At 67.3% G+C, this 57,178-nt stretch carries 49 protein-coding genes, 1 tRNA gene and 1 riboswitch (2 of these 51 only partly in view); of the genes, 34 read left to right on the top strand and 16 right to left on the bottom strand.

The features are described from left to right. The 4 genes from CAURIS_RS10265 to CAURIS_RS10250 form a co-directional block, all read left to right on the top strand. A protein-coding gene (locus tag CAURIS_RS10265) for a glycoside hydrolase family 3 N-terminal domain-containing protein (RefSeq protein WP_290341965.1) crosses the window boundary here: on the top strand, positions 1 to 137 show its 3' end. It extends 1,054 nt beyond the left edge of the window; only the last 137 of its 1,191 coding nucleotides appear in the window; the start codon falls outside the window, past its left edge; its stop codon occupies positions 135 to 137. A 117-nt stretch (positions 138 to 254) separates the two neighbouring features. Beyond that, complete coding sequence (locus tag CAURIS_RS10260; protein WP_435384048.1) at positions 255 to 1,880, top strand: VanW family protein; 1,626 nt, start codon at positions 255 to 257, stop codon at positions 1,878 to 1,880. A 123-nt stretch (positions 1,881 to 2,003) separates the two neighbouring features. Further along, positions 2,004 to 3,356 carry a YjiH family protein gene (locus CAURIS_RS10255; RefSeq protein ID WP_435384005.1) on the top strand — a complete coding sequence of 451 codons (1,353 nt, stop codon included), beginning with the start codon at positions 2,004 to 2,006 and terminating at the stop codon, positions 3,354 to 3,356. Positions 3,357 to 3,503: 147 nt separating this feature from the next. After that, positions 3,504 to 3,624, top strand: a riboswitch (SAM riboswitch). Positions 3,625 to 3,640: 16 nt separating this feature from the next. Beyond that, a complete protein-coding gene (locus CAURIS_RS10250; RefSeq protein WP_290341964.1) occupies positions 3,641 to 4,189 on the top strand; it encodes a hypothetical protein in 549 nt (182 codons plus the stop codon). Here CAURIS_RS10250 and CAURIS_RS10245 read toward each other — a convergent pair. Both CAURIS_RS10245 and CAURIS_RS10240 read right to left on the bottom strand, forming a co-directional pair. Continuing rightward, positions 4,186 to 4,602 (bottom strand): CPBP family intramembrane glutamic endopeptidase, encoded by a 417-nt coding sequence (locus CAURIS_RS10245; RefSeq protein ID WP_290341963.1) that lies wholly within the window; start codon positions 4,600 to 4,602, stop codon positions 4,186 to 4,188. The genes CAURIS_RS10250 and CAURIS_RS10245 overlap by 4 nt on opposite strands. Positions 4,603 to 4,810: 208 nt before the next feature. Further along, a tRNA-Gly gene (locus CAURIS_RS10240) sits at positions 4,811 to 4,884 on the bottom strand. A 65-nt stretch (positions 4,885 to 4,949) separates the two neighbouring features. On the opposite strand from CAURIS_RS10240, the gene dcd reads away from it, so the two are divergent. Both dcd and CAURIS_RS10230 read left to right on the top strand, forming a co-directional pair. Next, complete coding sequence (gene dcd, locus CAURIS_RS10235; RefSeq protein WP_290341962.1) at positions 4,950 to 5,513, top strand: dCTP deaminase; 564 nt, start codon at positions 4,950 to 4,952, stop codon at positions 5,511 to 5,513. A gap of 50 nt (positions 5,514 to 5,563) precedes the next feature. Next, positions 5,564 to 6,874 (top strand): UDP-glucose dehydrogenase family protein, encoded by a 1,311-nt coding sequence (locus CAURIS_RS10230; protein WP_290343383.1) that lies wholly within the window; start codon positions 5,564 to 5,566, stop codon positions 6,872 to 6,874. Positions 6,875 to 6,955: 81 nt separating this feature from the next. On the opposite strand, the gene CAURIS_RS10225 is transcribed toward CAURIS_RS10230, so the two are convergent. The 3 genes from CAURIS_RS10225 to CAURIS_RS10215 all read right to left on the bottom strand — a co-directional run bounded on the left by CAURIS_RS10225 (position 6,956) and on the right by CAURIS_RS10215 (position 9,968). After that, positions 6,956 to 7,855 (bottom strand): type IV toxin-antitoxin system AbiEi family antitoxin, encoded by a 900-nt coding sequence (locus CAURIS_RS10225; protein ID WP_290341961.1) that lies wholly within the window; start codon positions 7,853 to 7,855, stop codon positions 6,956 to 6,958. A gap of 148 nt (positions 7,856 to 8,003) precedes the next feature. Beyond that, entirely contained in the window at positions 8,004 to 9,305 is a 1,302-nt protein-coding gene (locus CAURIS_RS10220) for a pyridoxal phosphate-dependent aminotransferase (protein WP_290341960.1), read from the bottom strand. Positions 9,306 to 9,353: 48 nt separating this feature from the next. After that, complete coding sequence (locus CAURIS_RS10215) at positions 9,354 to 9,968, bottom strand: DUF1707 SHOCT-like domain-containing protein (RefSeq protein WP_290341958.1); 615 nt, start codon at positions 9,966 to 9,968, stop codon at positions 9,354 to 9,356. 339 nt (positions 9,969 to 10,307) lie between these two features. Here CAURIS_RS10215 and CAURIS_RS10210 point away from each other — a divergent pair, with 339 nt between their 5' ends. Further along, complete coding sequence (locus CAURIS_RS10210) at positions 10,308 to 12,662, top strand: Rib/alpha-like domain-containing protein (RefSeq protein ID WP_290341957.1); 2,355 nt, start codon at positions 10,308 to 10,310, stop codon at positions 12,660 to 12,662. 403 nt (positions 12,663 to 13,065) lie between these two features. Here the strand turns inward: CAURIS_RS10210 and CAURIS_RS10205 are convergent, their stop codons facing one another. The 4 genes from CAURIS_RS10205 to CAURIS_RS10190 form a co-directional block, all read right to left on the bottom strand. Then, a complete protein-coding gene (locus tag CAURIS_RS10205) occupies positions 13,066 to 14,781 on the bottom strand; it encodes a Rib/alpha-like domain-containing protein (RefSeq protein WP_290341955.1) in 1,716 nt (571 codons plus the stop codon). Between the two features lie 197 nt (positions 14,782 to 14,978). Further along, on the bottom strand, positions 14,979 to 16,910 hold the full coding sequence (locus CAURIS_RS10200; RefSeq protein WP_290343381.1) for an ABC transporter ATP-binding protein: 1,932 nt from the start codon (positions 16,908 to 16,910) through the stop codon (positions 14,979 to 14,981). 8 nt (positions 16,911 to 16,918) lie between these two features. Continuing rightward, a complete protein-coding gene (locus tag CAURIS_RS10195; protein ID WP_290341953.1) occupies positions 16,919 to 18,634 on the bottom strand; it encodes an ABC transporter ATP-binding protein in 1,716 nt (571 codons plus the stop codon). A gap of 1,025 nt (positions 18,635 to 19,659) precedes the next feature. Continuing rightward, the gene (locus CAURIS_RS10190; protein WP_290341952.1) at positions 19,660 to 21,009 is read right to left on the bottom strand and encodes an FAD-dependent oxidoreductase; all 1,350 of its coding nucleotides are present in this window, start codon (positions 21,007 to 21,009) and stop codon (positions 19,660 to 19,662) included. A gap of 295 nt (positions 21,010 to 21,304) precedes the next feature. Here CAURIS_RS10190 and CAURIS_RS10185 point away from each other — a divergent pair, with 295 nt between their 5' ends. From CAURIS_RS10185 to CAURIS_RS10150, 8 genes are read left to right on the top strand one after another with little or no spacing between them, the layout of a single operon-like run. Continuing rightward, positions 21,305 to 22,975 (top strand): nitrite/sulfite reductase, encoded by a 1,671-nt coding sequence (locus CAURIS_RS10185; RefSeq protein WP_290341951.1) that lies wholly within the window; start codon positions 21,305 to 21,307, stop codon positions 22,973 to 22,975. Then, a complete protein-coding gene (locus CAURIS_RS10180) occupies positions 22,972 to 23,268 on the top strand; it encodes a hypothetical protein (RefSeq protein ID WP_290341950.1) in 297 nt (98 codons plus the stop codon). The genes CAURIS_RS10185 and CAURIS_RS10180 overlap by 4 nt, the downstream gene beginning before the upstream one ends. Then, entirely contained in the window at positions 23,255 to 24,037 is a 783-nt protein-coding gene (locus CAURIS_RS10175) for a phosphoadenylyl-sulfate reductase (protein WP_290341949.1), read from the top strand. The genes CAURIS_RS10180 and CAURIS_RS10175 overlap by 14 nt, the downstream gene beginning before the upstream one ends. 32 nt (positions 24,038 to 24,069) lie before the next feature. Further along, positions 24,070 to 24,984 carry a sulfate adenylyltransferase subunit CysD gene (gene cysD / locus CAURIS_RS10170; RefSeq protein ID WP_290341947.1) on the top strand — a complete coding sequence of 305 codons (915 nt, stop codon included), beginning with the start codon at positions 24,070 to 24,072 and terminating at the stop codon, positions 24,982 to 24,984. Next, a complete protein-coding gene (locus tag CAURIS_RS10165; protein WP_290341946.1) occupies positions 24,984 to 26,252 on the top strand; it encodes a sulfate adenylyltransferase subunit 1 in 1,269 nt (422 codons plus the stop codon). The genes cysD and CAURIS_RS10165 overlap by 1 nt, the downstream gene beginning before the upstream one ends. A gap of 10 nt (positions 26,253 to 26,262) precedes the next feature. Then, complete coding sequence (locus tag CAURIS_RS10160) at positions 26,263 to 26,970, top strand: sirohydrochlorin chelatase (RefSeq protein ID WP_290341945.1); 708 nt, start codon at positions 26,263 to 26,265, stop codon at positions 26,968 to 26,970. A gap of 3 nt (positions 26,971 to 26,973) precedes the next feature. Then, entirely contained in the window at positions 26,974 to 27,924 is a 951-nt protein-coding gene (locus tag CAURIS_RS10155) for a sulfite exporter TauE/SafE family protein (protein ID WP_290341943.1), read from the top strand. Between the two features lie 2 nt (positions 27,925 to 27,926). After that, positions 27,927 to 28,511, top strand: a complete 585-nt coding sequence (locus CAURIS_RS10150) for a nucleosidase (protein WP_290341941.1) — start codon at positions 27,927 to 27,929, stop codon at positions 28,509 to 28,511. Here the strand turns inward: CAURIS_RS10150 and CAURIS_RS10145 are convergent. Beyond that, positions 28,477 to 29,001 (bottom strand): type 1 glutamine amidotransferase domain-containing protein, encoded by a 525-nt coding sequence (locus tag CAURIS_RS10145; protein ID WP_290341939.1) that lies wholly within the window; start codon positions 28,999 to 29,001, stop codon positions 28,477 to 28,479. The two genes, CAURIS_RS10150 and CAURIS_RS10145, sit on opposite strands and share 35 nt — an antisense overlap. Positions 29,002 to 29,044: 43 nt before the next feature. Further along, on the bottom strand, positions 29,045 to 30,430 hold the full coding sequence (locus CAURIS_RS10140; protein ID WP_290343380.1) for an AI-2E family transporter: 1,386 nt from the start codon (positions 30,428 to 30,430) through the stop codon (positions 29,045 to 29,047). Between the two features lie 262 nt (positions 30,431 to 30,692). Here CAURIS_RS10140 and exaC point away from each other — a divergent pair, with 262 nt between their 5' ends. The 6 genes from exaC to CAURIS_RS10110 all read left to right on the top strand — a co-directional run bounded on the left by exaC (position 30,693) and on the right by CAURIS_RS10110 (position 37,582). Further along, entirely contained in the window at positions 30,693 to 32,213 is a 1,521-nt protein-coding gene (gene exaC, locus CAURIS_RS10135; RefSeq protein ID WP_290341938.1) for an acetaldehyde dehydrogenase ExaC, read from the top strand. Positions 32,214 to 32,315: 102 nt separating this feature from the next. After that, entirely contained in the window at positions 32,316 to 33,101 is a 786-nt protein-coding gene (locus CAURIS_RS10130) for a hypothetical protein (protein WP_290341937.1), read from the top strand. Between the two features lie 242 nt (positions 33,102 to 33,343). After that, positions 33,344 to 35,185 carry a molecular chaperone DnaK gene (dnaK, locus tag CAURIS_RS10125; protein WP_290341936.1) on the top strand — a complete coding sequence of 614 codons (1,842 nt, stop codon included), beginning with the start codon at positions 33,344 to 33,346 and terminating at the stop codon, positions 35,183 to 35,185. Between the two features lie 12 nt (positions 35,186 to 35,197). Continuing rightward, positions 35,198 to 35,854 (top strand): nucleotide exchange factor GrpE, encoded by a 657-nt coding sequence (gene grpE / locus CAURIS_RS10120; protein ID WP_290341934.1) that lies wholly within the window; start codon positions 35,198 to 35,200, stop codon positions 35,852 to 35,854. A 131-nt stretch (positions 35,855 to 35,985) separates the two neighbouring features. Next, positions 35,986 to 37,173 (top strand): molecular chaperone DnaJ, encoded by a 1,188-nt coding sequence (dnaJ, locus tag CAURIS_RS10115; RefSeq protein ID WP_290341932.1) that lies wholly within the window; start codon positions 35,986 to 35,988, stop codon positions 37,171 to 37,173. A 10-nt stretch (positions 37,174 to 37,183) separates the two neighbouring features. Then, the gene (locus CAURIS_RS10110) at positions 37,184 to 37,582 is read left to right on the top strand and encodes a heat shock protein transcriptional repressor HspR (protein ID WP_290341931.1); all 399 of its coding nucleotides are present in this window, start codon (positions 37,184 to 37,186) and stop codon (positions 37,580 to 37,582) included. Here CAURIS_RS10110 and CAURIS_RS10105 read toward each other — a convergent pair. After that, complete coding sequence (locus CAURIS_RS10105; RefSeq protein ID WP_290341930.1) at positions 37,579 to 38,586, bottom strand: LacI family DNA-binding transcriptional regulator; 1,008 nt, start codon at positions 38,584 to 38,586, stop codon at positions 37,579 to 37,581. The two genes, CAURIS_RS10110 and CAURIS_RS10105, sit on opposite strands and share 4 nt — an antisense overlap. 205 nt (positions 38,587 to 38,791) lie before the next feature. On the opposite strand from CAURIS_RS10105, the gene CAURIS_RS10100 reads away from it, so the two are divergent. Next, the gene (locus CAURIS_RS10100) at positions 38,792 to 39,676 is read left to right on the top strand and encodes an alpha/beta hydrolase fold domain-containing protein (RefSeq protein WP_290341929.1); all 885 of its coding nucleotides are present in this window, start codon (positions 38,792 to 38,794) and stop codon (positions 39,674 to 39,676) included. Between the two features lie 118 nt (positions 39,677 to 39,794). Beyond that, positions 39,795 to 41,108: an extracellular solute-binding protein gene (locus tag CAURIS_RS10095; RefSeq protein WP_290341928.1), complete on the top strand. Its 1,314-nt coding sequence runs from the start codon at positions 39,795 to 39,797 to the stop codon at positions 41,106 to 41,108. Here CAURIS_RS10095 and CAURIS_RS10090 read toward each other — a convergent pair. The 3 genes from CAURIS_RS10090 to CAURIS_RS10080 are packed head-to-tail and all read right to left on the bottom strand — an operon-like array spanning position 41,105 to position 44,340. Next, positions 41,105 to 42,880 (bottom strand): pyruvate dehydrogenase, encoded by a 1,776-nt coding sequence (locus CAURIS_RS10090; protein ID WP_290341927.1) that lies wholly within the window; start codon positions 42,878 to 42,880, stop codon positions 41,105 to 41,107. The two genes, CAURIS_RS10095 and CAURIS_RS10090, sit on opposite strands and share 4 nt — an antisense overlap. Positions 42,881 to 42,919: 39 nt before the next feature. Beyond that, positions 42,920 to 44,086: an alpha/beta hydrolase gene (locus tag CAURIS_RS10085; RefSeq protein ID WP_290341925.1), complete on the bottom strand. Its 1,167-nt coding sequence runs from the start codon at positions 44,084 to 44,086 to the stop codon at positions 42,920 to 42,922. Then, the gene (locus CAURIS_RS10080) at positions 44,083 to 44,340 is read right to left on the bottom strand and encodes a hypothetical protein (protein WP_290341924.1); all 258 of its coding nucleotides are present in this window, start codon (positions 44,338 to 44,340) and stop codon (positions 44,083 to 44,085) included. The genes CAURIS_RS10085 and CAURIS_RS10080 overlap by 4 nt, the downstream gene beginning before the upstream one ends. A 100-nt stretch (positions 44,341 to 44,440) precedes the next feature. Here CAURIS_RS10080 and CAURIS_RS10075 point away from each other — a divergent pair, with 100 nt between their 5' ends. After that, positions 44,441 to 45,232 (top strand): carbon-nitrogen hydrolase family protein, encoded by a 792-nt coding sequence (locus tag CAURIS_RS10075; protein ID WP_290341923.1) that lies wholly within the window; start codon positions 44,441 to 44,443, stop codon positions 45,230 to 45,232. 4 nt (positions 45,233 to 45,236) lie between these two features. Here CAURIS_RS10075 and CAURIS_RS10070 read toward each other — a convergent pair whose 3' ends face one another. Then, positions 45,237 to 46,253 (bottom strand): hypothetical protein, encoded by a 1,017-nt coding sequence (locus CAURIS_RS10070; RefSeq protein ID WP_290341922.1) that lies wholly within the window; start codon positions 46,251 to 46,253, stop codon positions 45,237 to 45,239. Between the two features lie 119 nt (positions 46,254 to 46,372). Between CAURIS_RS10070 and CAURIS_RS10065 the strand changes: the two genes are divergently transcribed. The 10 genes from CAURIS_RS10065 to fbaA all read left to right on the top strand — a co-directional run. Further along, positions 46,373 to 47,761 carry a sodium/glutamate symporter gene (locus CAURIS_RS10065; RefSeq protein WP_290341921.1) on the top strand — a complete coding sequence of 463 codons (1,389 nt, stop codon included), beginning with the start codon at positions 46,373 to 46,375 and terminating at the stop codon, positions 47,759 to 47,761. 321 nt (positions 47,762 to 48,082) lie between these two features. Then, positions 48,083 to 50,632 carry an ATP-dependent chaperone ClpB gene (gene clpB / locus CAURIS_RS10060; RefSeq protein WP_290341920.1) on the top strand — a complete coding sequence of 850 codons (2,550 nt, stop codon included), beginning with the start codon at positions 48,083 to 48,085 and terminating at the stop codon, positions 50,630 to 50,632. A 151-nt stretch (positions 50,633 to 50,783) separates the two neighbouring features. Beyond that, positions 50,784 to 51,815, top strand: coding sequence for an alcohol dehydrogenase AdhP (gene adhP, locus CAURIS_RS10055; protein WP_290341919.1), 1,032 nt, complete (start codon positions 50,784 to 50,786; stop codon positions 51,813 to 51,815). Positions 51,816 to 51,898: 83 nt separating this feature from the next. Continuing rightward, positions 51,899 to 52,312, top strand: coding sequence for a DUF4265 domain-containing protein (locus CAURIS_RS10050; protein WP_290341918.1), 414 nt, complete (start codon positions 51,899 to 51,901; stop codon positions 52,310 to 52,312). A 28-nt stretch (positions 52,313 to 52,340) separates the two neighbouring features. Next, positions 52,341 to 53,183, top strand: coding sequence for a sulfurtransferase (locus tag CAURIS_RS10045; RefSeq protein ID WP_290341917.1), 843 nt, complete (start codon positions 52,341 to 52,343; stop codon positions 53,181 to 53,183). 30 nt (positions 53,184 to 53,213) lie between these two features. Further along, on the top strand, positions 53,214 to 54,185 hold the full coding sequence (locus CAURIS_RS10040; RefSeq protein ID WP_290341916.1) for a TtfA family protein: 972 nt from the start codon (positions 53,214 to 53,216) through the stop codon (positions 54,183 to 54,185). A 40-nt stretch (positions 54,186 to 54,225) separates the two neighbouring features. Then, positions 54,226 to 54,774: an orotate phosphoribosyltransferase gene (gene pyrE, locus CAURIS_RS10035; RefSeq protein WP_290341915.1), complete on the top strand. Its 549-nt coding sequence runs from the start codon at positions 54,226 to 54,228 to the stop codon at positions 54,772 to 54,774. Continuing rightward, a complete protein-coding gene (locus tag CAURIS_RS10030; RefSeq protein WP_290341914.1) occupies positions 54,755 to 55,417 on the top strand; it encodes a TrmH family RNA methyltransferase in 663 nt (220 codons plus the stop codon). Before pyrE ends, CAURIS_RS10030 begins: the two co-directional genes overlap by 20 nt. A 61-nt stretch (positions 55,418 to 55,478) precedes the next feature. Further along, positions 55,479 to 56,684 carry a glycoside hydrolase family 76 protein gene (locus CAURIS_RS10025; protein ID WP_290343379.1) on the top strand — a complete coding sequence of 402 codons (1,206 nt, stop codon included), beginning with the start codon at positions 55,479 to 55,481 and terminating at the stop codon, positions 56,682 to 56,684. A gap of 149 nt (positions 56,685 to 56,833) precedes the next feature. Beyond that, positions 56,834 to 57,178: the start of a class II fructose-bisphosphate aldolase gene (gene fbaA / locus CAURIS_RS10020; protein ID WP_290341913.1), read on the top strand. The gene runs 690 nt beyond the window's last position; 345 of the gene's 1,035 nt are visible here — the first part of the coding sequence; it begins with the start codon at positions 56,834 to 56,836; the stop codon falls past the right edge of the window.

Here is a 57,178-nt window from a genome sequence, read left to right as displayed (position 1 = left end):
TGTGGTCCTCCGGGGCGGATGTGGCGGGCATCATCGACGGAGTAACGGCCGCCGCGGCGAGCGGGCAGATCCCGCCCGAGCGCATCGAGGAGGCGGCGACGCGCTGCCAGCAGCAGCTCATCGACGCCGGCCTGTAAGAGGACGCCGGATATGCCCTGTGGGGGTACTCCACTACCCTAAGGGGGGTGAGTAGCGTAAACGTATCTTCGGGTCAGGGGTCAGGCGGCGGCCGCGCGGGCAGGGTCGCCCTGGGTGTGGTCGTTGGCGTCTTCGCGGTACTGCTCGCCGTGTACCTGGCAGACCTCGCGATGAACCGCGGCACGCTGCCCCGCGGGACCACCGTGGGCGGCGTGGCCATCGGGGGGCTGACCCAGGACGAGGCGGTGGCCAAGCTGGAGGCGGAGCTCGGCTCGACCGCGCAGGAGCCCGTCACGGTCCGCGCGGCGGAGCAGACCGCCGAAGTAGTCCCCGCCGCGGCGGGCCTGGGGATTGACTGGCGCGCCACCGTGGAGGCGGCGGGCGAGGAGCCCGCTAACCCCTTTGCCAGGCTGGCCAACCTGTTTCGCACCAACGAGATCGACGTGGTTCCCACCGTCGACGACGCCAAGCTGAGCCCCGAGCTCGACCGCCTGCGCGGCGAGCTGCACACCGAGCCGGTCGACGGAGCGATCGCCATCGAGGGCGGCGAGGCGCACGTGTCCGAGCCGGAGCCGGGCCAGGAGGTCCCGCGCGAGGAGCTGAAGGAGCGCTTGAGCACCGGCTGGCTCGACCCGGCGGGCGTCGATGTCGAGCCGGAGGTGCTGCAACCTGCGATCAACGAGGACGTGATCGCCGCCGCCATGGACGGGCCTGTGGAGGAGGCACTCTCCGGCCCGCTGACGCTGCGCGGGCGTGACGACGTGGACGCTGTGATCGCCACGGAGCAGATCGGCGAGGTGGTGCAGTTCCGCAACGTCGAGGGGCGCATCGAGCCCGAGGTCAACCGGGAGCGCGCCGCCGAGATTTTTGGCGAACAGCTCGCTCCGACCGTGACCGAGATGAAGAACGCCCGCGTGCTCCCCGGCGGCGGCGTCGAGCCGAGCCAGGACGGTGTCGGTATCGACTGGGAGGACACGCTCGAAGGCTTCGAGGACAGGCTCCTCGGCCCGGCCGAGCGCACGTGGGACGCGGAGTACAAGGAGGTGGCGGCCGAGTTCACCACCGAGGAGGCGGAGAACGCTACCTTCGACGAGGTCGCCGGCAGCTTCACCACCGGCGGGTTCAACGCCTCGTCCGGCACGAACATCCGCCTGGTGGCGGACACGGTCAACGGGGCGATTGTCAACCCCGGCGAGACCTTCTCCCTCAACGGCTACACGGGCCCGCGCGGCACGGCGCAGGGTTACGTCGAGTCGGGCATCATCCTTGACGGGCGCGCGGACACGGCCGTCGGCGGCGGCATCTCGCAGTTTGCCACGACGCTGTTCAACGCGGCCTACTTCGCCGGGATGACGGACGTGGCGAGCACCCCGCACTCCTATTACATCTCTCGCTACCCGGCGGGCCGCGAGGCCACGGTGTACGAGGGTGCGATCGACCTGCAGTTCCGCAACGATTCGCCGTACCCGGTAAAGATCGCGGCGAGCGTCGGCGGCAACGAGCTGACGGTGAGCCTGATGGGTGTGAAGACGTACAACGTCGAGTCCATCAACGGCGGCCGCTGGGCGTACACGCAGCCGCAGCCGCAGACAGTCACAGGCCCGGGCTGCGCGCCATCGGGCGGGGCCCCAGGCTTCACGACGTCCGACACGCGCGTCGTCTCCGACCTCGCGGGCAACGAGATTTCGCGCGAGACCACCACGACGGTCTACGACCCGCAGCCGATCATCAACTGCGCCTAGCTAGTCACGCCACTGGTCTCGTATACCAGACACACGGTGTGTTTTGCCTCATGTGCCGCTGGAAAGTGTTGGCTAAGTTACATCCCAACCCCATCCAGCGACCACGTGAGGGAGGTATCCGCCGTGACCACCATCGACTCCGTCGTGGCCTCGTCCAATAGCGACGACAGCCCGGCCGCCCGCCCGCGCCCGAAGGGCGTGTGGCGCATGTTCGTGTACAGCGCCATCGGCGCCTTCGTGTTCTTCTTCCCGGTGACCTACAAGGAAAAGCAGTCGATCCCCCTGGATCACATGGTCACCTTCATCCGCGACAACCTCGGCGCCGTCGTGCCCTGGCTCATCCTGGCCCTGGCAGGCTACGGCGTCTGGCGCACCGCGGCCGGCCGGACGTGGCGGGAGGGCCCGCTGAAGGCCACCTTCGCCGTCCTCAACGTCTTCGGGCTCGTCGTGGCGCTTCTCACCGTGCTCAACGCCCTGCCGTGGGTGCTGGGCGAAGAGGACCTCGTGCCCTTCCTCTGGGAGAAGATCGCGGTGCCCGTCGGCCTCATCGTGCCCATCGGTGGCGCGTTCCTCGCCTTCCTCATCGGCTTCGGCCTCCTCGAGTTCGTGGGCGTGCTCATGCAGCCTGTCATGCGCCCGCTGTGGCGCACCCCGGGGCGCTCCGCGATCGACGCGGTGGCCTCCTTCGTCGGCTCCTACTCGCTGGGCATCCTCGTCACCGACCGCGTTTACCAGCAGGGCGGTTACACCGCGCGCGAGGCATCCATCATCGCCACCGGCTTTTCGACGGTATCCGCGGCGTTCATGGTCATCGTCGCTAAGCAGCTCGACCTCATGGAGCACTGGGGAACCTACTTCTGGGTGACCCTGGTGGTCACGTTCGTGGTGACGGCGATTACCGTGCACCTGCCGCCGCTGCGCGCCATCCCGGACGAGTACTACCCGGGAGCGACCCCGGACCCGGAGAAGCCGGTGACCGGCAACCGCCTCAAAGCCGCCTGGAACGCCGCGCTGGAGGTCCTCGAGCGCGTGCCCTCCCTGCCCGCCTTGGTGTGGCAGAACCTCCGCGACGGGGTGCGCCTCGCCGCGGCGATCGTGCCCTCGATCCTGTCGGTCGGCCTGATCGGCCTGCTGCTCGCCCGCTTCACCCCAGTCTTCGAGTGGCTCGGTGTCCTGTTCTACCCCTTCGCCTGGCTTGTGCAGCTGCCGGAGCCGCTGCTGGCCGGCAAGGCGGCAGCCATGGGTATCGCGGAGATGTTCCTCCCCGCCACGGCCGTCGCGGGGGCGGATTCCATGGTGCTCAAGTTCGTCATCGGTGTTGTCGCGGTCTCCGCAATCATCTTCTTCTCCGCGATGGTGCCCTGCATCATGGCCACGAAGATCCCGGTGAAGATCTGGCACCTGGTGGTCATCTGGTTCGAGCGCGTCGCGCTGACCATCCTCATCGCGACCCCGATCGCGCACCTGCTGTTCTAGCCGCGCGCCCGAATCGCCGCGCCCCGCTATGGCAGGCGCGGCTTTTTCGTTTCTGACCGCGTGTTTCCGGCGGTGTCCCGCACCTTGCGGGCCTGTCCTCGCCCGGGCGTTGACATAGACCAAGCTGTCTAGTATTCTCGGCTGCACGATCCAGAAGACCGACGATCCCATGCCTCCCGGCACGTCGGCTGGCAACCGCGCACATCGCGCACGGTGCCCCCGGGAGAAGATCGGCCGACGCTGCGACCGCGCGCCGGAAGAGCGATTCACTCAGGAGAAAATTCATGTCCCTCGACATGTCCTCATTCCTGCCCGCCGGGCTTCCCGACGACTGGACCCCCGCCACCTTCGGCAACCTCGACGCGGCCACGGTCACCTTCACCACGGATTCGGCCGCCGAGGTGCGGGAGTTCGATTCCGCCCTTGCCGCGATGTTCTTCGTCCGCGAGATCGTCGGCGGCTTCGACTACTCGCCCACGCGCAACGCCGTGCGCACGCAGCGTGGCGACGTCATCCTCCTGCCCGTCGTGACCACCCCGCGCGCCAGGGTTCCCGCGTCCGAGTGCACCCTGACCGCCGCCGGCCACTGCCCGCACTGGGGCCCGATGCTGAAGGCGGGCAACGGCCCCGCCGAGGACTGGGTGCCCGTGAGCTTCGCGCGCGCCGAGGGCGCGCTCGCCGAGTTGGTCTCGCCCACCGGCATCATCGCGGTGTACTTCCACGACGCCGCCGCGCTGGAGGGGGTAACACACTACAACCCGAGGTGGAAGGTCGTCCGGGGTGAGGTCAGCGCCTGGGTGTCCGGCACCCCGATCACGCCCTGCACCGCTTAGAGCGCGGCCAGCGCAATCGTTGTAACCAGCGTGTTGTCCACCGCGTGGAGGATGAACGTTGCCCACAAGCTGGAAAACCACAGCCGGGCTAGCACCAGTGAGGTGGCGAAAAAGATGATGTAGGCCATCACTGACAGGGAGCCGTGCATCGCGGTGAACACCACTGTGACAATCACCGCCGCCGCCCACATCCGCATGAGGGTGGCCAGCCAGTCCAGCATGACCCGGAGGAAGAGGATCTCCTCGAAAAACGGCGCGAGAAGCGCGGCACCTGCAAAGATGACCACGCCCGCCACCGGGCCCAGGCGGAAACCCTCGTCGATGGCCGCGCTCTCCGGCTCGGCGCCGACCAGCGGGCCGAGCAACGACGCGCCCAGCGCCGCCAGCAGAATCGACAGAGGGGCCCACCACATGAGGTGCCAAAAGGGCGGGTGGGCGTCGTGAAGCCGAGCTCGCGCAGGCCCCAGCCGCAGCGCCGCGCGAAACCGGCCCAGAGCACGGCGGCGGCGAGGAGGAACAGCGCCAGCGCCCACAGCGCGTGGCGGGGCGAGTACTCATGTGTCGCAGCCTAACAAGCGGCCTTTGCCGAACGTAGAAAACCCCCGCTGAGCTGCGGGGGGGTGGAGCCGGCGACGAGAATCGAACTCGCACTCTCAGCTTGGGAAGCTGATGTTCTACCACTAAACTACGCCGACAATGCAGGCAATGTTAGCACCCGGCCGCGCGCAGACGAAAACGGCCTCCGGCTACACTGAGCGACGTGCTTCTTTCAGACCGTGACATCCGCGGCGCCCTCGCCGCAGGGCGCCTGGGCATCGAACCCTACGACGCGCAGCTGGTGCAGCCGTCGTCCGTGGACGTGCGCATGGACCGGTTCTTCCGGGTGTTCAACAACTCGAAGTACACCCACATCGACCCGAAGCGTGAGATGGAAGACCTGACCACGCTGGTCGAGGTGCCGGAGGGGGAGGCGTTCGTCCTCCACCCGGGTGAGTTCGTGCTCGGCTCCACGCTGGAGAAGTTCACGCTGCCCAACGACCTGGCCGGGCGCCTCGAGGGCAAGAGTTCGCTGGGCAGGCTTGGCCTGTTGACGCACTCCACCGCGGGGTTCATCGACCCCGGCTTTTCGGGCTACATCACCCTCGAGCTGTCTAACGTGGCCAACCTGCCGATCACCCTCTGGCCCGGCATGAAGGTGGGCCAGCTCGCTCTGTTCCGCATGACGTCCGCGGCGGAGGTGCCCTACGGCAGCGGCTCGCTGGGCTCGAAGTACCAGGGACAGCGGGGCCCGACGCCCTCGAAGGCGTACCTCAACTTCCGCTGATCCTCCCCCGGCGAAGTGCCCGCCCGCGTGCGATGATGGGTCGCATGCGTATGACGGTTATCGGCACCGGGTACCTCGGTGCGACCCACGCCGCCTGCATGGCCGAGCTCGGCCACGAGGTGCTGGGCGTGGACGTGGATGAAAGCAAGATTTCGCGGTTGAAAGCCGGCGAGGTTCCGTTCTATGAGCCGGGCCTGCCGGAGGTGCTGGAGCGCAATATCGCGGCCGGCCGCCTGGATTTCACCACCGACTACCGGCGCGCCGCCGAGTTCGCCACCGTGCACTTCGTCGGCGTGGGTACGCCGCAGCAGCGCGGCTCGTACGCGGCGGATACGCGCTACGTCGAGGCCGTCATCGACGACCTCGTCCCGCTGCTGGAGGGCGACCACCTCATCTTGGGCAAGTCGACGGTGCCGGTGGGTACGGCGGCTGCGCTGCAGGAGCGCGCGGACGGCCTGGTGCGGCCGGGCGCGAGCGTGGAGGTCGCGTGGAACCCGGAGTTTCTGCGCGAGGGCTACGCCGTCAAGGACACCATCGAGCCCGACCGGATTGTCGTGGGCACCCGCGCCGGCAGCTCCCGCGCGGAGGAGGTGGCCCGCGAGATTTACGCGGTGCCCCTGGGTAAAGAAACCCCCTTCATCGTCACGGACCTGCAGACCGCCGAGCTGGTCAAGGTGGCGGCGAACGCGTTTTTGGCCACGAAGATCTCGTTTATCAACGCGGTCAGCGAGGTCTGCGAGATCGTCGGCGCGGACGTGACCCAGTTGGCCGACGCCATCGGCCACGACGAGCGCATCGGGCGCAAGTTCCTCGGCGCGGGCCTGGGCTTCGGCGGCGGCTGCCTGCCCAAGGACATCCGCGCCTTCATGGCGCGCGCCGGCGAGGTGGGCGCCGACCAGGCGCTGACGTTCCTGCGCGAGGTCGACGCCATCAACATGCGCCGCCGCGAGCGCGTGGTGGACATCGCGCGCGAGGAGCTCGGTTCGCTGATCGGCCGGCGCGTCACAGTGCTGGGGGCGGCGTTCAAGCCGAACTCGGACGACGTGCGCGATTCGCCTGCGCTGGCGGTGGCCGGCCAGCTCTCGCTCGCCGGGGCCGCCGTGCGCGTCTACGACCCGCAAGCCATGGATAACGCCCGCCGCGTCTTCCCCACGCTCGATTACGCGGCATCGCTTGACGACGCCCTGTCCGGCGCCGAGCTCGTCATCCTCGCCACGGAGTGGCAGGAGTTCCGCCGGATGGACCCCGTGGCGGTGGGGGGAGACGTCGATAAGCGAGTGCTTATCGACGCCCGCAACGTTCTGGATATCGACGCGTGGCGCGCGGCTGGGTGGACCGTGCGCGCGCTCGGGCGGGGCTAAGACCCCCAGGACAAGAACGAAACGGCAAGAATCCGCCCCCGGAGGCCGGAACGGTGGATTCTTACCCTTTCGTTCTTGCGTTTAAGCGCGTGAGGAGCGCACTGCCTCGACCATCCGCAGCACGGCGTCCATGTCGCGGAGCATGTCCTCAAAATAGACGCGCCGGACGGTGAAGCCGCGGTTGAGCAGCGCCCGCTCCCGATCGCGCTCCCGCATGAGGACGTCGTGCGGCGCCTGGGCGTACTTTGAACGGCCGTCGATCTCGAGGACGAAGCAGTCGTCGAAGAGGAAATCGGCGCGATACCCTGCGATGGGGGCCTGGAAAGTCCATCCCGTGACGCCGCGCTCGATGAGCACGCCGCGGAACCAGCTCTCCAGGGGCGAATCCGCGTTTAGGCAGGCGTGCTCCAACACGCGGAGCACCTCGCGTTTGCCCCTGCACCGCCCCATTCGTTCGAGGTGCCAGCGCATGTCCGCTGCCGTGAGCGCGAAGTCGCGCAGCGCCGCGTCCGTGGCAATGAGCCCCTCGACAAAGCCGTGGTAGCGCGCGATGTCAATGCAGGTCCTCGCCGGCGTGGTGGCCCGAACCCCATGTACCTGAAGAATCTCGTCGCTGCCGAGGCCGGCCTTCCGGTAGCGGACGCCCGGGATGCGCCACTTGGCCGAGGGGACACCGCCCGAGGGCACAGCGGCTTCGGGCACCTCGTCGCTCAGCGCGATGACCGGGATCCCTGTCACGCGCGCGGCGGAACGCCCGACGAGCACCCCCTTCGTCATGCTGCGGCCCGTCGCGATCGCCTTCAGGTTCTGCTTCTGCCAGTGCGGCAGGCCATCCCAGATGTCGCGCGGCACAGCTTGGGTTGGCGCCGCGAAGTGGTATTCGTGCTGCGCCAGGCGCAGCCGCATGCTCTGGTCGTGTCTGGTCAGCCGACGCGTGTCCGTGAGCAGCGCCGCCACATCCCCCACATTCTCAAACCCCATGCCGACATCATTGCCGCTGGGGGCCTGGCGGGCCACGCGCCGGGGGCAGGGCTGTGGATAACCCCTTCACGTGAAGAACAAAAGGGCAAGAATCCCACAATTTCTCCACCGGAAGCGGATTCTTGCCGTTTAGTTCTTACCGAGAGTGCTAGTGCTGGTGGTAGTCGCTGAGGAAGTTGCCGAGGCGCTCGATGGCGTTTTCCAGCTGCGAGGCCCACGGGAGGGTGACCACGCGGAAGTGGTCCGGGGTGGGGTAGTTGAAGCCGGTGCCCTGGACCATGAGGATCTTCTCGGACTTGAGCAGGTCCAGCATGAAGCGCTCGTCGTCGTGGATGTTGTACATCTCGGTGTCGATCTTGGGGAAGGCGTAGAGCGCCCCCTTCGGCTCGACGACGGAGACGCCGGGGATCTCGCGCAGCTTCTGCACCGTGATGTCGCGCTGCTCCTTGAGTCGGCCCCCCTGCCCGGTGAGCTGGTAGATCGACTGGCGCCCACCGAGCGCCACCTGGATGGCGTGCTGGCCCGGCACGTTCGAGCACAGGCGGGTGCCGGACAGCAGGTCGAGGCCCTCGATGAAGCCCTTGGCGCGGCGGCGCGGGCCGGTAATGATCATCCAGCCGGCGCGGTAGCCGCAGACGCGGTAGGCCTTGGACAGGCCGTTGAAGGTGACGGTGACCAGGTCGGGGCCCACCTCCGCCATGGAGATGTGCTCGGCGTCGTCGTAGAGGACGCGGTCGTAGATCTCGTCGGCGAAGACCACCAGCTCGTTTTCGCGGGCGATCTCGGCGATGCCCTCCAGCGTCTCGCGAGAGTAGACGGCGCCGGTTGGGTTATTCGGGTTGATCACCACGATGGCCTTGGTCTTGGGCGTGACCTTGGAGCGGATGTCCTCCAGCGAGGGGTTCCAGTTGTCCTCCTCGTCGCACAGGTAGTGCACGGCCTTGCCGCCCGCGAGCGTGGAGGCGGCCGTCCACAGCGGGTAGTCGGGGGCGGGGATGAGGATCTCGTCGTCGTTGTTGAGCAGCGCCTGCGTGCACATCGTGATGAGCTCGGAGACGCCGTTGCCCAGGTAGACGTCGTCGATGTCGAAGTGGGGGAAGTCCTCGATCACCTCGTAGCGGGTGACAATCGCGCGCCGCGCCGGGATGATGCCTTTCGACGTCGAATAGCCCTGCGACGTCGGAAGAGCCGCGATCATGTCGCGCATGATGACGTCGGGGGCGTCGAAGCCGAAGATGGCCGGGTTGCCGGTGTTGAGCTTGAGGATGGTGTGGCCGTCGCGTTCCATCTCCTCAGCGGTGGCGCTCACGGGGCCGCGGATGTCGTAAAAGACGTTCTTCAGCTTGTCCGCCTGGTCGAAGTGGCGGTGCTTGCGCAGCGGCTTTTTCGCCTGAGTCTTCTTTTTCGGGGATTCTGTCGATCCGGTGGGCTCGTCCTTCTGAGTGCTCATACGGCACAATACTAGCCACGGCGCGCCCACCCGAAGCCCGGAATACGGCTACTGCTTCTTGAAACGGTTGACCGTCTGCTGGGCGACGTCGAGCGCGTCGGAGGTGAGCTTGTTCACCTGCTGCCGGCGCTGCGCGCGCTGCGCCGCGATCTCGTCGGCCTGGGCGGCCTCGAGCTCGATCTGCCGGGAGCGCACCAGCTCGCGGCGCTGGCGCTCCAGTTGGCGCAGGCTGGGGGTGTACCACGAATCGGGGCCCACCTTCATGACGTAGAACAGAACAAACAAGGTGGGGATGATGAGCAGCGGGACGGCCGATGCGGCCGATGCGGACGCGGCAGCCAGTGTCATCGTCCCGCCGAGGGAGGCGAACGTGCCTAGCCAAAACACGCCCGCGCGGGTGCGCTGGCCCTGACGACGGGCACTGCGGATCTCGTCCGCGGTGTAGACGCCGGGCTGCATGGGAGTCGGGGATGCGCTGCGCGCCGGGAGGTCCCGGAAAAGGGGGTCGAGCTCCTCTTTGAATTGGGCGTGGGCCACGGCCTCGCAGCGGGTGTCGAACTCCTCCATGCTGAGGCGGCCCTCGCCGAGCGCTTGGCCGAGGGCGTCGATGGCCGTGGAGCGCTCTGCGTCGCTGATCCTGAAATTGCCGGAAGGGGTGGTCACCTGTCCTATAGTAGCCAGTCGCTTGCGGCATCACGGTCACGATGGGAACCGGCACGCATATCGGCGACAAAAAAGTTACAATTCACCTTTGATTCATGGGATTTTCTGGTCCGAGCTATCCGTGCGCCGGGCGTGGCGGGCTGGCGCCGTTGTGCCAGCTCATATGGGATCCGTGTCCAAGCTACTCGGCGATGGAAAGTGAATGGAGCGTGAACTTTTCTGCGTGGTGCCGTGCTACTGCGCACCGGGCTGTCCCGTCTTCCTTTCTTGGCCGGTACTGTGTGCAGCCTTGGGTTATTCTGCCTGTGGTCGGTATATCAAGGAGCTAGAGGAGCCCCCGTGTCCAAGAGAGTCACGTCTACCCTGTCCGCAGCCGTTGCCGCCGCCCTGGTAGCTGGCGTAGTGGCAGTCCCCCACGCACATGCAGAAACAAAAACGAACCTACAGCAGCCGTTGGCGTGTAACTTGCAGCTGAAGGACCCGGGCGGCATTCCTCTCGGCTTCGCTAGCGCCGTTGAGGGTGTCTACAACTCGGCGAACAAGAGCTACAGCAACTTTAAGGTCACCCTGGATAAGACTGAAGCGCCGGACACGGTGCCTCAGGGGGAGACTTTTGACTACGTCATCGATGCCGGCACACTGAGCGTTCCAGCGAGTATCAGGGCGGCAGTGACCGCGAATGTGACGCGGGTGAGCCAGCTGAATATCTGGTACCAGCTTCCCCAAAACGCCGAGCTTGTGAGTTTTACGGCAGAGGGAGGGGCGCAAGGGTTGAAGGTCGAACGTGAGGGGGCTAGGCTGCGCGTGTGGGTCCCGGCACCCACGAAACAAAGCCAGGATGTGACGAAATGGTCCAAGAACACGCGCAACGCGTTTGCCCATGGTGGCGCAGAGGCGACGAAAGCCGGGGATAGCTTCACCATTGCGATGCCGAAGATCACACTCAAGTTGAAGGCAACTGGCCAGCCCGGCGCAAAAATCCAGGCCGGTCTACCGAAGGCTGACGCAAACACCTTCAGCCCGGAGCTGCCGATCCAGTTCTACGCGGACGCGTCTGCGCGTGTTCCGTTCCGCGATGTCAATGCAAACGGCTTCATCCGCTGTGGGCTGTCCGAGGATGACACGTACTGGCCAGGGAGAAACCGTACGAATCTCCCCGCCGACAAGTTCTCGGCCGTCACAATCACTGAAGCACGTGCCACTGGGATGGCCGATGCGCACGATCCTCAGGCGGGGGGCCCGGTCACAATCGCACGTGGCGGCGCGCTCCCGAACGCGGAAAACGTTATTGCGAACTTCGCTGCCCTTCCGAGCGGAACGCGTGCTCAGTGGGAGTCGACGCACACTACGGTCGGGGATAACCAGAGCGGCCGAATCACCGTGACCTACCCTGATGGCACCACTGACGTGGTCGACGTGACGGTCCATGTCAAAGACGTATGGGTGCCGCGCGCACAGACTAACCCGGTCGTCGTTGAGCAGGGCAGCACCATCGTCGATGACTCCGCGAGCGCGTACATCGCTAACGCGGACGGTGCTCCGGCTGGAACGACGTTCGAGTGGGCGACTAAGCCGGACACGACGCAGCCTGGTGAAACCACGGGGACGGTGAAAGTGACTACCCCAGACAGCCAAGCCCACACGATCACCGTCCGTTTCTTCGTTCAGGGGACGGGTGCGCCCAATGTTTATATCCCCCAGGTGACCGAAGAGACCCAGAAGGTCAACGTCGGCGAATCCGTACCCGATGACCCCAGCTACCTGATCACTAACGCGGATGCCGCGCCGGCTGGAACTACGTTCGAATGGGCGATGAAGCCCGACACGGCCACGGCAGGGTCCGCCACGGGGACGATCCGGGTTGTGGTGCCGGGGCAGCCGCCAGCAGAGCGTACCGTCAACTTCAGCGTGGCAGCGGTCTTCACCCCCACAGCCAAGCAAGAAGCGACAGCTGTTGACTTCGAGGCAGACATCGCGGACGCGGACGCGAAGGCCCAGATTGCCAACGCGGATGCCGCACCAGCGGACACCACGTTCCGCTGGGCAGAGAAGCCGGACACCACCAAGCCGGGCTACACCACCGGCAAGGTGGAAGTGGAGGTGCCCGGCCAGGACATCATTGAAGTCACGGTCAGCTACTTCGTCCGCCTGCCGGAGTCTAAGCTCCTGATCAGCGACGAAAACGGTCCTATTTTTGCCCCGGGTACAGTCCTTGGGTTGAAGGACAAGAATGGGCACACCGTGAACGTCAAGGCCGACGAGAACGGTGCAATCACTATTCGCCCGACTGACAATCTGATGCCCGAGCAGACCGTTACTGTCACTGCGGCCGATGGTATGGAAGTACGGTACACACTGAACCTGGAGCAGGGGACGTTCACGAGGGTCGAGCATGCTCCAGACATTGGCGCCGCAATCGCCGGCGCCCTCTTGGGGGGTGTTGGTCTTCTTGGCGGACTGACCCAGATACCAGGTGTGAAGGAAAACGTCACTCGCTTCCTCAACAACGCGCTCGACCCCCAGACAGCCAAGGTGGCCGACATGGCCCTGCCCGTTATCAGCGCGATTCTGGGCCTGACCGGGCTGGCGGTCCTTGTCACCGCAGTCCTACCCAAGACCAACAACGACGGCGCGTCCGTCACGGTCGGCGACACCGCGTTCACGCCTGTTGGTAGCAGCGGCAGTTCTATCTAGGACATACAAGCTGCTCTGAGCAAAGACCTGTGTACGGGAGGGGGGAGCACGTCCCCGAAACTTTTCGTACATAGGTCTCTTTTCTGATGTAACGCCACACCCGCGACCCCATCTCACCCCTCCGGGAGCGCCAGCCGCGAAGCACGTTTCTGCGAACAATCCACCTCAGAGCCGTTGGACTCGCAGTGCACAGGGGTGGTGGCTCAAACACCGGGAAGTGCATGCGAGCGATCGGGTAGGGGGGCTCGGGCCCTCTCACTACTTGTCGCGGGCAGGCCGCCTGGAGAAGTGCCGGCACCACAACTGAGGCGCCACCCGCGCGAACTCCGGACATATGGCTGTCAGGCAGCGCGCGGTGGCGCCTCAGAGGGAAATCGATGTGCGGGGTGCCACCGAGTACCGGTTAGATCCGGATTCCGAAATGCTGGTTCAAAAATTCTGACATCTGCGGGCTGGTGACAAGCGCGAAGCCACCGAGGCCGAGGGCAAGCAGTACTCCAACGACGACGCCTCCTACGATCAACATTGTGTTGTCACTCGATCCTTCCGAGGAAGCGGAGCTCAAGTGAGTCCTGATCTCAAACCACACCTCGACAGTATCCGTCGACTGATCGGGGTACGTCACCGTGACCACACCGTTAGGATCGGCGGCGGTAGGAAGCTTCGTCCACTTCATTGAGGTGCCCTGTGGGAGCGACTCCACGTTGCTGATGACCTCGCTCGGATCCGGCAAGCTACCCCCTTCGTAGGCCGAAAAGATCTGGCTCGTATTCCTAATGGGGTTGTACTTGTCCGCATCCCGGTTCGAGGGGGCGGTTGTGGTCGGCTCCGCGGGGGCGGTTGTGGTCGGCTCCGCGGGGGCGGTTGTGGTCGGCTCCGCGGGTGCGGTTGTGGTCGGCTCCGCGGGTGCGGTTGTGGTCGGCTCCGCGGGGGTGGTTGTGGTCGGCTCCGCGGGGGTGGTTGTGGTCGGCTCCGCGGGGGTGGTTGTGGTCGGCTCCGTGGGGGTGGTTGTGGTCGGCTCCGTGGGGGTGGTTGTGGTCGGCTCCGTGGGGGTGGTTGTGGTCGGCTCCGCGGGGGTGGTTGTGGTCGTCGTGGGGGTCGGGCTCTGTTCCTCTGTCGGGAGCTCGTTGCGTGCTGGCAGGTCCTTAGCGGCGATGCGGAAGACTGCCTCTTTCATCGGCACGAGGACGTGGGTGGAATCCTTGTACTTGTACGCGGCGTATTGCGGCACGTGCAGCCCAGGAACATCCGGGGCGATGAAGTCGGCACCGATCTCGAAGGTGGTGCCATTGCCCGCGTTGTAGGTTTCACGGTGCTGGAGGCCGACATAGCCCTCATTGACTGCGGGCCAGGGCTCCTTTCCCCAGTCAGAAGGTTGAAAGCCTCCGGTGGTGTTAGTGGTGGTGACGCCGCGGGCGTTGGCCCGTGTTTTAACGACCATGTTCGCCTCGGCTGCGCCGCTGTCCGGGTGGAAGCGAGACGCCGAGCCTTCCACATAGGTGGAGCCCGGCGAGGGGTTCAGGCCGGCCTCGTAAATCCGGGAACCAAAAATGTTGGTGCGGACGGTCATGCGGCCCCGCAGGTGGTATTTCGCGCCCGGCTGGAGGTCCAGCGGGTTGGAGGCGGTGTGAACGCTGCCGTTGATGAGGAACGGGCCATAGTCGTCGGCGTCCGTATTGGTGTTCCCGTTGGCATTGCGGGAGTACTTTTCGGGGAAGGGGGTTGTGAACGTCGCGGTCCCGTCGGGGTTGACGGTGTAGGGGGTCCCGTTCTTTATGGTGACGTAGCGGGCGGTGAGGGTGTGCTCGCCGTAGGACAGCGGGGTGATGTCCGCCGTTGCTTGACCTTCGGAGTCCACGTTGGCCGTGGCAACGGCAACGCCATCGAGGTAGAACTCGACCCGACCGTCGGTAGCGCCGGGGACCGCGGCGGTGTAGGTGCCGGGAGTCTTGACGGCTACGGTCGTTGGGCCAGTAACCTCGACTGCTTTGCGGGTGTCGGCGGCATGCGCGACGGATACATTGGGAACAGGGGCGTCAATCGGGGCGACGGCGGGGGCGATAAGCGCGACAGCGCACAACCCGGCGATGGCGGTGCGATAGGGAAAACGCTGGGGCATGGAAAGTTACACCTCGGAGAGTTTAACCCGCGTGTGCAGCGGGAGGGCAGGGAATGGCAAGGAAGATTCTATGAAATCTCACAGCTTGCGGCAATGCACGGTGTGGAATATGACCAGCAATGACGGAAAAATTCCGCATGAATTAATCAGGGATTAACTGAATGTGGCGCATGCGGTGACCAGAACTCCCGCTCCGCTCAGTTCTCCCCGGCGAACTGGGACTGGTTCAGCTGGTAGTAGGTGCCCCGCCGTTCCAGGAGCTCGGCGTGCATGCCCCGTTCCACGATGCGGCCGGATTGCATGACCAGGATGAGGTCCGCGTCGCGGATGGTGGAGAGGCGGTGCGCGATGACGAAGCTGGTGCGCTGGGAGCGCAGCGCGTTCATCGCCTTCTGTACGAGCACCTCGGTGCGCGTGTCCACGGAGGACGTCGCCTCGTCGAGGATGAGCACGGCGGGGCGCGCGAGGAAGGCGCGGGCGATGGTGATTAGCTGGCGCTCGCCGGCGGAGATGGAGCCGCCGTCCTGGTCCACCACGGTGTCGTATCCCTCCGGCAGGGAGCGCACGAAGCGGTCCACGTAGGTCGCCTTCGCGGCTTCGAGGACCTCCTCGTCGGTGGCGTCGAGGCGGCCGTAGCGGATGTTGTCCATGATGGTGCCCTCGAAGAGCACCGCGTCCTGGAGCACCATGCCGATGTTCGAGCGGAGGCCGGCGCGCGGCATGTCGCGGATGTCGGTGCCGTCGAGGAGGATCGAGCCGGAGTCGACGTCGTAGAAGCGCATGATCAGGTTGACCAGGGTGGTCTTGCCCGCCCCGGTGGGGCCGACGATGGCGGCGGTCTGGCCGGGGCGAACGTGCAGGGTGAGGTCCTGGATGAGCGGGTCGTCGGTGTACGAGAACGCGACGTCGCGGAACTGGACGTCGCCGCGCACCGCGGGGGGTGCGGCGGTGGCGGTGTCGGCGGGTTCCTCCTTTGCGTCGAGGAACTCGAAGATGCGCTCGGCGGAGGCCACGCCGGACTGGAGCATCTGCGCCATGCCGGCGAGTTCGCCGAGGGGCTGGTTGAACTGGCGCGAGTACTGGATAAACGCGGTGGCGTCGCCGAGGGTGAGGGCGCCGGAGGCGACGCGCAGTCCGCCGAAGACGGCGATGAGCACGTACGACAGGTACGAGATGAACTGCATGATGGGGAGCATGGAGTTCGCGAGGAATTGGGCTTTCGATGCGGCGTCGAAAAGCGAGGTGTTCTTCTCGTCGAAGTCCTCGCGCAGCGCCTCGGTGCGGCCGAAGATGAGGGCGACCTCGTGGCCGCTGAAGGACTCTTCGACGTGGCCGTTGAGGTCCCCGGTGGAGCGCCACTGCGCGGTGAACTGGCGCTGGCTGCGCGTGCCCACCACGGCGATGACAACGGCCGTGAGCGGGATAGACAGCAAGACGATGAGGGCGAGCTGCCACGAAATCCAGAACATCATGCCGATGATGCCCACGAGCATCAGCGCGGCATTGAACAGCTGGGAGAGCGTCTCCTGCAGCGCCTGCTGGACGTTGTCCACGTCGTTGGTCGTGCGCGACATGACGTCGCCGCGTTGGCGCGTGTCAAAGTAGTTCAGCGGCAGGTGGTTGAGCTTCCGCTCGACGTCCTGGCGCAGCCGGTAGACCGTGGCCATGGTGATGCGGTTGAGGATCGCCCCCTGGGCCCACATGAGCACGCTCGACGCCAGGTACAGCAGCAGCAGCGTGACCACGAGCGCGCGCAGCCTGTCGACGTCGATGCCCTCGCCGGGGCGCAGGTCCATCGCCTCCGCCATGTCCGCGAAGCGGTCCTGCCCGCTTTCGCGCAGGCCCGCGATGGCCTCCTCCTCGCTCACCCCCGCCGGGATCTGCTGGGAGACCACGCCGCTGAAGATGACGTCCATGGCAAACCCCAGAACGCGCGGCGCGTAGACGGCCAGCACGACCGAGGCAGCGTTCATAAGAAAGACGAACACGAGGCTCACCTTGTAGGGCTCCAGCAGCCGCAGCAGCCGCATCGCGGACGGCCAGAAGCGCTTGGCCTGGCGCGGCGCCTTGCCGCCCCACTCGTCGCCGGCCATGCGCTCCTCGTAGTCCGCGAGCTGCTCGTCGGTCATCGGCTCACTCACGCGCTCACCTCCTGCTGCGACGCCACGATTTCCCGGTACGTGCTGCTGCTGTCCAGCAGCTCGTCGTGCGTGCCCCGCGCGACGATCCTGCCCGCCTCGAGCACGAGGATCTGGTCGGCATTGCTTATCGACGCCACACGCTGCGCCACCACCAACACCGTCGCGTCCCGTGTGTAGGCCTGCATCGCCTCGCGCACCTTCGCGTCCGTGATGGCGTCGAGCGCCGAGAAGGAGTCGTCGAAGATGTACACCTTTGGCCGCGCCACCAGCATCCGCGCGATGCACAGGCGCTGGCGCTGGCCTCCGGAGACGTTCGTGCCGCCCTGGGAGATGGGCATGTCGAGGTCCTCGACGAATTCGGCCTGCGCGGTGTCGAGCGCCTCCCACAGCTCGGCGTCCGTGGCGTCCGGGTTGCCCATGCGCAGGTTGGAGGCCACGGTGCCCGAGAACAGGTACGGCTTCTGGGGCACCATGGACACGCGCTGGACCAGGTCGCTGCGGTCGAGGGCGGTGACATCTGTGGCGTCGATAAGCACGTGCCCACTCGTGGCCTCGCGCAGCCGCGGAAGGAGGGAGACCAGCGTGGACTTGCCCGCGCCCGTCGAGCCGATGAGCGCGGTGGTGGTGCCGGGGCGGGCGGTGAACGAGATGTCGTGGAGCACCGGCTCCTCCGCCCCCGGGTAGCTGTAGGACACCCCACGGAACTCCACCACCCCCTCGTTGGTGGCGGGGCGCGCGGTGCGCGGGCGCTGCTGGGCGACCGACTCGTAGAGCAGCACCTCCCGGACGCGGCGCGCGCACACGAGGGCGCGCGGCAGCATCATCACCATGAACGTGCCCATGACGAACGCGACCAGGATCTGCATGATGTACTGGATGAACGCCGTGAGCGCCCCGACCTCCATCTCACCCTGGCCCACGCGCTGACCGCCGAACCACACGACGGCCGCGATGGCGGAGTCGAGGATGAGCATGATCAGCGGGAAAAGCAGCACGAAGACGCGGCCGATGTTCAACGACACGCGCGTGATCGCCCTGTTGGCGTCGGTGAAGCGCTCGGTCTCGTGCTCCTCGCGCACGAAGGCGCGCACCACACGCACGCCCGCGATTTGCTCGCGGAGCACCCCGTTGATCGCGTCGAGGCGGGCCTGCATCGCCTTGAACATGGGCATCAGCACCGCGACGAGCACGCCGACGACGGCGAAGAGCACCGCGATGGCGACGGCGACGATCCAGGACAGCCCCGCGCCCTGGCGCAGCGCCATGACCACGCCGCCCACCCCCATGATGGGCGCTGGCACCATGAGGGCAAGGAAGAGCAGGAACGTCATCTGGATCTGCTGCACGTCGTTTGTGCCGCGGGTGATCAGGGTGGGGGTGCCAAAGCGGGCGAGGTCCTCGGCGTTAAAACCGTTCACGCGGCTATAGACGGCGCGGCGGATAGCACGCCCGGTGCCCATGGCGGTGCGCGCGCTGAACCACACGGCGCCGATCGCCGCGAGACCCTGGACGAGAGCGACGACGAGCATGACGCCACCGACACGCCAGATATAAGGGATATCGGCCTGGGTGATGCCCTCGTCGATGATCTGCGCGTTGAGGTCCGGCAGGTACAGCGTGGCCAGCACGGTCACAACCTGCAACGCCACCGCCGCCACGATGTGGCCGCTGTAGGGTGCGGCTGCCCAGGCCAGGGTCTTGACAAAGTCCACGGCGACCGCCTTTCCTACGACTGTTGAGATGACCCGTTCAGCGTAATCTATTCGGCCTCCGGGCGTTGCGTGCCCTTGGTGGGGTTTCGGGGAGTGCTTAGTCGACCTCAGCGTGTTTGGGGTTTTTGCGACCTGGGGTTTTGTGTCCCAGAAATCCTTGAGGTCGACCGGGGGCCGTGTCTAGTCGACGTCAGCGTATATGGGGTTTGTGCGACCTGGGGTTTTGCGGCCCGGGGATCCTTGAGGTCGACCGGGGAGTGTGCCTGGTCGACGTCAGCGTGTGTGGGCCCGTTGCGACCTGGGGTTTTGCGTCGGGGAATTCCTTGAGGTCGACCAGAGACCGTGCTTGGTCGACCTCAGCGTGTGTGGGCCCGTTGCGACCTGGGGTTTTGCGCCCGAGTAATCCTTGAGGTCGACCAGAGACTGTGCCTAGTCGACCTCAGCGTGTATGGGCCCGTTGCGACCTGGGGTTTTGCGCCCGAGTAATCCTTGAGGTCGACCAGAGACCGTGCCTGGTCGACCTCAGCGTGTATGGGCCCATTGCGACCTGGGGTTTTGTGCCCCGGAATTCCTTGAGGTCGACCGGGGGCTGTGCCTGGTCGACCTCAGCGTATGTAAGCCCATCGCGACCTGGGGTTTTGCGCCCGAGAAATCTTTGAGGTCGACCAGAGACTGTGCCTGGTCGACCTCAGCGTGTGTGGGCCCGTTGCGACCTGGGGTTTTGTATCCCAGAAATGCTTGAGGTCGACCGGGGGCTGTGCCTGGTCGACCTCAGCGTGTATGGGCCCATTGCGACCTGGGGTTTTGTGCCCCGGAATTCCTTGAGGTCGACCGGCGACCGCACCTAGTCGACCTCAGTGCGTATGCGCCCATCGCGACCTGGGGTTTTGTGCCCCGGAAATCCTTGAGGTCGACCGGGGACCGTGCCTAGCCGACCTCAGCGTGTATGAACCCTTTTGCGCCCCGGAAACCCGTGAGGCCGCGGGCACACCCAGTCGACCTCAGCCGCCGCTGACCACGAACACTTACGCGTGCGCGTGGCGCACCATGTCCTCCCACTCGACGATCTTTTTGCGCTCGCGCGGGTGGATGGAGCAGGATTCGCCGAGGGCGCGCTCCGCCTTGTCCAGCTCGTACCAGCCTTCCCAGGTGGTGTACTCGATGCCGCGCTCCTTGAGCAGGTCGAGGATGGCGTCGGGGTCGTCGAACTTCGGCGTATTGAGCTTGCCGGCGCTGGCGTCGGCGACGAGCATGTCGGTGGTTTCCTTGGCGTCGGACTTGGTGTTGCCGATCAGGCCGACGGGACCGCGCTTGATCCAGCCGGTGACGTAGAGGGAGTCGGCGAACTCGGAGCCGTCCATGACGTGGCCGCCGTCGTTGGGGATGACGTTGCGCTCGAGGTCGAAGGGCACGCCTTCGACGGGCTCGGAGCGGTAGCCGATGGCGTGGTAGACCTGCTGGACCGGCCAGTCGGTGAAGGTGCCGGTGCCGCGGATGCCGCCCTCGCCGTCGAGCTCCTGCCGCTCGGTGCGCAGGCCGACGATCGCGTCGCCGTCGCGAAGCACTTCCACGGGCTCTTCGAAGAAGTGGATGTGGATCTTGTGCGGGGCGTCGTCGGGCTCGCGGATGGCGTACTGCTCGAGGACCTGGCAGACGAGGTCGACGGACTTGTCGGCGCGGCGGACCTCCTCGGACTGCTGGTCGTAGTCGATGTCCTCCGGGTCGACGAGCACCTGGATGGTGTCGGACTCGTCGAGCTCGCGCAGCTCCTTCGGGGTGAACTTGGCCTGCGCGGGTCCGCGCCGGCCGAACATGTGCACGACCTCGGCCTTGTTGTTTTTCAGCGACTCGTAGACGTTGTCGGGGATCTCGGTGACCAGCAGCTCCTCGCCGGTCTTGGCCAGCACGCGCGAGATGTCGAGGGCCACGTTGCCCACGCCGATGACGGCGACCTCGCGGGCGTCGAGGTTCCAGGAGCGCTCGAAGCGCGGGTTGCCGTCGTAGAAACCAACGAACTCGCCGGCCCCGATGGAGACGTCGCCGCCGGGCAGGAGCAGCTCACGGTCGCGCACGGCGCCGGTGGAGATGACGATGGCGTCGTAGTACTCGCGCAAATCGTCGATGGTGAGGTCCTTGCCCACCTCGATGTTGCCCAGCAGGCGCAACTCGGGTTTGTCCAGCACGCGGTGCAACGAGTTGACGATGCCCTTGATGCGCGGGTGGTCCGGCGCGACGCCGTAGCGGATCAGGCCGAACGGGGCGGGCATCTGCTCGAACAGGTCGACGTGGATGTCGTGTTCTTCGTTGCGGATGAGCAGGTCGGAGGCATAAATACCGGCGGGGCCGGCGCCGATGACTGCAACGCGCAGACTCATGTGTGGTGATCCTTTCGGAGGGGGCTGGTTTCGTATCCGCCCCATAGTACCTCATAGACAGAGCAGTCTAAAAAACTACAAGGCTCAGTGCGGTTGCCAAGGCTACCCGATTCGCGCCGCCCCGCTCAGTCTGGGAGCGATTTAATTTCACGCAAGAACGGGCAGCTCATTACTCCGATAGGGTATGAACCTGTTGTGCCAGACCGAGCAGTATGGCAAGGTATCCCGACGTTGCCTCAGGGCGAGAAAAAATAGACCTATCGGTTCAACTGCGAACCAAGGACAAGGAGCAACTATGTCGGCGGCAAAGACAGCGACGACGCGTGCGAGGGCGAAAAAGCCCGAGGGCCAGTGGCTTATCGACGGCACAGAACCGCTCAACCACGACGAAGAGCTCAAGCAGGTTGAGCCCGTCATGCAGGTCAAGCAGCGCGTCATCGACATCTACTCCAAGCAGGGCTTTGAGTCCATCCCCTCGGAGGACCTCGCGCCCCGGTTCAAGTGGCTGGGGCTGTACACCCAGCGCAAGCAGAACCTGGGCGGGGAGTACACCGGCCAGGACAACTCGGTCCTGCAGGACACGTACTTCATGATGCGCATCCGCTTCGACGGCGGGCAGTGCACCACCGAGCAGGCCCGCGCCGTCGGCGAGATCTCGCGCGACTGGGCGCGCTCGACCGTCGACCTCACCGACCGCCAGAACATCCAGCTTCACTGGGTCGCCATCGAGGACGTCCCGGCGATCTGGGACAAGCTGGAATCGGTGGGGCTGAACACGTGGGACGCCTGCGGCGATGTGCCGCGCGTCGTGCTCGGCTCGCCGGTGGCGGGTGTCGCCAAGGACGAGATCATCGACGCCACCCCGGCGATTGAGAAGATCCACCAGATCGTCACCAACGACGAGTTCCAGAACCTGCCGCGCAAGTTCAAGACCGCCATCTCCGGTAACGCCCGCCAGGACGTCGTCCACGAGATCAACGACATCGCCTTCATCGGCGTCGAGCACCCCGAGCTCGGCCCCGGCTTCGAGTGCTACGTCGGCGGCGGGCTGTCCACCAACCCGATGCTCGCGCAGTCCCTCGGTGCCTTCGTCACCCTCGAGCAGGTGCCCGAGGTGTGGGCGAACGTGGTGCGCATCTTCCGCGACTACGGCTACCGCCGCCTGCGCAACCGCGCCCGCCTGAAGTTCCTGGTCGCCGAGTGGGGCGTGGACAAGTTCCGCGAGATTCTGGAGAAGGACTACCTGGGCTACGAGCTTCCCGACGGCCCCAAGGCGCCCAGCAACCTCGTCGACCGCGACCACATCGGCGTCCACGAGCAGAAGGACGGCAAGTTCTACATCGGCGTCAAGCCCACCCTGGGCCACATGTCGGGCGAGCAGCTGCTCGCCGTGGCGGAGCTGGCGGAGTCCTACGGGCTGAGGCAGCTGCGCTTTACCCCCTTCAAGGAGCTGCTGTTCCTCGACGTCGAGGAGTCTGACGTCGATAAGCTGCAGGCGGACCTCGAAAAGATGGGCCTGTACTCGCGGCCCTCGGAGTTCCGCCGTGGGCTCTTGTCCTGCACCGGCCTGGAGTACTGCAAGCTCGCGCACGTGACCACAAAGTCGCGCGCCATCGAGCTCGCCGACGAGCTGGAGGAGCGCTTCGGCGACCTCGACTCGCCGATTTCGATCTCGCTCAACGGCTGCCCCAACGCCTGCGCCCGCCACCACATCTCCGACATCGGGCTCAAGGGCCAGATGGTGCCCGGGCCCGACGGCGAGAAGGTCGAGGGCTTCCAGGTCCACCTCGGCGGCACCATCGGCGAGGGCGCGAACTTCGGCCGCAAGCTGCGCGGCCACAAGGTGCGCTCGAGCGAGCTGACCGAGTACGTCACCCGCGTGGTGGGCAACTACATCGACGACCGCGAGGACGACGAGAACTTCCGCGCCTGGCTGCAGCGCGCAGACGAGGAGAAGCTGCAATGAGCCTGCGCCGTGCGCCCAACCCGAACCGCAACTTTCCCACGTACTGCCCCTACTGCGCAGGCGAGGAGCTCTACCCCAACGAGGAGACGGACTTCGCCTGGAAGTGCGGCGAGTGCCTGCGCGTGTTCGAGGTGAAGTTCCACGGCCAGGATGACCCCACCGCCGCTCCCGCGCCGGCGCGATCGACCGAGGAGGCGCTTCGCAACTCCCTGGAGCGGCACGGCCACGATGCGGCGCTCGCACATTTCGGCGACACTGGTGGGAGTCACAGAAAGGTAGATGATAATGCTTAACATGCTGGGAGGGGCAGGGAACTTCCGCGACCCGGAGGTTTCCCCGGAAGGCCCCCGCACCACCGAACCGCTTCCCGAGGACGTCGCGGAGAAAAACCGCGAACTCGTGGACGCTCACGCCGAGAAGCTGTACAACGCCCCCGCCGAGGAGATCCTCGCCTGGGCCCACGAGTACGCCCCGGGCGATGTGGTGGTCACCCTGTCGATGGAAAACACCGTGCTCGCCGAGCTCGCCGAAAAGCACCTGCCGGGAGCCGACTTCCTCTTCCTCGACACCGAGTACCACTTCCCGGAGACCATCGACGTGGCCGAGCGCGTGGAAAAGCGCTACCCGTCGCACCGGCTGGTGAGGGCGAAGGCGATCCTCTCGCGCACGGAGCAGGACAAGGTCTACGGCCCCGCCCTGTACCGCTCGAACCCGACCGCCTGCTGCCGCATGCGCAAGGTGGAGCCGCTCGCGGCGGCGCTGTCGCCCTACGCGGGCTGGGTCACCGGCCTGCGCCGCGCCGACGGACCGACCCGCGCCGAGGCGCCCGCGCTGTCGCTGGATGCCACCGGCCGGCTGAAGATTTCGCCGCTGGTGACGTGGTCGCTCGCGGACACTGATAACTACATCTCCGACCACGAGCTCATCATCCACCCGCTCACCGAGCAGGGCTACCCCTCCATCGGCTGCGCCACCTGCACCCTGCCGGTGGCCGAGGGCGAGGACCCGCGCGCCGGGCGCTGGGCCTTTTCCGACAAGACCGAGTGCGGTCTGCACGGCTAGAGACGGTGACACCGAAGAAAGAACTTGGGACAGTGACTACCACATCAACGAACGCGCTTTCGCCGCACCTGAAGGAGCTCGAGGACGAGTCCATCCACATCCTGCGGGAGGTGGCCGGCCAGTTTGACAAGATCGGCCTGCTCTTCTCCGGGGGCAAGGACTCGTGCGTCGTGCTGGAGCTGGCGCGGCGCGCCTTTTACCCGGCCGCGATGCCCCTGGAGCTGCTCCACGTGGACACCGGGCACAACTTCCCGGAGGTCATCGAGTTCCGCGACCGCGTGGTCGAGGAGTACGGCGTGCGCCTGCGCGTGGCGGCCGTGCAGGACTGGATCGACCGCGGCGACCTCGTCGAGCGCCCCGACGGCACTCGCAACCCGCTGCAGACCGTCCCGCTGGTGGACACGATCGCCGAGGTCGGCTACGACGCCGTGCTCGGTGGGGCCCGCCGCGACGAGGAGCGCGCCCGCGCCAAGGAGCGCGTCTTCTCCGTGCGCGACTCCTTCGGCGGCTGGGACCCGCGCCGGCAGCGCCCGGAGCTGTGGGACCTGTACAACGGCGAGAAGCTGCCCGGGGAAAACATCCGCGTGTTCCCCATCTCCAACTGGACCGAGGCCGACGTCTGGGAGTACATCGGCGCCCGCGACATCCAGCTGCCGGACATCTACTTCGCGCACGAGCGCGAGGTGTTCAACCGCGACGGCATGTGGCTGACCGCAGGTGCGTGGGGCGGGCCCCGCGAGGGCGAAACCCCCGAGGTGCGCCGCGTGCGCTACCGCACTGTGGGCGACATGTCCTGCACCGGTGCGGTTGATTCCGAGGCGACGACGATCGACGAGGTCCTCGCCGAGATCGCCAACTCCACCCTGACCGAGCGCGGCGCGACCCGCGCCGACGACCGGCTCAGCGAATCCTCGATGGAGGACCGCAAGAAGGAGGGCTACTTCTGATGACCGTCTCCACCGTTTTGGCGCAGCGCCAGACCCTGCGCCTGTGCACCGCCGGCTCCGTCGACGACGGCAAGTCCACCTTCGTCGGCCGCCTGCTGCACGACACCAAGTCCGTCCTCGCCGACCAGCTCGCCAGCGTCGAGCGCACCTCCGCCGACCGCGGCTTCGAGGGCCTCGACTTAAGCCTGCTTGTCGACGGCCTGCGCGCCGAGCGGGAACAGGGCATCACCATCGACGTCGCCTACCGCTACTTCGCCACCGACAAGCGCACCTTCATCCTCGCCGACACCCCGGGGCACGTGCAGTACACCCGCAACACGGTGACCGGCATGTCGACCTCGCAGGTCGTCGTGCTGCTTGTCGACGCCCGGCACGGCGTCGTCGAGCAAACCGTGCGCCACCTCAACGTCGCGGCCCTGCTCGGCGTGAAGACGGTCATCCTGGCCGTGAACAAGATCGACCTCGTCGACTACTCGCGGGATGTCTTCGACTCCATCCGCGCCGAGTTCGAGCGCAAGGCGGCGGAGCTCGGCATCGCCGACCCGCACGTGGTCCCCATCTCCGCCCTGCGCGGCGACAACGTCGCCGAGCGCTCCGCCAACATGGATTGGTACACCGGCCCGACGGTGCTCGACCTGCTGGAGGAGATCCCCGTCTCCTCCGGGCGCGCGCTCGACCTGGACTTCCGCTTCCCCGTGCAGTACGTGCTGCGCGAGCACGCCAGCGACTACCGCGGCTACGCCGGCCGGGTGACCGCGGGCCGCGTGGCGGTGGGCGACACCGTCAGCGCCGCGGGGCGCACCACGACGGTCACGCACATCGACACGGCCGATGGCCCCCGCGACGCCGCCGCGGCGGGCGAGTCCGTCTCGCTGCGCCTTGCCGACGACATCGACCTCGCCCGCGGCGAACTCATCGCCGGCGGCGCCACCCCGGAGCCGGTGCGCGAGTTCGCGGCCACCGTCGTCGGCCTGACTGAGAAGAACGTCGCCGCCGGCAGCACGGTCAAGCTGCGCTACGGCACCGCCCTCGTGCGCGCCCGCGTGGCCAGCGTCGACCGGCTCGTGTCCATCGATTCCGCCGCCGCCGACGTGGAGAACCCCGAGACCTTCGGGCTCAACGACATCGCGCACGTGACCATCCAGACCGCGCAGGAGGTCCCGGCCGAGGACTACGCCGCCCGCGGTGCGGTGGGCAACTTCCTGCTCGTCGACAACGCCTCCGGCAATACCCTTGCCGCCGGCTTCGTGGGAACGCGACTGCGTTAGGAGCACCGCGATGGATGCGCTGATCACCCTTTCCCACGGCTCGCGCCACCCACGGGCGCGCGCCGGCGTGGAGGAACTCACCCGCGCCGCCGGGCGCGAACTCGGCGTGGCCGCCGTGGCGGCCCACCTGGAGTTCGACACCCCGGACCTCACCGGCGCGGCTCGCCAGCTCGTCGCCGCGGGCCACAGCCGGGCGGTGGTGGTGCCGCTGCTGTTCACCCGAGCCTTCCACGCCACCGTGGACGTGCCCGCCGCCCTCGACGCGGCGCGCGCCGGGACGGGCATCGAGCTCATCGCGGCGGAGGGCCTGGGCCAGGGCGAGGACATCGCCGAGGTCCTCGCCGCCCGCGCGCTTCACGACGCCCCCCGCGCCGCACGCATCGTCCTGTATCCGGTGGGTACCTCCAACGAGAAGGCGGCGAAGAAGACGGTGGAGCTGGGTTGTCGCGTCGAACAGCGCGCTGGCACCCCCGTCACCACCGTCCCCGCAACCGGCTGCGGCGAGCTCGTCGGCTCCGCCGGGATCGAAGCCGTGGCCAGCGAGAATACTCACCTGCTGCCGCTCTTCGTCGCAGAAGGGCTGCTGCTGGACCGGGTCTTTCGAATGTGGCCCGGTACCACCTCCGCTCCGCTTGGCGCGGATCTCGCCTCCATCGTCGCCGCCCGCTACCGTGCGGCGCACTCTCCCTCTCACGCACCCTCTCACGCAAAGGCATAAATCATGAACGGTTGGGTAACACTCCTCCTCATCGCGCTGGCCGGCTTGGCGGGCCAGCTCGTCGACGGCGGGCTCGGCATGGGCTTCGGCGTCACCTCCACCACCTTCCTCGTCTTCCTCGCGGGCCTTGGGCCCGCTCAGGCCTCCGCTGTGGTGCACACCGCGGAGCTTGGCACCACCTTCGTCTCCGGCATCAGCCACTGGCGCTTCGGCAACGTGAACTGGAAGCTCGTCGCGCCCCTGGCCATTCCGGGCGCCATCGGCGCCTTCGCCGGCGCGACCGTCCTGTCTAACCTGTCCACCGAGGCGGCGCAGCCGATCATGTCCACGATCCTCGCCATCCTCGGCGGTGTCCTGATCTGGCGCTTCTCCATCCGGCTCAACCAGCGCCGCCGCGCCGAGTACAAGCAGCACTCGAAGCCCTTCCTCGGCGGCCTCGGCCTTTTCGGCGGCTTCATCGACGCCACCGGTGGCGGCGGCTGGGGCCCGGTGACCACAACCACCCTGCTGACCGCGGGCCGCAACGAGCCGCGCCGCGTGGTGGGCACCGTCAACACCGCCGAGTTCTTCGTCACCGCGGCGGCCACCGCCGGCTTCGTCCTCGGGATGTGGCAGGACCTGGTGGACAATCTCGCGGCCGTCGCCGCGCTGCTCGTCGGCGGCGTCATCGCCGCACCGCTGGCCGCGTGGCTGGTCACGCGCCTCAACCCGGTCCTGCTCGGCGGCCTCGTGGGCACGCTCATCCTCACGCTCAACCTGCGCACCGTGCTGCGCGCGCTCGAGGTGGACGACACCCTCCGCGTGATCGTGCAGCTCGTCGTCCTGGTCGGCGGCGTCGGCCTGGCGATCAACGCGTGGTTCAAGGTGCGGGAGAATTCCCGCGCCGCGGCCGAGAAGGAAGGCAGCACCGGCACCGCTGTGGACCTGACGGAGAACGTCGAAGCCCGCCACTAGCCGTGAGCATCCTCGTCGTCGCGGCCATGAAGGAGGAAGCCGCCGTCATTGCTGCGCGAACCGGCCACGAGGTGCTCATCACGGGCATTGGCACGCTCCCCGCAGCGATCCGCCTAACGCGGCGCCTCGCGCAGGGGCCCACCCCAGAACGAGTGGTCAACGTGGGCACCGCGGGGGCCCTGCGGGACATCGCGGGCGGGGTCTACGAGATTGCGAGCGTGCTCAAGCACGACCACAAAGCGCTGGACATCCCGGGGCTGACCGATTTCGTCTACCCGCGCCGCCTGTCGCTCGCGGCGGTGAGCGGTTTGCCCGCAGCGCGCCTGGCCACGGGCGATACCTTCGTCAACGACTCCGCCCTGCGTGCGGAGCTTGCGCGCGAAAGCGACCTCGTGGACATGGAGGGTTACGCGCTCGCCGCCGTCTGCTGCGAGTTCGGCGTGCCCCTGACAATAATGAAGCAGGTCTCCGACAGCGCCGACGAGTCCTCGGGCCTGTCGTGGCCCGAGGCCCTCGCGGCGGCCGCCGAGGACCTGCACAGCGCTGTCAGCGCTACTTGGCAAACTCCTCCACGAGCGCCTTGTTAAAGGCCGGGAGGTCGTCCGGGGTGCGGGAGGACACGAAGCCCTGGTCGACCACGACCTCCTCGTCCACCCACGTGGCGCCGGCGTTCGACAGGTCCGTCTTCAGGGACGGGAAGGACGTGAGCGTCACGCCCTTGATGGCGTCGGCCTCCGTGAGGATCCAGCCGCCGTGGCAAATAACGGCCACGGGGGTGTCGGCCTCGCGCAGCTTCTTCACCAGGGAAACCGCGTCGGCGTCCAGCCGGATCGCGTCGGCGTTACCGGTGCCTCCGGGCAGGATCAGCCCGTCGTAGTCGCCGGCCTGGGCGTCGGCGGAGGTGACGTCGACACGCACGGCGGTGCCGTTCTTGCCCGTAATCTCCCCGGACTCCGTGGAGATAATCTCGGTGGTCGCCCCGGCGGCCTCGACCGCCTCCCGCGGCGAGGTGAGCTCGGAATCCTCGAAGCCGTCCGTGGCGATGATGGCGATCTTCTTGCCGTTCAACTCAGTCATGTGTGCACCTTTCTTTCGTCTCGTTGTACGGGTGGTGCCCACGCTACTCTTCGTCGACCCGCTCGTCGTCCTTCTCCGCTTCGGGGCGCTGCTCCACGGCGCGGGTCTTCCCCGGGATCTCCCGGTCGTACTGCTTCGAGGGCGTGTCCTTCGGGTCCGGCACGCGCGTGGAGCCGACCTCGCCGGCGTTTTCCGCATCGGGCTTGAGCCCGCGGCTGCGGCCGATGGTGCGCATGCGGTCGCGGATGGCCAGGAAGGCCTCGCGAGAATCCATGGTTTGGCTCTGTTGGGTGACTATCTTGATGTCGTCTGGCGTGATGTGCCCGGCGCGCAGCGAGACCATCTCGGACCAGTAGCCGATGAACACCGCGGCGACGGCGGCCACCGGGACGGCCAGGAACGCGCCGATAATGCCGAAGAGAGTGCCGCCGAGGGCCACGGCGAGCAGCACGACTGCTGCGTGCAGGCCCATGGCGCGCGACTGCAGGACCGGCTGCAGCACGTTGCCCTCGATCTGCTGGACCGCGACGACGAGAATGAGCACCAGGATGGCATTGGTGAAGCCGTTGGAAACCAGCGCGACGATGACGGAGAGCGCGCCGGCGGTGAAAGCACCGATGATCGGGATGAAGCCGGCGAAGAAGGTGAGAACGGCCAGGACCGGCCACAGCGGCACGCCCAGCAGGATGAGGCCGAGGCCGATGAAGAAGGCGTCGACGGCAGAGACGATGGCCTGCGTGCGGATGAAGCCGGCCAGGGTGTTCCAGGAGCGCATGAGCACCTCAGTGAGGTGCCAGCCCGCGCGCACGCCCGTGTACTTGCGCACAAACGGCAGGAAGCGGTCGCCGTCCTTGAGGAAGAAGAAGGTGAGAATCAGGGTGAGCACGAGGGTGGTGCCGATGCTGGCCACCGCGCCGAGGCCGCTGAAGACGCCCGAGGCGATCGTGGAGGCCTGATCCTGCACGAAGTTGGTCAGCTGCTGTATTCCCTCTTGGATCCTGTCGCCCTCCACCAGCTCCAGGTTGTCCTCGGCGAACCCGATGATTTGGTTGATGCCCTCTTGGGCCTGGGAGATCAAAGCGCCGCCTTGGCGCTGCACGATCGGTGCCATCGCGGCGACCACCGCGGCGAGGAGGCCGAAGGCGACGAGGATGACGATAATAACGGCCAGCGCGGCGGGCAGGCCGACCTTGCGCAGCACCCTCACCGGGGGCCAGAGGACGGTGCACACGATGAGGCCGAGCAGCACTGGCAAAAGCCCGAACCAGACGTAGCGCAGCAGGTAGAACAGCAGGGCCAATGCGGCGATGATGACGATGAAGCGCAGCGCCCACGCGGCGGCGTTGCGCCCGTCGGCGGCGATGACGTCGCCGCGGTCGATCTCCTGGCCCGACAGGCGCTGAGCCGCGTCCGCGGGGGTGGGGAACATTTCGGTCTCTTCGACCTGGGTGTCCAGGGCACCGACGAAGTCCTTGACGTCTTTCGGCTGGTTCAGTGCGCGCTCGCCGCCGCGCTTCGAGCCGCCCGATTCCTGCGGGGTGGGATTGTCCTTGGTATTCACGATGCCTTATCTTGCCAGACCGTCGCCCGCAAGGCAGGTCGCGGGGCGGGGGTATGTGTCGTGGTGCGTGTCGGATTCTCAATGTAACCTAGGTCACTGTAATAAGTTTCGGCTACGAAAGGGGAATCCCATGACCGTCTACGCCAGGCCCGGGACAGAGGGCTCGAAGGTGAACTTCCGCAAGCAGTACGACAACTACATCGGCGGCGATTGGGTCGCGCCTGTCGGGGGCGAGTACTTCGACAACGTCACGCCCGTCACCGGCGAGGTCTACTGCCGGGTCGCGCGGGGCAGGGCCGAGGACATCGAGAAGGCCCTCGACGCCGCCCACGCCGCCGCGCCCGCCTTCGGGGCGACACCGCCCGCGCAGCGCGCACTGCTCCTGCTGCGCATCGCCGACCGGATCGAGGAGCACCTCGAGGAGCTCGCCGTCGCGGAGACCTGGGAGAACGGCAAGCCCGTGCGCGAGACCCTCGCCGCCGACATTCCGCTGGCCGCCGACCACTTCCGCTACTTCGCGGGCGCGCTCCGCGCCCAGGAGGGCAGGCTCTCGCAGATCGACGAGGACACCGTGGCCTACCACTTCAACGAGCCGCTGGGCGTCGTCGGCCAGATCATCCCCTGGAACTTCCCGATCCTCATGGCGGCCTGGAAGCTCGCCCCGGCGCTCGCGGCGGGCAACGCCGTCGTGCTCAAGCCGGCGGAGCAGACGCCCGCGTCCATCCTCTACCTCATGGAGATCATCGGAGACCTCCTGCCCGCGGGGGTGATCAACGTGGTCAACGGCTTCGGCGACGAGGCGGGAGCGGCGCTGTCCGGCTCCGACCGCGTGGCCAAGGTCGCCTTCACCGGGTCGACTGAGGTGGGCAGGATCATCAACAAGGCAACCGCGGACAAGATCATCCCCGTCACGCTCGAGCTGGGCGGCAAGTCCCCGTCCATCTTCTTCGCCGACGTCTTAGACAAAGACGACGACTTTCGTGCCAAGGCCGTCGAGGGCTTCGCGATGTTCGCGCTAAACCAGGGCGAGGTGTGCACCTGCCCCTCGCGCGCCCTGGTCCACGAGTCCATCGCGGACGAGTTCCTCGCCCTCGGCGTGGAGCGGGTGAAGAAGATCAAGGTGGGCAACCCCCTCGACACCGACGTCATGATGGGTGCCCAGGCATCCCAGGAGCAGATGGACAAGATCACCAGCTACCTCGAGCTCGGCCCGCAGGAGGGGGCGCAGACCCTGACTGGTGGAAACGTCAACACCATCGAAGGCCTCGACGGCGGCTTCTACATTGAGCCGACCGTGTTCAAGGGGTCCAACGAGATGCGGATCTTCCAGGAGGAGATCTTCGGGCCCGTGCTGTCCGTGGCCACGTTCAAGGACTTCGACGAGGCCATCCGCATCGCCAACGACACCATCTACGGCCTCGGCGCCGGGGTGTGGTCCCGCAACGGCACCACCGCCTACCGGGCGGGGCGCGCGATCAAGGCGGGGCGCGTGTGGGTGAACCACTACCACACCTACCCAGCCCACGCGGCGTTCGGTGGGTACAAGCAGTCCGGCCTGGGGCGCGAGAACCACCTCATGATGCTCAGCCACTACCAGGAGACGAAGAACCTGCTCGTCTCCTATGCGGAGAAGGAGACGGGGCTGTTCTAGCTTCTTTTGGTGCAGGCGCACAATTGGGCGTCGAAAAGCATGCGGCGGCGTGCGCGGCGGGTTAGAGTTTTCGCACAAGTTTCTGCAAGGAAAGGATTAAGCGTGTCTCTCGCCCGCCTCGCCGCACCCGCCGTTGCGGCCTCACTCGTTTTCTCCGGGATCGCCGCGCCGCAGGCGCAGGCGTACTCCACGACCTACGACCAGACGACCGGTACCTGCACGATCACGTTCACCGAGCAGGACCAAAAGCGCGTCAACGACGCCTACCGCGCTCTGTTCCTCCGCCTCGCCGAGGAGACCCGCGAGAGTTTTACCGGGGAAAAACCCCGCGCGGACGCGAAGATCGTGTGGGATTACGGCACGCGTGAGGATGTCAAGCGCGCCTCGGATTTGCCGGTGCCCGCCGACCTCAGGATCTCGAACGCGCAGACCGCACTTGCGCTCGGGGGCCAGAAGGACAAGTACTGGGAGATGGTGGGCTTTATCAACGCTTCGAAAAAGCCCGTCGTCCCCGAGCCGGTGATCACGATGACGCCGGAGCAGGCGCGCAAGGATGGTGGCGTCACTTACGGCGTGAGCCTCGCGGACGCGCTCGCCGGCACGATCGGCGGGGTCCTGCTGGGCGGCGACACCGAGAAGCTGCGCGATCGGGTCCTCACAGCGGCCACGACCTACGCGCCGGAGTTCGGTGCGCCCATCCTCAGCTACGGCAAGGCGTTCGACGCGTGCGCGGACCGGAAGGAGTCCAGCAGCTCAATCCTGCCGGGTAGCGCGCTGACCTCGAGCCAGGCGGCGGGGATCGGCGTCGCCGGGCTCGTGGCCGGGATCCTCGCCTTGGTGGGCATCAGCTTCGCGCTGCGCCCCTTCGTTGCTCAGCTCTCCAGTTAGTGCGGGCCGCGGCCGCCCCACCCCGTCGCGGGGAGGGGCGGTTTTTGCGTGCATGAGGGCAGGTCAGCACGGTCCGCCGAAAAAACTTGAGTCGGGTGGGAACAACTTTGGGTAGGGTGCCGTTGTAGACATTGAGTGCGACGGACTCAAGGTGTCCGGTGCCGGGTGTACACTGGCTGCCGGAAGTTGAGCCACGGGCAATCAACGTTAAGTGAACACGTCTTCAACAGGAGGAATCACACATGGCACGTGCAGTAGGTATTGACCTCGGTACGACGAACTCCGTCGTCTCCGTCCTCGAGGGCGGGGACCCCGTGGTGATCGCGAACGCGGAGGGTTCCCGCACAACCCCGTCCGTCGTCGCGTTTGCCAAGAACGGCGAGGTGCTCGTCGGCCAGTCGGCCAAGAACCAGGCTGTCACCAACGTCGACCGCACCATCCGCTCCGTCAAGCGCCACATGGGCGAGGACTGGACCGTTGATATCGACGGCAAGAACTACACCCCGCAGGAGATCTCGGCGCGCACGCTGATGAAGCTGAAGCGCGACGCCGAATCCTACCTCGGCGACGAGGTCACCGATGCCGTCATTACCGTCCCCGCCTACTTCGAGGACGCGCAGCGCCAGGCCACCAAGGAGGCCGGCCAGATCGCGGGCCTGAACGTCCTGCGCATCGTCAACGAGCCGACCGCGGCGGCGCTCGCCTACGGCCTGGAAAAGGCCGACACCGAGCAGACCATCCTCGTGTTCGACCTGGGCGGCGGCACCTTCGACGTCTCCCTGCTTGAAATCGGCGACGGCGTCGTCGAGGTCCTCGCCACCGCCGGCGACAACGAGCTCGGCGGCGACGACTGGGACCAGCGCATCGTCGACTGGCTGGCGGATAAATTCAAGGCGCAGAACGGCATCGACCTGACCAAGGACAAGATGGCGCTGCAGCGCCTGCGTGAGGCGGCAGAGAAGGCGAAGATCGAGCTCTCCTCCGCGCAGCAGGCCTCCATCAACCTGCCCTACATCACCGTCGACGCCGAGAAGAACCCGCTCTTCCTCGACGAGACGCTGACGCGCACCGAGTTCCAGAAGATCACCTCCGACCTTTTGGACCGCACCAAGGCGCCGTTCCACCAGGTGATCAAGGACGCCGGGCTCTCCGTCGGCGACATCAACCAGGTCGTGCTCGTTGGCGGCTCCACCCGCATGCCCGCCGTGACCGACCTGGTCAAGGAGCTCACCGGCGGCAAGGAGCCGAACAAGGGCGTCAACCCCGACGAGGTGGTCGCCCTCGGCGCCGCCCTCCAGGCCGGCGTGCTGCGAGGCGACGTCAAGGACGTGCTGCTTCTCGACGTCACCCCCCTCTCCCTCGGCATCGAAACCAAGGGCGGAGTGATGACGAAGCTCATCGAGCGCAACACCACCATTCCGACGAAGCGCTCCGAGACCTTCACCACGGCCGAGGACAACCAGCCCTCCGTGCAGATCCAGGTCTTCCAGGGCGAGCGCGAGATGGCGTCGGCCAACAAGCTGCTCGGCTCCTTCGAGCTGGCCGGAATCGCCCCCGCCCCGCGCGGCGTGCCGCAGATCGAGGTCACCTTCGACATCGACGCAAACGGCATCGTCTCCGTCTCGGCCAAGGACAAGGCCACCGGCAAGGAGAACACGATCAAGATCCAGGAAGGCTCCGGCCTGTCCCAGGAGGAGATCGACCGCATGATCAAGGACGCGGAGCAGCACGCCGACGAGGACCGCAAGCGCCGCGAGGAGCAGGAGACCCGCAACAACGCGGAGTCGATGGCATACCAGACGCGCAAGTTCATGGACGACAACTCCGACAAGCTGCCGGAGGACCTGAAGACCCGCGTCGGCGCGGCTGCCGATGCCGTGGACGAGGCTCTGAAGGGCGAAGACCTGGACGCGATCAAGTCCGCCGTCGAAAAGCTGACCACCGAGTCCCAGGAGCTGGGCAAGGCCCTCTACGAGGCCGAGGCTAACTCCGGTGCCACCCAGGCCGACGTGCCCACCGAGGACGACAACGTGGTCGATGCCGAGGTCGTCGAGGACGACGACAACGGCACCGAGAACAAGTAAGGAGGCCCGCTCATGTCCAATCCCAACCCGCAGATGCCCACCGACCCGGGCGATCCGGACAACAACGACGAGCAGTACGTTTCCCCCGACCAGGCGGAATCCCTGGCGGAGGAGGCCGCTGAAACTGAGGCCCTCGAGGCCGACGAGGACCCCCTCTCGGTCGCGGCCGAGGAAGACCTCGGCGACGTGGTCTCCGAGGAGGTCGACGCCGACGCTGACGGGGACGGCACGGTCAGCGACGCCGAGATGCAGCTCGCCGAGCGCACCGAGGACCTGCAGCGCCTGAGCGCGGAGTACACCAACTACCGCCGCCGCACCGAGCGCGAGCGCGCCCAAGTGGCGGAGCAAGCAAGGGCCTCCGTGCTGACGCAGCTGCTGCCGCTGCTCGACGACCTCGAGCTCGCCGAACAGCACGGCGACCTCAACGAGGGCCCGCTGAAGGCCTTCGCGGACAAGTTCCGCTCCCTCGCCGAGGCCCAAGACCTCACCGCCTTCGGCGCCGAGGGCGACGCCTTCGACCCGGAGGTGCACGAGGCCGTGCAGGACCTGTCCACCGGCGAGAACAAGGTCGTGGGCACCGTCCTGCGCAAGGGCTACCGCGTAGGCGAGCGCCTGGTGCGCAACGCGATGGTCATCATCGCTGACCCTGAAACCAGCGCCGATAGCTAGCACGCGCGCCGTCAGGCAGCTGCGCCGGGGAAGAAAGACCGCGCCACGTCCCACCGGGCGGGTCTTTCCCCGGCGTTTTTTAATAGAACAACAAACAATCACACGCCCGAGTGGAAGGAGGGGTGAAACAGATGGCCATGCAGCAGGAATGGGCGAATAAGGACTATTACGGCGACCTCGGCGTCTCCTCTAAGGCAAGCGCCGCGGACATCAAGAAGGCCTACCGCAAGCTCGCGCGCGAAAACCATCCGGATTCCAACCCCGGCAATAAAACCGCCGAGGAGAAGTTCAAGCGCGTCGCCGAGGCCTACGACGTCCTCGGCGACGAAACCAAGCGCAAGGAGTACGACGAGCTCAAATCCATGATGAACTCCGGGGGCTTCGGCCGCTTCGGAGGGGGAGGGGGCCCGGGCTTTCCCGGCGGGTTTCGCTCGCCGCAGAGCGACTTCGACATCTCCGACATCTTCGGAGGCGCCTCTGGTGGACAAGCTTCAGACGGCGGCCTTGGTGATCTCTTCGGTGGCTTCTTTAACCGCGGCGGCGGTTCTGGCCGGAACGCTCGGCCGTCGCGCGGGGCGGACGTCGAAACGGACATAACCCTCGACTTCCGCGAGGCCGCAAAGGGAACGACGATCCCGCTGGAGCTCACCGGCGACGCGCCCTGCACCGTGTGCCACGGCTCCGGCTCGAAATCCGGCCGCATCACCACCTGCGACCTGTGCTCCGGCACCGGTTTCATCCGCGAATCCAACGGCAGCTTCGGCATGGCGCGCCCGTGCTCCCAGTGTGACGGCACCGGCACGTTCATTGAGGACCCCTGCGCCACCTGTGACGGAACGGGGACGGTGCGCCGGACCCGCTCCATCACGGTGCGCATCCCCGCCGGGGTGGTCGACGGCCAAAAGGTCCGCCTCGCCGGTCAGGGCGAGGCGGGGCCGAACGGAACGCCCGCCGGCGACCTCTTCGTCAACGTGAAGGTGCGCCCGGACAAGGTGTTTACCCGCTCGGGCGATGACATCGAAATCACCGTCCCCGTCAGCTTCGGTGAACTCGCGCTCGGCGGGACGGTGACCGTTCCCACCCTGGACAACAAAGTCAGGGTGAAGGTGCCGGCGGGCACGCCGAACGGGCGGACGCTGCGCGTCAAGGGGCGCGGCGTGCCCAAGCGCTCCGGCGACGCGGGTGACCTGCTGGTCACGGTGCAGGTCACGGTGCCCGGCACGCTCGACCCCGCCGCGACGAGCGCGCTGCGAGCCTACGCCCAAGCGGAAAAGGACTCCGGCTTCGACCCGCGCGCCGGGTGGGCCGGAGCGGAATAGGAGGTGAGCGATGGCTGAGGAATACTACGTCATCTCCGTCGCCGCCGAACTGACGGGCATGCACGCCCAGACGCTGCGCACCTACGACCGGATGGGCCTGGTCACCCCCGCCCGTACCTCCGGCGGGGGCAGGCGCTACTCGCGGCGCGACATTACGCTGCTGCGGCGCATCCAGCACCTCTCCCAGGAGGAAGGGGTCAACCTCGCCGGCATAAAAACGATCATCGAGCTGACCACCCAGATCGACGAGCTGCAAAGCGAGCTGGAGCGGGAGCGGGCCAGAAACGAGGAGCTGCGCCAGCGCCTCAGCGCCGGGTCGCGCCGGGGCGGGGAACTGGTGCATGTGCCGCGCTCGACCGCCGTCGTCGCGTGGGAGCCCGCCTACCGGCGCCGCCGCAACCCCAGCTAGGCGGGCAAGGTGGCCACGGTGCGCCCCGGCAGGATCCACCCCGGAAGCAGGTGGCGCAGGGGCTTATCCGGCTCGCCCTCGCGGATGAACGCCATCATGGCTTCCGCGGTGAGCTCCGAGACCCTTTCGACCGGCTGGCGCAGCGTGGACAGGCCGATGAAGCTTAGGCCGTCCATGACGCCGTCGGAGCCGATGATGGAGATATCCTCCGGGATCCGCAGGCCGTTGGCCTCGAACTGCGTCCACAGCGACAGCGCCAGGCGATCGTACAGGCAGCACACGGCCGAGGCGTGGCCGACCCGGATCACCCGGTTGATCAAATCCTCGTAGTCCACCCCGCCGGTGACGTCGAACTCGGTGACGTCCATGCCCAGCTCGCGGGCGCGTTCGACGGCTGCCGCCGCGCGAGTCGCGCTGCCCAAAGACGCCTGCGGCGAGATGGTCTGGATGACGATACCGCGGTGGCCGCGCTCGTAGAGGTGCTCGATGATCAGCCTGCCGTTGGCGTGCTGGTCGTAGGCCACGTTGTGCAGGCTCTGGTCCGTCTCCGGGCGCCCGACGACGATGAGCGGCACCTGTGAGGCGTGGGAGGCCAGTGCTTCGGAAGGAATCGTGCCGGAGGCTACGACGATGCCGCTGACGCGCAGCCCGCGGATGTGCGCGAGCTGGGACGTTTCCTCATCTACGGGGTGCTTTCCGACGGCCGTCTCCTGCACTACCGCGTAGCCGTGGGACCGGAAGTACCTATGTAGGTGGTAGTTCAGCTGGGCGTAAATCGGGGTGTCGACGTTGCGCAGGAGCAGGCCGATGCTGTTCGCGTCCGGCATCCGGAGGTCCTGGGCGGCCGCGATGGGGACGTAGTTGAGCTCGCGCATGGCCTCGCGCACGGCGCGGCTGGCCTGGTCCGACACGCGCGGGTCCTTCTGAATAACGCGCGAAACCGTGGATTTGGAGACGCCAGCGGCTCGGGCTACGTCGAGGATGGTGGGTCGTTTGTGTGGCATCGGGTTCCCTTGAGCGCGAAGCGGGCGTTCAGGCAAAGAGTACACCGGTGGACAGCACGCGGGCCGGAGCCGTTCTACTCTGGGAACGTTACCGCGAATACGATGCAGAGGAGCAGGCAGAGATATGAACAAGGCGGCGATGGTGGCCGGATTGGTGGGTGCCGCGAGCGCTGCGGCTCTTTGCCGGCTCCGCTACCTTCTGGCAGTGGATAAGGGTATTAGGTCTGCTGGGCTGTACGTGCCCCGGCTGCGGCGCAACATCGACGTCCTGCGGGCAGCGATGGATCCCCCTCGCGGGGGCGACGCGGACGGGGGCGCGCTCATTGCCGGGGTGTGCACGGAGGAGCTCGCGCGGCACACGCCGGCGCGCCTGCACGTGCCCGAGGGGGGCGCAGGCGACACCGCGGTGCTGTGGTTTCACGGCGGCGGCTTCGTGATGGGCTCGCCCGCCTCCAACGATCGCCTGTGCGGCCAGCTGGCGCGCGACCTTCAGGTGCCGGTTCTTGCCGCCGGGTACCGGTTGGCGGGGCAGGCGCCTTTCCCGGCGGCCCTCGACGACGCGGTGGGGTGGTACGAGTTCCTCGCCGAACGTGGCTACAGCCGCGTCGTCGTCGGGGGCACGAGCGCCGGGGGCGGGCTGGCGGCGGCGCTGGCCCAGGTGCTGACGGACACAGGCCGGGCGCCCCTGTTCCAGATCCTCATCCACCCCATGCTCGACGACAGGACCCAGCTGCGCGCGACCCCGGGCCGCGGCGTTTTTGCGTGGAACAAGCTGAACAACCACGTCGGCTGGAGCGCGTACCTGCGCTCGTGCCCCGGGCGCGGGCCCAAGCGCGAGTACTCGGTTCCGGCCCGGCGCGAGGACTTCTCCGGGTTGCCTCCCGCTTTCGTGTCGGTCGGGTCCCAGGATCTGTTCTTCGACGAGGACGTCCGCTACGTCAACGCCCTTGTTGATGCCGGCGTGTGGGCCCGCCTGCACGTTGTGGTGGGCGGGATCCACGGCAACATCATGGCGCACTGGGATTCGGCCGCGTACCAGCAGCTGTGGCGCTCGCTCCTGGGGGCGCTTGCGGAAAACGGCGTGGTTTAGCAGAAGTTTCGCTGACGTTTCAGCGCGGTTGGCGCGATTGTAACCTCACGCTCCTACGGTTGGGAACGTTCCCACACGCTGTGTATGTTGCAGGACCCCAGGAGAAAGCGAGTTGAACATGGCGAAGAAGATGGCGGCAGTGCTGTCGGCGGCGGCCCTCGGAATGTCCCTCGTGGCGTGCGCCGAGGAGGAGGGCGCGCAGGCAACAGGCGACGGCGAGATCCAGATCGAGTTCTGGCATTCCACCGCTGGCCAGGCGGGCACCACGTTGCAGTCGCTCGTGGATGAGTTCAACGCCGACAACGAGGGCGAGATCGAGATCGTACCGCTGTACCAGGGCAACTACGCGGACTCGATTGCCAAGTTTATTTCCTCGGTGCAAACTGGCGACCTGCCTGCGCTGTACCAGGCGAACGAGGCGCAGGTGTCCTACCTCATCGACGCGGACCTGGCCGTGCCTGTCGAGGAGCTCTCGGAGCGCTCCGGCAGCTACGACTTCGACAACCTGCTCCCGGCCGTGCGCAGCTACTACACCGTCGACGGGCAGATTCACTCGATGCCGGCGATGGTGTCCCAGCCGACCGTCTTCGTGAACAAGGAGCTTCTCGACGAAGCGGGGGTGGCGCTCGAGGAACTGCAGACTGTGACCGGACTGGTCGACGCGGTGGAGAAGATCCACGCCGCCACCGGGGTGCCGGGCGCGACGTTCCACCACAACGCGTGGTACGTGGAGATCTTCAACTCCGCGCTCGGCAACGAGACGTGCACCCCGGACAACGGCGTCGGCCCGGAGCCGGCCACGGAGTTCAACATCAGTAACGACGAACTGGTGGAGATGCTCGGGCGCTTCGGCGAGTTCTACGAAACCGGTGCGCTGCACAACCCCGGCGCCGACGGGCAGGCGGCGACCGGCGCCTTCCAGACCGGCAACGCGGCCATGCAGCTGGTGACCTCAGCGGCGCTCAGCGGCGTGGAGGAGGCAGCCCAGTTCGAGTTCGTGCTGTCGCCCTGGCCGCGGGAGACCGCGGACGCCGGCGCCGTGATCGGCGGAAACTCCCTGTGGGCCATCAGGGAGGGCCACTCCGAGGAGGTGCAGAACGCCGCGTGGGAGTTCATGAAGTTCATGGGGTCCGATGACGTCCAGCAGCGGCTGTTTCAGGAGACGGGCTACCTGCCCACCACCGTGCGGGCGCTTGAGGGCCTGGAGGAGCTCAACAGTAGGCAGGAGACCCTGCTGCAGCAGCTTCGCGAGACGCCCGAGACGGTGGTCACCGCGGGCTGCCACACGGGTGCGCTGAACACGGCGCGCAACGAGTACCAGCTCGCGCTGTCGAATATCGCCAGCGGCGCGGACGCCGCCCAGGAGCTCGCCACCGCCGAGGAGGCCGCGAACCGGGCGATCGTCGAGTACGAATCTCGCTCCGGGAACTAGTTACTGCGGTCCTTGAAGGTAATCGAGGCGGCCGCGTCGATGTGGCGCAGGTTGGCGCGCGCCAGGTCGATCATGCGGCCGACGCCGCCGTCGAGCACTGTCTTCACACCCGCGGTGGTAAAGCCCGTCATCATGTCCCACGTGATGTTGGGCGGCAGCGACAGGGCATCCGGGTCCGTGACGATGTCGACGAGCACGGGCCCGTCGTGGGCAAGCGCCTTTTCCAGGGTGGGCCGCAGGTCCTCGGGTTTTTCGATGCGGAAGGACGTAATGCCCACGCCCTCGGCGATCGCGGCGAAGTTCACCTGCTCGTGGTCGGTTTCGTGATCCGGGAAGCCGGCGACGAGCATCTCCAGCTTCACCATGCCGAGCGAGGAGTTGTTGAACACCACCGTCTTGATGGGCAGGTTGTGCAGCCTGACGGTGAGCAGCTCACCGAGCAGCATGCCCAGGCCGCCGTCGCCCGACCAGGAGATCACCTGGCGCTCGGGGAACGCCGCCTGAATACCGATTGCCTGGGGCAGGGCGTTGGCCATCGTGCCGTGGAGGAAGGACGCGGACTCGCCGCGCTTGCCGTTCGGGGTGAGGTAGCGCGAGGACCACACGTTGCACATGCCGGTGTCGACGGTGAAGAAGGCGTCGTCGTCGGCAAGCTCGTCGAGCACCGAGGCGGCGAGCTCGGGGTGGATGGGGGTGCGGGACTCGCCGGCCTTGGAGGTGTACTTGTCCACCACGTCCTCGAGGAGCTCGTGGTGGCGCGTGAGCATGGAGTCCAGGAAGGAGCGGTCCTTCTTCTCCTCCACGTGGGGCAGGATGTTGTCGATGACGCTGGCGACGTCACCCACGACGGGGTAGGCAACCGGGGTGCGGCGTCCGATGTGGGCCGCGTTGATGTCAATCTGCGCCACGTTCTCGTGGGGCAGCCAGTCCGTGTACGGGAAGTCGGTGCCCACCATGAGGAAAAGGTCCGCCTTCATCGACGCCTCGTGGCACGCCCCGTAGCCGAGCAGGCCGGACATGCCCACGTCGAAGGGGTTGTCGTACTCAATGAACATCTTGCCGCGGAAGGAGTGCCCCACGGGAGCCTTGACCTTGTCGGCGAGGGCGAACAGTTCGTCGCGGGCGTTACGGGCGCCGTAGCCGGCGAAGATGCACACCGTGTCCGCCTCGTTGATAGCTTCCACCAGCCGGGCGGCTTCGCCGGGGTCGGGGAAGACGCGCGCGTCCGCGCCCGTGGCGTAGGTGGAATCGGCCGTGGTGGGCCCGTCCGAGACCTCCTCCTCGAAGACGTCGCCGGGGATGACCATGACGGACACGCCGTTGCCCGCCAGGGTGTTTTGCAGCGCGTTGTGCAGCACGCGCATGCCCTGGTCAGCGGAGTTGACCACCTCCAGGTAGGAGGAGCATTCCTGGAACAGGTACTGCGGGTGCGTTTCCTGGAAGAAGGAGGAGCCGATCTCGGGGGAGGGGATGTGGGAGGCGAGGGCGAGCACCTTCGCCCCGCTGCGGTGCGACTCGAACAGGCCCTGGATGAAGTGGGTGTTGCCGGGGCCGCAGGAGCCGGCGCAGACGGCGAGCTCGTCGGCGGCGAGGGAGTCGGCGCCCGCAGCGAAGGCCGCGGCCTCCTCGTTGCGCACGTGGACCCATTCGATGTCGTGGGTGCGCACGGCGTCGGAAAGCGGGTTCAGGGAATCGCCCACGAGGCCGTAGATGCGTTTCACGCCGAGTTCTTCGAGCTTGTTCACCAGCTGGTTGGCGAGGTTGTTAGGCATGGTTCTCCTTTGGTCGTGACGTATAAGCGAGTGCTATTTCTATTCGTACACGTCGAAACCCCGCCCCGGCAGGCTCGTCAGGGCGCTGAGGAAATCGGGATCGTCGAAGTAGGCGGAGTGCCCGCCCTCGACGCCGTCGACGGCCCGGGCCCCGAACGAGGGGTGGGACGGGGAGGTGCCGTGCACCGCGCGGTCGCCGAAACGCAATAGGCCGATGGGGTCCGCGTCCGCGTCGACGACGAAGACCTCGGGTGCATCCCCGAGAAGCTTCATCTCGGCGGCGGAGGCGACGGGGACGCCCGGCGAACCCAAAAGCCACAGGTCATCGGCGTAAAGCCCCGCCTCGCTGGCGGCGCGCGCGGCGACGACGGTGCCGTAGCTGTGCGCCACCACGCTCTTGCGGGCCGCGGGGAAGCGTTCCTCCAGTGCGAGCTGGAAGGCGGCGAGGGACTCCCCGCCGCGGCGGGCGGAGGAGGGGTCGATCCCGCGCGGCACGTCCGGCGGCGGGACGTAGCCCTGCCAGACCACCACGGCGCCGCCGGTGGCCGCCGCAATGCGGCGGGCCTTGGCCAGCTCCCCGGCCAGTTGCTCGGGCCGGCCCGTTGACACGCCGGCCACGAGGGTGGTTACGCGGGCGGGGTCGGTGTGATCGCCGACCAGAACGCTCGTGCGCCCGGGACCGGCCTCGAGGATGAGGCCGCCCGCCTCGGTGACCGTTCGGGCGGTGGAGGCGGGCACGGTGGAAAGGTGGCCCGCGTGGATCGCCTCCAGGTCGTCGAAAGGGCGGTGAACCAGCTCGTCGAACTGCGCCGGGGTTCCGTCGAGGGCGAGCACGTTGACGGCGAAGGCGGTCGCGGTGTCCAGCAACCACGCCATCATGTTGAGCCACTCGATGGCCTGGGCGCGCCGGGCGTGGTAGGCCAGCTGGGCCAGCTGGTCCAGCGCGTCCTGGGCGGAGCTGGCCTCGGCGAGAATCCGGGAGGCGTGGTGGTAGAGCGCGGCGCGGGAGAGGAACGCCTCGCCGAAGGCGCGCAGCCGGTCCAGCCCGGCCGAGGCGGCGGGCCCGGCGAAGCCCGTTCGCGCCACCAGCTCGGCGGCGCGAGAAGCATCGGCGGAGCGGGCCACAAGCTGTGCGGCGGCGGAGCGCAGGGCGTCTGCCCCCGCGGTGAGCTCGGCCGTCTTCAAAGGGGGCGCGTAGGTGGTCATCGCGCGCCCCCGAGACGGTCTGCGAGCTGGCCGTCCAGGCGCACTGCCTCTTCGGCGAAGGCGGCGAGGGAGTCGGTGTGGGTGTGGGTGGCGGCGGTGGTGGCGTCGATAAGCAGGGCCCACTTTTCTTGCGCGGAGGCGAGCGCGCTGGACAGTGCGCCGGGCGAAAGGTGGGCGCGCGGCGGAGCGGGCCAGTCGGGCAGGCACGTGCGGGCGGTGTCGGCGGTGGCGGTGGAAAGCTGCAGGAAACCCATGCGCACAGGGTGCGCGCGTGCGGCCCGGCCGGCAAGGCTGAGACCCCGGGGCTGTGGACAACTCGTGGTGGGAGAGAAGTTTTCCACATATCGTGGCCCTATGAAGATCGCGTTGTTGCAATTGAACAGCACGGGTGATAAGGAGAAGAACCTCGAACTGATCACACCCAAGATCCGGGAGGCGGCCGCGGCGGGGGCGAGCCTCGTGGTGCTCCCCGAGGCGACCATGCAGGCCTTCGATAACGGAAGGTTGGACACCCAGGCGGAGGACCTCGACGGCCCCTTCGCCGCCGCGCTGCGCGAGCTCGCGGCCGAGCTGGGGGTGACCATCGTGGCGGGCATGTTCCGCCCGGCCGACACCCGCGACGGGCGCAACCGCGTGTACAACACCGTCCTGATCACGGGCGGCGGGCTGCACGAGGGCTACGACAAGATCCACACCTTCGACGCCTACGACTACCGCGAGTCCGACACCGTCAAGCCCGGCGGCGAGCTGGTCACCTTCGAGCACGAAGGCACGGTGGTGGGGGTGGCCACCTGCTACGACATCCGCTTCCCCGAGCAGTTCAAGGACCTCGCTCGCCGTGGGGCCGAGGTCGTGGTTGTTCCCACGAGCTGGGCCGACGGCGAGGGCAAGCGGCACCAGTGGCGCGTGCTCACCTTGGCCCGGGCGCTCGACGCCGGCATCTTCATCGCGGCGGCCTGCCAGGCCCGCCCCGGTGGGCAGGCCAAGGCGGGGCAGAAGAGCGGGCCGACGGGGATCGGGCACTCGGTTGTGGTCACGCCGACGGGCGAGCGCCTCGCGGAGGCCGGCTACGGCGATGACCTGCTGGTGGTGGACATTGACCCGGCCGACGCGGCCCGGGCGCGCCGGGCGCTGCCGCTGCTGTAGGGGCTTAGTCCCAGGTCACGGGCGCGTCCGGCGCGATTTCCACCAGCGAGGCCGCGCCGCGCAGCCCGTCCGCGATCTCGCGCACGCTTGTCGACGCCCCACTGACCACCACCCTGCGCCCCCGCCACAATTCCGGGGCAATGTCGGCGCCCAACGGGGCGCGCGAGAGGCTGAACCAGCCGTGCAGCTCGGCGAGGGCGGAAAATACCTGGTAGTCGTAGTGCGCCGCACGCGACGGCGCCTGCAGCAGAAGATGGGTTCGCGGGCGGTCCTGCTGCTGCGCAAGCGCGAACACGATCGCCTTGGCCACCGCGGCGCCCGTGCCGGCGGCGACGATGAGAAGGTCCTCGCGGGAGTACAGGTCGAGCGCCGGCCCGCGCGCCGCGCCGAGCGTGACGTAGGCGCCGACCTGCGGGGTGAACTCGTCGGTGACGTGGAACTCCAGCTGGCCGAAGGGGTTGGCGGGAAGGGCCGGGGCGAGGTTGCGCCACTCGCCCTGGCGCCCGGCGGCCATGACCGGCATGTACTGGCCGGGCTGGTAGCCCAGGCCCATCCCCGCCTCGAGCCGCACGAGCGTGACAGCGCCGCGCGGGTCCACGGACGCCACGCGCGCGGCCGTCGCCGCCGGGATCCCGGCTGCGTCGGCGGCCTCCGCCTCGCTGCGCATGAGCTCAGCGGTCGCATTGAGAAGCGCGTCGGCCTGCGAGCCCGCCAGCGGGGCGAGGGCGCGCTTGGCCGCCGCGGCGAAGTCCCGGTAGGCAGAGGCGGGGAAGCCGAAGCGGCGGAAGTCGAGGGCCAGCGCGCGCAGCCGGCGGGCGGTCGCTGGGCTGAGCGAGCCGCCCGGGGAGGTCCGGAGGAGCCAGAGGAGGGCGTCGATAAGCGATGCCGGGGCCGTCGTCGCCTCGGCGGGGAAGATCCCGCGGGCGAGGGGAACGTGCTCGGCGAGGTCGACGAAGAAGCTGCGGCGCAGAGCCTCGCCGTCGCGGCCGACTTTTTCGCGCAATTGCGTGTACGAACCCATGCGTGCAAGCGTACTAATTGAAGAAAACGTGACGCGGGCTACTAGTGTTGCACCGGTAGAGAAATAGAAAAGACACGCGGGGCCGCACTGGCTCCCCGACAAAACGTGAGGTCGAGCCGATGGACTACACCCCCTATACGCTGCTTCTCGACGTCGGCTGGATCTCCATCCTCCTCATCGTCGGCAACGCACTGCGCAACCGGCTGAAGATGCTTCAGACGCTTCTGCTGCCCGCGCCCATCACCGCCGGATTCATCGGCCTCATCCTCGGCCCGGAGGTCCTCGGGCTGATCAACTGGTCGGACAAGATCAGCGACTACACCACTCTGCTCATCGCGGTGGTCTTCGCCTCCATGGCCTACTCCATGACCCTCGGCGGCTCCGTCGCCTCGGGCGCGCGCAACATGTGGGGCTACTCCACGGCCATGTTCTTGGGCCAGTGGGGCCTTTTCGCCCTGCTCGGCGTGTACCTGTTCACCGCCGTTTTCGACACCGACCCCTGGTTCGGCCTCATGCTGCCCGTCGGCTTTGTCGGCGGCTTCGGCACAGCGGCCGCCGTGGGATCCTCGCTCGAAGAGATCGGCCTGTCCGAGGCCTCCTCCCTCGGCTTCACCTCCGCCACCGTCGGCTCGATCGTGGCCATCATCGGCGGCGTCATCATGGCCAACTGGGGCATTCGCAAGGGCAAGGCGACGGAGCTGAAGGGCGACCTGCCGGAGGACCTGCGCACCGGCTACATCGATAACCCCGACGAGCGCCCCTCCATCGGCAAGGCCACCACGAACCCCTCCTCCATCGAGCCCCTGGCGCTGCACGGCGGCTTCCTCATCTTCACCGTCCTCATCGCGTACCTCATTAACGAGGCCATCAAAAACCAGTGGCCCAGCGTGTCCATTCCGCTGTTTGCCATGTCCTTCGTGGTGGGCCTGCTCGGGCGCCTCGTCCTCCGGCTTCTCGGGCGCGGCGACTTCCTCGACTCCGGCACGATCACCACCATCTCCGGGGCGGCGACCGACTACATGATCGCCTTCGGCATCGCCTCCATCGTGCCGGCCGCACTCGCCGGGTACTGGCAGGCGCTGCTCGCGCTGTTCGTTCTGGGCGTCATCTTCTGCGTTGCGTGGATGCTGTGGGCCGGCCCGCTCTTCTTCGGTGAGTACTGGCTCGAGCGCGGCATCTTCGGCTGGGGCTGGGCCACCGCCGCCACCGCTACGGGTATCGCCCTGCTCAAGATGGTCGACCCCAAGCTCAAATCCGGCACGCTCAACGAGTACGGCGTGGCGTACGTGGGCTTCGCCCCCTTCGAAATCGGCATGACCATCCTCGCGCCCATCGCGGTCGTCGCGGGCGTGACAGCCGGCTTCGGCTGGGCGGCGTTTGCGGTTTCCGTCGGCGTGATCATCGCGGCCTTCGCGCTGAAGTGGGTGCCCGCCGAGAAGCACGGCACGGCGCCGCGGCCGCGGTCGCGGAAGCGGGGATCGCGGGCAGCGCCGAACGACGGCGACTAGGCCGACGAAAGGCCAAGAACGGAAGGGCAAGAACGGAAGGGCAAGAAACGACGTAGGGTGGCTCCTGCGCTGGATTCTTGCCCTTTCATTCTTGTACTGGGGCTTTCTTGTACTGGGGCGTTTGGCTATCGGCCGCGCAGGCTCGAGCAGAGAGGGAAGCACCGCGCGGCATACGCTCGGCTGCACGGGTAGCGCAGCGCGCTGGTCGGCAGCTTGAGCGAACCGCGCTCAAGTTTTCTCGCGTTGAGTGGAACAGACTCAACTTGTTGGGCGTTACACAGGATGTAGCGAGAACAAGAGCGAGAAAGGACGGATGCGCTCATGGCATCTTTCAACCCCACGACAAAGACCCAGGAGGCGTTGCAGCAGGCACTGCAGCGCGCCTCGGCCGCCGGTAACCCCGACATCCGCCCGGCTCACCTGCTTGAGGCGATCCTGCAGCAGGAGGAGGGCATCGCCGCGCCGGTGCTGCGCGCCACGGGCGTCGACCCGGAGACGGTGGCGCGCGAGGCGGGCGCGATCGTCGACGGCTACCCCAGCGCCGAGGGCCAGAACATGGCCAACCCGAACTTCAACCGCGACGCGCTCAACGCGCTCAACGCGGCGCAGGAGCTCGCCGGGCAGCTTGGCGACGAATACGTTTCCACCGAAGTGCTACTCGCCGGCATCGCCCGCGGCGGGGACGAGGCGGCCGAGCTGCTGAAAAAGCGCGGCGCGACCTACGACGTGCTCAAGGGGGCCTTCCCCTCGGTCCGCGGGAACAAGAAGGTCACCTCTCAGGACCCGGAGGGGCAGTTCCAGGCGCTGGAGAAGTACTCCACCGACCTGACCGCGCGCGCCCGGGAAGGCAAGATCGACCCGGTGATCGGCCGCGATTCGGAGATCCGCCGCGTGGTCCAGGTGCTCAGCCGCAGGACGAAGAATAACCCTGTCCTGATCGGCGAGCCGGGCGTCGGTAAGACTGCGATCGTCGAGGGCCTGGCGCGCCGCATCGTGGCCGGGGACGTGCCCGAGTCTCTGAAGGGCAAGACCTTGATCGCGCTGGATTTGGGCTCGATGGTTGCGGGCGCGAAGTTCCGCGGCGAATTCGAGGAGCGGCTCAAGGCGGTGCTGGATGAGATCAAGTCCTCCGAGGGCGAGATCATCACCTTCATCGACGAGCTGCACACCATCGTCGGCGCGGGCGCGTCCGGCGAGGGCGCGATGGACGCGGGCAACATGATCAAGCCGATGCTCGCGCGCGGTGAGCTGCGCCTCGTGGGCGCGACGACGCTGGACGAGTACCGCCAGTACATCGAGAAGGACGCCGCTCTGGAGCGCCGCTTCCAGCAGGTCTACGTGGGTGAGCCGACGGTGGAGGACACCATCGGTATCCTGCGCGGGCTGAAGGAGCGCTACGAGGTGCACCACGGCGTGCGCATCCAGGACTCGGCGCTGGTGGCGGCGGCGGAGCTGTCCAACCGCTACATCACCAACCGCTTCCTGCCAGACAAGGCGATCGACCTGGTCGACGAGGCGGGTTCGCGCCTGCGCATGGAGATCGATTCCTCCCCGCAGGAGATTGACGAGCTCGAGCGCGTGGTGCGCCGCCTGGAGATCGAGGAGATCGCGCTGCAGAAGGAGCCCGACGCCGCCGCGAAGGAGCGCCTCGACGCGCTGCGCCAGGAGCTGGCGGACCAGCGCGAGCGCCTCGGCGAGATGAAGGCGCGCTGGGCGAACGAGAAGGCGGAGATCGACAAGGTCCAGAACGCCAAGGAGGAGCTCGAGCGTCTGCGCAACGAGTCGGAGATCGCCGAGCGCGAGGGGGACTACGCCAAGGTCTCCGAGCTGCGCTACGGGCGGATCCCGGAGTTGGAGCAGCAGGTCGCCGAGGCGGAGGCCGAGGAGTCTCCGCGCACGATGCTCACCGAGGAGGTCACGCCCGACGTGATCGCCGAGGTTGTCTCCAGCTGGACGGGCATCCCGGCCGGCAAGATGATGGAGGGCGAGACCGAGAAGCTGCTCACCATGGAGTCGGTGCTCGGCGAGCGCGTCGTGGGCCAGACCGAGGCGGTTACCGCGGTCTCGGACGCGGTGCGACGCTCCCGCGCGGGCGTGTCCGACCCGAACCGCCCGATCGGTTCCTTCCTCTTCCTCGGCCCCACCGGCGTGGGCAAGACGGAGCTGGCGAAGGCGCTCGCCGAGTTCCTTTTCGACGACGAGGCCGCCATGGTGCGCATCGACATGTCCGAGTACGGCGAGAAGCACTCCGTCGCGCGCCTCGTCGGTGCCCCTCCCGGCTACGTCGGCTACGACGCAGGCGGCCAGCTCACCGAGGCGGTGCGCCGCCGCCCGTACTCGCTCGTGCTTTTCGACGAGGTGGAGAAGGCGCACCAGGACGTCTTCGACGTGCTGCTGCAGGTGCTCGACGAGGGCCGCCTGACCGACGGCCAGGGGCGCACGGTGGACTTCCGCAACACGGTGGTCATCCTCACGTCCAACCTGGGCGCGGGCGGCACCCGCGAGCAGATCATGGCCGCGGTGCGGGCGCACTTCAAGCCGGAGTTCATCAACCGCCTCGACGACGTCGTCGTCTTCGAACCGCTGACGACCGACCAGCTCGTCGGCATCGTGGACATCCAGCTGGGCGGGCTCGCCGAGCGCCTGGCCGGGCGCAGGCTCAGCCTCCACGTCTCGGACGCGGCGAAGGCCTGGCTGGCGGAGCGCGGCTACGACCCGGCCTACGGCGCGCGCCCGCTGCGCCGCCTGATCCAGCAGGCCATCGGCGACCGCCTGGCCAAGGAGTTGCTCGCCGGCTACGTGCGCGACGGGGACACGGTCAACGTGGACGTGGCCGACGGCGGTGAGTCGCTGACGGTCGACGCGGCGTAACGCGCAACAAGTATGCCCGCCACTGTATGCCCGCCACTGCATAAGTGGCGGGCATACTTGTTGAAAACGGTATTAAAAAAGTACACCACTCAAAACTAAAACTGGATACCGTGTGGTGAAGGGATAGGAGCGACCATCTAAGGAGGAAGACATGTCCATCCCAACCACCATGCGTGCAGCTGTTGTTGAAGAGTTTGGGCCCCAGGTCAAGGTCAAGGAGATTGACCTGCCGAAACCCGGCCCGTTTCAGGCGCTAGTCAAGTTGAAAGCCTCCGGCATCTGCCACACGGACCTTCACGCGGCGCACGGTGACTGGCCGGTCAAGCCCTCCCCGCCGTTCGTGCCCGGGCACGAGGGAGTCGGAGAAATCGTGGAACTCGGCCCAGGTGAGCACCCGGTGAAGGTGGGTGACATCGTTGGGAACGCGTGGCTCTGGTCTGCATGCGGGGCGTGCGAGTTCTGCCGCACGGGTCGAGAGACCTACTGTGATGAGGCCGAGTACGGCGGCTACACCATGAACGGTTCTTTCGGCGAGTACATGTTGGTGGACACCCGCTATTCTCCGCTGATTCCCGACGGTGCAGACCCGGCCGAGGTCGCCCCGATTTTGTGTGCCGGCGTCACCGTTTACAAGGCGCTGAAAGTAACAGAAACGAAGCCGGGCCAAACCGTCGTCATTTCGGGGGTTGGCGGGCTCGGCCACATGGCGGTGCAGTATGCCCGTGCGATGGGAATGCGCGTGATCGCTGTTGACATCGCGGACGAAAAGCTCGAACTGGCGAAGCGGATCGGCGCGGAGTACACGATCAACGCGCGGGAGAAAGACCCGGCAGAGGCGGTCCAGGAGTACACCGGGGGAGGTTCCCACGGAGTGCTGATTACGGCGGTGCACCCGCAGGCCTTTGAGCAGGCGCTCGGGATGGCCCGCAAGAACGGGACCATCGTGTTTGTGGGGCTTCCTCCTGGGGAGTTCTCCGTACCCATCTTCGAGTCCGTCCTGCGCGGTATTACGCTACGCGGCTCAATGGTGGGGACGCGCCAAGATATGGCGGAGGCTCTGGGATTTTACGCGCGCGGCGAGGTGAAACCTCACGTGACCGCATGTGGCCTCGATGAGGTCAACGATGTTTTTGAAAGGATGGAAGCCGGCAAGATCGACGGGCGCATGTCCATCACGTACTAGCGCGTGCGCCTCGGGCGCGCGCCCCGGAATGTAGGGGTGCGCGCCTGACTCATTCCCCTCGTCGACAGGCTAAGGTACGAGTCATGCAGCCTACGACGACGATCATCACCCGCGTGGCCGTGCCCGGCGTCGAGAACGAGCAGCTCGCGGCGCACCAGGTGGGGGAGAACAAGTTTGTGGTGGCCAGCGTGCCGTTCGTCGATACGACGCTGGCGCTCGGGGACATCGTGGAGTGCGTCACGGTGGGCGGGCGCTTCCACGTCGACCGCGTGGTGGTGCGCGGCGGCGCGTCGACGGTGCGGATCCTGCCGAACGAGGAACGCCCGAACGACATCGCGGAAACGCTGCTCGCCTTCGGCTGCCGGGTGGAGCTGGGCCCGGCCGGGATGCTCGCGGCGAGCATCGGTGCCGATTGCCCGCGGGAAGGCATCACCGAGTGGCTCGGCGGCCTGGCTGAGGAAGGCGTCATCGAGCTCGCTCCCGGATACACGGCGTAGGGGCGGCGCACCCCCTACACTGGGCCGCATGAGCGTATTTGTCCCGGCAGAGCAGCTGCGCGAGCGGATCAACACCGGCAAAAACCAGGCGATCATTGCGGCGCTGTGGGAGCCCGAAGAGGGCAAGGCGTGGTCGAAGTTCCAGTCCGAGCACATCCCCACAGCGAAGTTTTGCGATCCGTCAGCGGTGCTGTCGGGACTGCCCGGGCGCCGCGTCGGGCGCAACCCGCTGCCTCCCGTGGATGTGCTGGCCAAGGCCGCGCGAAGCTGGGGCGTGGAGAAGGGGCGCCCCACCTTCATTTACGACACGGGCGACGGCCTGTTCGCCGCCCGCACGTGGTGGCTTTTGCGCTGGCTCGACGTCGAGGACGTCTTTATCGTCGACGGCGGATTCGCGGCTTGGGACGGCGCGAACCTGGAAACGGTCGCGGGCCCCGGCAACCTCTCCGTCTTCGCCGATTTTGAGCCCCGCCCGGGCAGCCTCCCGGTGGCAACGCTCGAGCAGGTCAAGGCATTCGACGGCATGCTTATCGACGCCCGCGGGGCGCGCCGCTACAGCGGCCGCCGAGAGCTTCTCGACCTGAAGGCCGGCCACATCCCGGGCGCGGTGAACCTCCCCGCCACTGAGTTCTTCGCGGCGGAGGAGGGCACCGTCATTCCCGCCGCCGAGATCCGCGAGCGCGCCGCGGCCGCGGGGCTGACCGAGGACTCCGACCCGTCCGAGGTGATCGCTTACTCCGGTTCCGGCAACCACTCGGCGCTTCTGCTTGCGGCGCTCGCGCACGCGGGGCTGCCTGTGGTCACGCACTTTGTCGGCGGCTGGTCGCAGTGGGCGGGCGATGCCGCGAACCCGGTGGCCACCGACCTGTGATGTCGGGGGCGGGCGCTACAGTAACCCGTAATGGCCTACCTACTGATCTTCCTCGGCGCCGCTGCCCTCGTCGCGGCGCTCGTGCTGCTGCTCGTCGACGCGAACCGGCGCGACACACCTAGGCGCGGGGCTCCCAGGGGCGGGCCTCAGCCCCGCCGCGACGCTGAGCCCCGGCGCGCGGGGCTGTCGTTACCGGGATCCGCGCGGCGCGGGAGGCGCGAGTGGGCGAGCAAGCACGGCTTCGACTTCGCCAAGCGCGATGACTACCTCAACGGGGAGTGGTCGCGCGGCGCGGCAGCCGGCGGTGCGCCGCCCGTCAACGTGGCCTCGGGGACGTCGTACGGCCACGACACCTTCGTGGTGGACATGGGCGGGGTCACCGTCATGGCCATGCGCACCGGGGAGGTCAGCGACGTCGTGGTGGACCTGCGCCGGGAGGGATTCCAGGCGGATTCGTCCGAGGACCTCCTCGAGGTGGGCGAGGCGGAGGGCTTCCGCATTTTTGCCACGGAGGCCGGCCCGGCCCGTCGCTTCTTGGACGTGCGCGTGACCACGGCGCTGGAGCTGCTCCCCGCCGCGGTGGGGGCGGTGTGGTGCGAGTCCGAGTGGGTTCTCGCGCAAATGCCGCCGGACGCGGACCCGGAGACTTTGGACGACATGCTCGCCCCGCTTGCGCTTCTCGCCGACGCCGCGCGCGTTTTACCCCCGCGCGACTGGGAGGAGATACGCGCGCCGTACCCGACGCGTGAGATGGCGCAGCCGACGCGGCCTGACGGCGGTCCCGTCGCAGCGGTCGGGCACGCCCCGCCGGTGCAACGGCCGGAGGAGCCGCTGGCGCTTCCCACCAGGACCACCGGCGCGGTGCGCGGGGTGATGGACCACCGTGCGGTCGGCGGAGACGAGGTGGAGGCGATCGCGGACGGCGCCGAGCGCGGTGAGCGCGGCCCGGATCTCACGAGGGTGAAAAGAGACCGGACACCGCCCTCGATCTTCGGTGACTGAACTGTGATCTCGCAGGCGGTCACGACTAAGGTGGGTGGACATGGGTACTGTGAACGAGGCCAGGAAGGACGAGCTGGCGGAGCTGGTGAAGGAGCTCGCCGTCGTCCACGGCAGGGTGACGCTGTCCTCCGGTAAGGAGGCCGATTACTACGTGGACCTGCGCCGGGCCACGCTGCACCACAGGGCGGCGCGGCTGATCGGGCAGCTTCTGCGCGAGCTCACCGCCGACCTCGATTTCGACGCAGTCGGCGGGCTCACCCTGGGCGCCGACCCGGTGGCCACCGCCTTCATGCACGCGGAGGGTCGCCCGGTAGACGCCTTCGTGGTGCGCAAGGAAGCCAAGAAGCACGGCATGCAGCGCCGGATTGAGGGCCCGGGCATCGCTGGGCGCCGCGTGCTGGTGGTGGAGGACACGACCACCACGGGCAACTCGCCGCTGACGGCCGTGGAGGCCTGCCTCGGGGAGGGTGCGGAGGTTGTGGCGGTGGCCACGGTCGTTGACCGGGCGACCGGCGCGCAGAAGGTGATTGAGGGGGAGGGGCTCGAGTACCGCTACCTCCTCGGGCTCGGTGACCTTGGACTGGAGTAGTGGCGCGAAGGGGCCCACCGAGTGGGCCGAGGGGCGCCACGGCGTGGGGCCCTGGGAGGGGGAGTGGCCGACAGACCCGCGCTACGATCCGGATCTTTTGGCGCGCGGGGATCGCCGCAACGTCGTGGATGCGTACCGCTACTGGTCGCTCGAGGCGATCAACGCCGATTTGGACGCGAAGCGTCACCCATTCCACGTGGCCATCGAGAACTTCGAAAACGACATGAACATCGGCACCGTGGTCCGCACGGCCAACGCCTTTTTGGCGCGGGCGGTGCACATCGTGGGGCGGCGGCGCTGGAACCGGCGCGGCGCGATGGTCACGGACCGCTACCAGCACATCCGGCACCACGAGTCCGTGGGCGAGCTTATGCGCTGGGCGGATCAGGCCGGTCTGGCCGTGGTGGCCATCGACAACACCCCGGGTTCGGTGCCGCTCGAAACGGCGGTGCTGCCGGAGCGCTGCGTGCTCGTCTTCGGCCAGGAGGGCCCCGGTATCACGGGGGAGACGCGAGATCAGGCGGCGATGACGTGCTCGATTGCCCAGTTTGGCTCGACCCGTTCGATCAACGCGGGCGTGGCGGCGGGCATTGCCATGCACGCGTGGGTGCGCCAGCACGCGGACCTGAAACAATCCTGGTAGGTCTGGCAATATACGGAGGAGCAGGCGTATCACGAGCATGATGAGGACAGAGGAGGATTCCGTGGTGGACACCTGGGCACACCGCGCGGATCTGGCGGAATCCGCCATCCAGGAACGCCACGCAACCCGCCTGTGGGGGCTGCCGCGCACGAACCTCGCGGCGGTGGCCTGGCCCCCGGGTTGGCGCGAGTCCACCTTCCTGCACTGGCACTTCTGGTGGCAGGCGCACTACATCGATTGCCTTATCGACGCCGCCGAGCGCCGCTCCACCAAGCTGCGCCGCAAGCGCATTAGCCACACCTTGCGCGGGGTGGTCACACGTAGCGCGGGCAAGCCGACGTCGAATCGCTACTACGACGACAAAGCGTGGCTGGCGCTCGCCTGGAACCGCGCGCTCGCGCTGGAGGGATTCAGCCGCCCGAAACAGCTCACCGCGCTGGAGTTCGACATCCTCGCGGGAATCGACCCGACCACCGGCGTGCTGCCGTGGCGCCGCAACGAGACCTTTTACAACATGCCCTCGAACGGCCCGGCGGCGATCCTGTTCGCGCGGACGGGCAGGCTGGATAAGGCCCGCGAGATGACGGACTGGATCTTCGACAACCTGATGGCGGACAACGGCCTGGTCCAGGACGGCATCCGCATGCGCATGAACGGCCCGGAGGTGGTGGACAAGATTTACACCTATAACCAGGGCACCGTGCTCGGCGCGAGTTTGGAGATCGCCTTGGCGCTGCGCCGCGACGTCGGGCTTGCCGACGACGAGCCGATCGACTCCTTCGACCACTCGGAGCGCGCCGACGCCTCGGTGTTCTACATCACCCACATCCGTGCTCTGGTGCGGGCGATTGCCCGGCACATGGCTACACCCCGCGGGGTGATCACCCGCCCGGAGCACGAGACGCGCGACGGCGATGGTGGGCTGTTCCACGGCATCCTGGCGCGCTACCTCGCGGACGTGGCGGTGCGCATGCCGGAGGACAGCCCGGAAAGTGTGGCCACGAAGAAGCTCGCGGCGCGCCTGGTCATGGCGTCGGCCGAGTCGCTGTGGGGGCACCGGCTGGAGGTGGACGGCCTGCCTGTCTTCCCCTCGGATTGGACGGAGGACGCGCGGCTGCCGCACAACTACGGCTTGGGTCCGTCGTCGCTAAGCCAGGCCGTGGGCCTGCTGCGTATCGACGAGCGCGACCTGTCCGTGCAGCTGTCCGGCTGGATGTTGCTCGAGGCTGCGGCGCGGGTGGCGGCCAACACTGCGGGTAAGAACTAAAGGGCAAGAATCCGCCTCGAGGCGGCACCGGGATGGATTCTTACCCTTTGTTTCTTCACCTGGAGGCCGGCCGAGATCGCGACTGCACCGGCCGGACAAAATAGGCATACTGGGGGCGTACGTCAACCCGCACATCGGAGGTTTCCAGCATGCCCATTGCCACCCCTGAGGTCTACAACGCGATGTTTGACCGCGCGAAGGAGCAAGGCTTCGCGTTCCCCGCCATCAACTGCACGTCTTCGGAGACGATCAACGCGGCGATCAAAGGTTTCGCGGAAGCAGAGTCCGACGGAATCATCCAGTTCTCCCTCGGCGGCGCCGAGTTCGGTTCGGGCCTGGCCCTGAAGAACAAGGTCGCGGGCGCGCAGGCGCTGGCGGCCTTCGCGCACGAGGTAGCCAAGCATTACGACGTCAACATCGCCCTGCACACCGACCACTGCCAGAAGGAGATGCTCGACGAGTACGTGCGCCCTCTGCTGGCGATTTCGCAGGAG

The organism is Corynebacterium auris (assembly GCF_030408575.1).
In the GTDB taxonomy this organism is placed as follows: Bacteria; Actinomycetota; Actinomycetes; order Mycobacteriales; family Mycobacteriaceae; genus Corynebacterium; species Corynebacterium auris.
The sequence above is the reverse complement of the archived record's forward strand: the minus strand, read 5'-3'. Positions and strand labels throughout refer to the sequence as shown.

What these genes read in the sequence shown, in the direction of transcription:
- CAURIS_RS10250 (WP_290341964.1), top strand. Translation starts at nt 3,641, where the DNA reads ATGTCCCTCGACATGTCCTCATTCCTGCCCGCCGGGCTTCCCGACGAC.
- CAURIS_RS10245 (WP_290341963.1), bottom strand. Translation starts at nt 4,602, where the DNA reads ATGTGGTGGGCCCCTCTGTCGATTCTGCTGGCGGCGCTGGGCGCGTCG.
- CAURIS_RS10230 (WP_290343383.1), top strand. Translation starts at nt 5,564, where the DNA reads ATGACGGTTATCGGCACCGGGTACCTCGGTGCGACCCACGCCGCCTGC.
- CAURIS_RS10225 (WP_290341961.1), bottom strand. Translation starts at nt 7,855, where the DNA reads ATGGGGTTTGAGAATGTGGGGGATGTGGCGGCGCTGCTCACGGACACG.
- CAURIS_RS10220 (WP_290341960.1), bottom strand. Translation starts at nt 9,305, where the DNA reads ATGAGCACTCAGAAGGACGAGCCCACCGGATCGACAGAATCCCCGAAA.
- CAURIS_RS10205 (WP_290341955.1), bottom strand. Translation starts at nt 14,781, where the DNA reads ATGCCCCAGCGTTTTCCCTATCGCACCGCCATCGCCGGGTTGTGCGCT.
- CAURIS_RS10200 (WP_290343381.1), bottom strand. Translation starts at nt 16,910, where the DNA reads ATGACCGACGAGCAGCTCGCGGACTACGAGGAGCGCATGGCCGGCGAC.
- CAURIS_RS10190 (WP_290341952.1), bottom strand. Translation starts at nt 21,009, where the DNA reads ATGAGTCTGCGCGTTGCAGTCATCGGCGCCGGCCCCGCCGGTATTTAT.
- CAURIS_RS10185 (WP_290341951.1), top strand. Translation starts at nt 21,305, where the DNA reads ATGTCGGCGGCAAAGACAGCGACGACGCGTGCGAGGGCGAAAAAGCCC.
- CAURIS_RS10180 (WP_290341950.1), top strand. Translation starts at nt 22,972, where the DNA reads ATGAGCCTGCGCCGTGCGCCCAACCCGAACCGCAACTTTCCCACGTAC.
- CAURIS_RS10175 (WP_290341949.1), top strand. Translation starts at nt 23,255, where the DNA reads ATGATAATGCTTAACATGCTGGGAGGGGCAGGGAACTTCCGCGACCCG.
- CAURIS_RS10165 (WP_290341946.1), top strand. Translation starts at nt 24,984, where the DNA reads ATGACCGTCTCCACCGTTTTGGCGCAGCGCCAGACCCTGCGCCTGTGC.
- CAURIS_RS10160 (WP_290341945.1), top strand. Translation starts at nt 26,263, where the DNA reads ATGGATGCGCTGATCACCCTTTCCCACGGCTCGCGCCACCCACGGGCG.
- CAURIS_RS10155 (WP_290341943.1), top strand. Translation starts at nt 26,974, where the DNA reads ATGAACGGTTGGGTAACACTCCTCCTCATCGCGCTGGCCGGCTTGGCG.
- CAURIS_RS10145 (WP_290341939.1), bottom strand. Translation starts at nt 29,001, where the DNA reads ATGACTGAGTTGAACGGCAAGAAGATCGCCATCATCGCCACGGACGGC.
- CAURIS_RS10140 (WP_290343380.1), bottom strand. Translation starts at nt 30,430, where the DNA reads ATGTTCCCCACCCCCGCGGACGCGGCTCAGCGCCTGTCGGGCCAGGAG.
- exaC (WP_290341938.1), top strand. Translation starts at nt 30,693, where the DNA reads ATGACCGTCTACGCCAGGCCCGGGACAGAGGGCTCGAAGGTGAACTTC.
- dnaK (WP_290341936.1), top strand. Translation starts at nt 33,344, where the DNA reads ATGGCACGTGCAGTAGGTATTGACCTCGGTACGACGAACTCCGTCGTC.
- grpE (WP_290341934.1), top strand. Translation starts at nt 35,198, where the DNA reads ATGTCCAATCCCAACCCGCAGATGCCCACCGACCCGGGCGATCCGGAC.
- dnaJ (WP_290341932.1), top strand. Translation starts at nt 35,986, where the DNA reads ATGGCCATGCAGCAGGAATGGGCGAATAAGGACTATTACGGCGACCTC.
- CAURIS_RS10110 (WP_290341931.1), top strand. Translation starts at nt 37,184, where the DNA reads ATGGCTGAGGAATACTACGTCATCTCCGTCGCCGCCGAACTGACGGGC.
- CAURIS_RS10105 (WP_290341930.1), bottom strand. Translation starts at nt 38,586, where the DNA reads ATGCCACACAAACGACCCACCATCCTCGACGTAGCCCGAGCCGCTGGC.
- CAURIS_RS10095 (WP_290341928.1), top strand. Translation starts at nt 39,795, where the DNA reads ATGGCGAAGAAGATGGCGGCAGTGCTGTCGGCGGCGGCCCTCGGAATG.
- CAURIS_RS10090 (WP_290341927.1), bottom strand. Translation starts at nt 42,880, where the DNA reads ATGCCTAACAACCTCGCCAACCAGCTGGTGAACAAGCTCGAAGAACTC.
- CAURIS_RS10085 (WP_290341925.1), bottom strand. Translation starts at nt 44,086, where the DNA reads ATGACCACCTACGCGCCCCCTTTGAAGACGGCCGAGCTCACCGCGGGG.
- CAURIS_RS10080 (WP_290341924.1), bottom strand. Translation starts at nt 44,340, where the DNA reads ATGGGTTTCCTGCAGCTTTCCACCGCCACCGCCGACACCGCCCGCACG.
- CAURIS_RS10075 (WP_290341923.1), top strand. Translation starts at nt 44,441, where the DNA reads ATGAAGATCGCGTTGTTGCAATTGAACAGCACGGGTGATAAGGAGAAG.
- CAURIS_RS10070 (WP_290341922.1), bottom strand. Translation starts at nt 46,253, where the DNA reads ATGGGTTCGTACACGCAATTGCGCGAAAAAGTCGGCCGCGACGGCGAG.
- CAURIS_RS10065 (WP_290341921.1), top strand. Translation starts at nt 46,373, where the DNA reads ATGGACTACACCCCCTATACGCTGCTTCTCGACGTCGGCTGGATCTCC.
- clpB (WP_290341920.1), top strand. Translation starts at nt 48,083, where the DNA reads ATGGCATCTTTCAACCCCACGACAAAGACCCAGGAGGCGTTGCAGCAG.
- adhP (WP_290341919.1), top strand. Translation starts at nt 50,784, where the DNA reads ATGTCCATCCCAACCACCATGCGTGCAGCTGTTGTTGAAGAGTTTGGG.
- CAURIS_RS10050 (WP_290341918.1), top strand. Translation starts at nt 51,899, where the DNA reads ATGCAGCCTACGACGACGATCATCACCCGCGTGGCCGTGCCCGGCGTC.
- CAURIS_RS10045 (WP_290341917.1), top strand. Translation starts at nt 52,341, where the DNA reads ATGAGCGTATTTGTCCCGGCAGAGCAGCTGCGCGAGCGGATCAACACC.
- CAURIS_RS10040 (WP_290341916.1), top strand. Translation starts at nt 53,214, where the DNA reads ATGGCCTACCTACTGATCTTCCTCGGCGCCGCTGCCCTCGTCGCGGCG.
- pyrE (WP_290341915.1), top strand. Translation starts at nt 54,226, where the DNA reads ATGGGTACTGTGAACGAGGCCAGGAAGGACGAGCTGGCGGAGCTGGTG.